This window comes from Bacillus sp. PS95 (assembly GCF_037963565.1).
Taxonomy (GTDB): domain Bacteria; phylum Bacillota; class Bacilli; order Bacillales; family Bacillaceae; genus Bacillus; species Bacillus subtilis.
The window spans coordinates 453358-510330 of sequence record NZ_CP150160.1 but is presented as its reverse complement, the minus strand read 5'-3'; the positions used below and the strand labels follow the sequence as shown (position 1 = coordinate 510330).

The window sequence follows — 56973 nt, the reverse complement described above, 5'->3', positions numbered from 1 at the left end:
CACCAAGATAGATCGCTGGAATGTGAAGCAGCCAGCCATTCGGCTTAGCTCCGCGAGGCCCTTGAAGCAGTTCCACCAGCTTATTCTCATCAAGCATGACTTCGTTCAGTACAAGGTCATGGCTCCCAGTCGCCCGCATCGCCATCATATCCCACGTTTCTTCAATCGACAAGCCGTGATCATCTTTATGAATGAGAAACACGCCTGTTGTTTGTTTGTCTTCAATCCATGCGGTTACTAAAAAATAATCCAGTGCTTGAGACATCGTCGTAAAGGTTTTTCTCCCGTTCACTGCCCATTTGCCATCCTTTTTGACGGCGTGTGTACCGGGACGCCCTCCTCTTGTCGGGCTTCCGGTTTTCGCTTCAGTCGCCGCCCTGTTAATGACAGCTCCGTTTTGGACTTCCTTGGCAACAAATGCAAATACGTCTTCATCCCAGCTGTTGCCTTCTCCAAGCTCCCCGATCACGCTCAAATGCCAGCCGATACTAAGAGCCGTCGGAGCATCTCCCCGTGCAAGCCGTTCTTGAAACAAGAGCATATCGTAAACAGAAATGCCCCCTCCGCCATGAGATGCCGGCAATGTTAATGCTGTATACCCAGCATCACGCAGTTTTTGTATTTTCTCTGCAGGAAAACGTCCCTGTTCGTCATCTTCAGCAGCTGTTTGCTGAAATTCATCCGCAATCCGTCCGATTTTCTCCATCCATTGCCGTTGTTGATCGTTTTGTATAAATAATGACATCCGGCAGCCCCCCAAGTTTTAATTCCGATAAATTTAATATGTATTATAGATTTCCTGCTCTTTTTCCGCAACTGTTAATCTTTTTGTCCAGTATAGAAAAACACGCCGTTCCCCAAGGGAACAGCGCGATTACACAGGATTTGCATCCCGGTCTTGTTTCATGCCGAGATAAATCAGCATATATGTCAGGTAACCCATCGTCATCACCAGGCCGCCAAAGAAAAAGCTCGAGAAAATCGGCTCTTCAAAAGCGGTCACTGCGGCCAACACAATCCAGCTGGCATACAGATAGATGATAAAATAGCGGATGCCCGTCTTCATTTTATATATCATGTACAGTCCCACGAGAGAAAACAACCCAAGCGCGAGCCTGAAATAAACAAGATGTTCAAACTGAAACATGAATGACACAAATGAGAATCCAAGCAGCAATACAATCGGTAAAGCGGTAATAAAGTTCCTCAATCGAGACACCTCCGTCAGTACCTTTAGTATAAACCAAAATATCACTTGATATTGATTTACGTGAGCTTTTTCACAAAAATGTCATTCCTTGCCTTTAGACCCGAACATCCCGTTTACAGAAGCACCACCAGCCAACAACGATGAAGAATATGGCATGTATGATGAGAATGCCAATTGAAAACAATGGCGTCATGCCTGAAAACAACGCTGTCTCTCCGCTTCTGTATTGCGTAAAGTCAGTGTTCGCAAAAAGCAAAAAGCTGCCCCACTTGTTTTCAAACAACTTCATGAGCTGAACAAGTGTACTCGCTCCGTATAAAACGACAAAAGAAACAACAACTGCTACCGCGCTATTGCGGAACAGCGAAGAACAAAGCAGCCCGAATAATCCCATCATTACAGCTTCAAGCCAGTTTGACCCGATCAGCGCCAAGGTGTTGACCAGCAATGTCTTTGATTCCGCAGTCACCGATGTGCCAAAAAACACGAGACCGAATAATAATGCGAGAATGTAGTATGCCAGATACAAATAGAAGCTGACCATCACGACTGTGATTAATTTTGACCAAAAGACCTTTTGGCGTTTAACCGGACGAATGAGCAAAAATTTGATCGTCTTTTTATCAAATTCCATCGAAACAATTGTTGCTGCAATTACGATCGTTAAAGCCTGCAGCAAAATGTTCAGGCTCGGTGTATACGATAAATAGCCGATGAAGTTTTCATCTGTTCCGGCACTGATGACAATCCGTTTAATGATCAATGCCATGAAGAATTGAAAGACAGCCATCAGGATAAGGGAAACCAAAGTGACCTTCCGATTAAAAAGTTTCATATGTTCATTCCAAATCAATTTAGACAAGCTCTTCTCCCTCCTCTTGATGAGCTGTTGTCGCTTTTATAAATTCGTCTTCCAGTGACTGTGTGTAAGGTGTAATGGAAAATACATTCAGACCTTGTCCGACAAGTGATCGGTTCAGCTCCGGTATGTTTTCTTTTGCCACCTCAACTACAATCGTCCCGTCTTGGCTCTCAGCTTGATATTGATTGCCTGTCAGCCAATTGAGCGCTTTTTCTTGCGGCTGCACTTCTATAATCGCTTTTTCTGTGGTTTGATCAGTTCCTTGTAAGCTGACTTCCGCTTTGATCTCACCTTTTTGAATGATGATGACACGGTCGCACAAGTCTTCAACCTCCCGCAATAAATGAGTGGCGAACAGGACAGCTGTTCCTTCCATTTCTGCGAGTTCCTTAATATGATCGCGAAAATCCTTCATCCCCGCAGGATCGAGGCCGTTTGTCGGTTCATCTAGAATGAGAAGCTTCGGCTGGTGAAGAATTGCCTGGGCGATTCCCAGACGCTGGCGCATCCCAAGGGAATAGGTTTTCACCTTATCATGAATCGCTGACGTCAGCCCGACACGTTCCACCACTTCATCAAGCCGTTCATCCGCTATTTTTTTGTGCATATTCGCAAAGTGCTTGAGGTTTTCCCAGCCTGTCAGGTACGGATAGAACTCAGGGTTCTCAACAATCGCTCCAACCGCTTCCATCGCTTTTTCAAACTCTGTATCATGCTGGAATCCGCTGATTGTCACGCTTCCGCTGTTTTGTTTCAGCAGCCCGACGATGATACGGATGAGTGTTGTTTTTCCGGAACCATTCGGACCGAGAAGGCCGATGATTTCACCCTCCATGACGTCCATGCTGATCTGTTTTAAAATCTGTTTAGACCCAATCTTTTTATCGAGGCCTTCAATATGTAAAATCGGCTCAGCCATAAAGCCTTCCTCCTTTTTCGACAAAAAATAAACAGTGCCTAACATTAGGCACTGTTTGTATTATAGCATTTGTTGCTTCCAAATGTTTGGTTAAACCGATGATGAGCGTTTGCTCCGACTGTTTGTTCTTTTCAGTTTCTGTAATGATGACAGGCATTGTCACCTGTTGTGTTCACCACTGTGCGAAGCAATGCCAAGCTCCGATTCCGAGTCTTAATTCCATGCACCGAACAGGCAGGCCGGCAGATTGAGGCACACTCATTATTCGATTTTAAACTACTTTTTATCGCTATTCTCTCGGGGTCCTTTAGACCTATCTTCCTTGTTGGTGACATCCAGAATATCAAGGAGAAACACAAAGATCGGAATCCCGATAATTAAACCCCAAATGCCGAAGAAGTGTTCAGAGAAAATGAGTACTGTGAAGGTAAAAAAGATTGGCAGCTCTGTTTTCGCCGACATCAGCTTCGGGTTTAAGAAATATGTTTCGATCGCATGAATGGCGAATATGACAAGAACAATGTAGAGCACATACATTCCGCCGCCAGTGCTGTAGGCGATAATGCTGAGCGGAATCAGGGAAATGACGACGCCTGCTACAGGGATCAACCCAAGGAAGAACACCATAATCGAAAGCCCAAACAGCTGCGGAAAATGCATAATCCAAAGCGCGATAAACGTCAGAATACAGTTGACGAGCGCAATGATAAATTGAGCCTCGAGCACCTTGCCGAACGTTCTTGCAAATTTGCTTCCGAAAAAAGCAATTTCCTCATAAAAGACCCTCAGTTTGCTCGTTTTAAATTTCGCCATGAATTCAGAAAGCCGTTTTTTCTCAAATAAGAAAAACATGCTGAGAATGAGCGCCATCACGACCTGCAAGCCGAATGTGCTGATATCGGCCAAATACGTATACACTACATTGAAGCCCTCTTTGACATATGAACTGATGTTAATATCTCCGAAGACACTGGTGATCTCATCAAAGAAAGGGATGCTGTCAGGGTGATACGCAATATGTTTAATCTGCTTTACCAGCTGCTGGATCTGCGCCGCGACGACCGGATAAAACACAAAGCCCCCGACTGTAAGCAGCACAGCCAGCAACATGTAAAGAAACGTAATGACAACCCGCTGGCTCACGCGGAAGAACTGGCTTACAAACTGCCGCACGACAAGCTCCAAACGATCCATTAGAAATGTGAAAATGAAGGTAAGCAATATTAAGTTGATCATGCTCTTAAATAGATATAACACACCAGTTAACACGACAAAGATGGAGAAACGCCTTACTCCCGGGTGCTGAAAAAATTTAACTAAAGCGGCCATTTATACACTCCTGTTAGGACAAACGTCCTTCATTCAATATAGTATCCATTTGTAAATTATATAACAAAAAAATGCTGAGGTCTCTGTCCTTACCTTAATAATTCTTAAACAATTAAAAAAACGGCCCCATGGATGGGCCGTTCTTTTTTCAGACTGCTGTTTTCATTTTTTTCATGCCTTCAACAGCCTCTACGCTTTTTGCTTCATCAAATTCATTTTCGCTTTTGGCAACAATGATCGTGGCGATTCCGTTTCCGATCAGGTTCACAATGGCTCTTCCTTCACTCATGAAACGGTCGACCCCGAGCAGGAGTGCAAGACCCTCCAGCGGAATGACCTGCAGCGCTGACAGCGTTGAGGCAAGGACGATAAATCCGCTTCCCGTCACACCTGCCGCTCCCTTCGATGTCAGCATCAGAACGAGGATAATCGTAATTTGCTGGCCGATGCTGAGGTCTACTCCAAACACCTGTGCCAGAAAGACAGTCGCCATTGATAAATAAATGGATGTGCCGTCGAGGTTAAACGAATAGCCCGTCGGAATAACAAGCCCGACAACTGATTTGGAACAGCCGTAGCGCTCCATTTTATCCATCATACGCGGAAGCACCGATTCGGAAGAGCTTGTGCCAAGCACGATCAGAAGCTCATCTTTAATGAAGCGAAGGTAATTCCACAGGCTGAATCCGTAAAGCTTGCAGATGATATTTAAAGCAACAAATACGAACAGGAACATCGTAATATAAACAGACATCATTAAGCTTGCCAGCGGTTTGATGGAATCGAGCCCGAAGTGTCCGATTGTATACGCCATCGCCCCGAATGCCCCGATTGGCGCGGCACGCATAATGTAGCCGATAATTTTGAAAAAAACGTGAGAAACCTTGTCGAAGAAATCAATGACGCTTTTCCCTTTTTCACCTAATGCCGCAAGACCCACTCCGAAAAGAATAGAAAAGAATAAGACCTGCAAAATGTCCCCTTTTGCGAAGGCATCAACCATGTTGGATGGAACAATGTGTGTAACAAATTCAATCCAGTCGATTCCCTGACCGCCATTTTGCGTGTATTGTGATACATCTCCCTTTTCAAGCTTGCTGTAATCAAGACCCGCACCCGGCTTCATAATATTGACGACAAATAAACCGATAATGAGTGCGAGGGTGGTGACAACCTCGAAATAGATAAACGCTTTTCCCCCTACTTTTCCAACCTTCTTCATATCGCCCATTTTTGCAATCCCGAGAACGATTGTGAAGAAAATGATTGGTGCGATCACCATTTTAACAGCGTTGATAAATGTATCGCCAAGCGGTTTCATTTCTTTGCCGACATCCGGCCAGACCAGCCCGACAATGACCCCGATGATGACCGCGGTTATGACCTGAACTGTTAAATTTTTAAACAGTTTCATATCCTTCATCCCCCTGTCCTATTCGCCTTTTGTGTCTTTCTTACTAGAATGATAGCGTTTTCATAACGTCTGGGGAAGTTTATGATCATAACGGACATTTTGGTCTTTTTGGTCTCAGGTTTATCCTTTTAACACGTAGCGGTTGACCGGCCGGCCGACTCCGCCGTATTGAACGTCCAATTTGATGATCCCGGTTTTTTCTAAGTAATCAAGATATCGTCTGGCTGTCACTCTGGCGATGCCGAGCGCCTTGGCGACCTCTTCAGCAGAAAGGGATGCGGTTTGCTGTTTCAAAAAAGCAGTGACTTCATTCATCGTGAAGTGATTCAACCCTTTCGGCAGATCCTGTACGGCCTGCTGCGGAATATTCAGGATCGCATCGAGCTGTTCCTGGGACAGCGTATCATTCGCTTCGATTTTTTGTTTATATTGCTTGTACTTTTCGAGCGCCTGTCTCATTCGCTCAAGCTTAAACGGCTTTAAGATATAGTCAATCGCCCCGTTTTGCAGCATGAGTGAGATCGTTTCCTTGTCTTTTGCAGCGGAGACGACAATGACATCCACTTCAAGCTTTTGCTTTCTGATCTCCTGCAAGGTCTTGATGCCGTCTTTTTTCGGCATGTACACATCGAGAATGACGAGATCTGGCTGTTCTTCTTTAATCAGCTTCATGCCTTCCTCTCCGTTTCCTGCCGTTGCACAGACAGTAACGCCTTTAACAGTTGTAATGAAATCCTTATTGACCTCTTGAACCATCGGATCGTCTTCAATGAGCAGAACCTTCCATTCTTTACGAGCCATGCTGTACTTCCTCCCCCTTCATTGGAAAAACGATAGAAAAAGATGTCCCCTGCCCCGCATGTGAATCAACTTCTATCGTGCCCGATCCTTTGTCTATGATTTGTTTCACTAGATACAGGCCATAGCCTGTGCCGCCAGTTTTATTGACCGTAAAACCTTTGTCGTAAAGGCGAGGCATATGTGCCGGATCAATTCCGCAGCCGTTATCTTCTATTAAAATAGCAAGGATATCATCTGTTTGTTCGATACTAATGTCAATTCGTTTGTCTTCAGATTGAACGGTTTCAAATGAGCCGAAGGCATTTTCAATCAGATTCCCCAAAAGCACGACAATATCATGCTGATCAACATGCTCGGGAAATTGCTGAAGGCTGCTGTTTTCATCTATATGAACAGCAATGCCGAGCTCTCTTCCCCTCCTGATTTTACTTAATAGAAGGCCTGCCGCAGCGTCATTTTGAATCGAGCGGTGCAGAAATTCAGTCACATTTTCCTGCTCAGTTGACGCCTGGAATGCAAGCTGCAAGGCTTTTCCAGATTTCCCCAGCTGGATGAGACCGGCGATCGTGTGCAGCTTATTCATATGCTCATGGTTTTGGACACGGAGCGCCTCCACAAAGTTTCTGACACCAGTCAATTCCTCTGCCATCTTGGCCGCTTCCGTTCTGTCCTGAAAAATCGCAACGGCGCCGATCACTTTTTTCTTCATGACGATCGGAATTCTGCTGCTCATGATGACTTTTCCGCTGACACGAATTTCTTCATTATAAACCGCTTTGTTCCGCTCCACGATTTCGGGCAGGCGCGAATCCTTGAGAACCTCCCAAATCACCTTGCCGATCAGATCCCCATGCACTTCAAAGATCTGTTTCGCTTTTTCATTGAAAATCGTAATGACGAGCCGATTGTCAATGGCGATCACCCCTTCATTCATCGAGTGAAACGTCGCTGTCCGTTCTTCATACATTCGGACAATCTCATGGGGTTCAAGCTGAAACATTTGTTTTTTGATATGGCGGGCCAGCAAAAAGGAACCAGCAAGGCCAAAGCCGAGTGTCAGCACAACGATGAAGGCGATATCACGCTTTAAATGAAGCAGGATGTCAGCGATCCCCGGCAGCGTTTTTCCGACAAGCACCACGCCTATTTGGTTCAGGTCTTGATCCTTAACCGGATAAAAAGCGCGAACCGCCGTGCCGATCTCGCCCTTTGCTTCAGAGAAATAAATGTGCTCCGCAAACGCTGCCTCCTCGTCTGCACCTTCTGATTTCTTGCCGATGCTTGTGCTGACAGGATGCGTATATCGGATGTGATTCATATCCATGACGACAATATAGTCTGCTTCATTAATCATCCTGATTTCTTCAACCGCATGGCGAACAGCTTCTGTTTGTTTTTTTCGCGCCAAGGCTTCTTTCACTTCTGTCATCTCTGACACCGTCCGGGCCGTATTCATCAGCCGCTTTTTCAGCTCCCGCTCCTCTGTATGCTGAATGTTGCCGATGAGCACAATGCCGCCGATCAAAAAGGAGAAAATGACGAGTATATAGGATAAGATCGTGATTTTCCAACGGATTGAGAGCTTCTTTTTGTTCATCAGCTTCTCCTTTCAGGTCTTTACGAATGTCATTGCCCCCATTATCCTTAACATAGGGGAGGGCTTTTCATGAAGAGTTTGCTTGCATGTCTCGCACTGATGATCGCTGGAATTGCAACCGCTTTATTTATCGGATTCCATGATCATACAGGCAATAAAAAGGCTGTTTATGATGACGACCAAGAAGGCCTGCAGGATCAAATCGTGTTTAAATTCAGCCACGTGGTTGCTGAAAATACGCCAAAAGGGCTGGCCGCCAATAAATTCGCTGATCTGGTGAACGAAAAATCAGGCGGGAAAATAAAAATAGAAGTATTTCCGAATGGAAGCCTGTACTCGGACATCGAAGAAATTGAAGCATTGCAAAACGGCGATGTTCAATTTATCGCCCCCTCCACATCGAAGCTCGGCATGCTCTCGCCTGAATGGGGAGTGCTGGATCTGCCGTATGCATTTACAGATTACAACGCCGTCAAAAAAGGGTTGAACGGAAGCATCGGCACACAGCTGTTTGATTCTCTAAAGAAAAACCAATTAAAAGGACTGGCCTATTGGACGAACGGCTTTAAGCAAATCACAACAAATCAAGGGCCGGTCAAAACACCGGATGATTTAAAAGGGCAGGATCTGCGCATTATGCAAAGCGATGTGATTGAGGACCAGTTCAAGCTGCTTGGCGCAACACCTCATCAGGAATCCTTCAATTCTACCTTTCAGCTGTTAGAAAACAATGTAGTCGATGGCGAAGAAAATACAATTTCAAACATCTATTCTAAAAAATTTTATAATGTTCAGGACTATTTGACAATAAGCAGCCACGGTTATCTCGGCTACGCTGTCATGACTGATGAACACTTCTGGAAGGCGCAAACACCAGAAACAAGGCGCATTTTGACTGAAGCGATGAAGGAGACGACGGAGTGGAATGAAACGTATGCCGAACAAATGAACAAGGAGCAGCTGGAAGAAATCAAAAAGAATTCTGCTATACATATTTATGAGCTGTCAGATAAAGAGAAACAAGAATGGATGAAGCGTCTTGACCCTGTTTACCGGCAGTATGAGCCCATCTTTGGCCGGGAGCTGATCCGGGAACTGTTGGAGCTGCGAAAAGATTCATAGTTCCCATCTCGATACGCTGTTTTTCGTTTATCTTTCTATCGATCGGAAATATAAAAAGAGATAAACGAAAAAGGAGATGGGTACATGTTTAAGCACACAAAAATGCTGCAGCATCCTGCTAAACCAGATCGTCCAGATCCATTATTCGCTAAAAAAATGCAAGAAATTTTAGGCGGGCAATTCGGAGAAATTTCAGTTGCCATGCAGTACTTATTTCAAGGCTGGAACACAAGAGGAAATGAAAAATACAAGGACTTGCTGATGGATACGGCAACTGAGGAGCTCGGGCATGTTGAAATGATCGCAACGATGATTGCCAGACTTCTTGAGGATGCCCCTCTTGATCAGCAGGAAAAAGCTGCTGAAGATCCGGTCATCGGCTCCATCCTAGGCGGCATGAACCCTCACCATGCGATTGTATCAGGACTTGGCGCCATGCCGGAAAGCAGTACAGGCGTACCTTGGAGCGGCGGTTATATCGTAGCAAGCGGAAACCTGCTGGCAGACTTCCGCGCCAACCTGAATGCGGAATCTCAGGGCCGTCTGCAGGTCGCACGCCTGTTTGAAATGACGGATGACAAAGGCGTCAAAGATATGCTCAGCTTCCTGCTGGCGCGTGACACAATGCACCAGAACCAATGGCTTGCCGCCATTAAAGAATTAGAAGCACAGGAAGGTCCGGTTGTGCCGGGTACATTCCCGAAAGCGCTCGAAAAACAAGAGTTCTCACATCAGCTTATCAATTTCTCTGAAGGCGAAGAAAGCGCCGAGCAAAACTGGCTGAATGAAAAAGCGCCGGACGGAGAAGCCTTTGAATATGTGAAAGAAGCAAAAACGTTTGGAGAAAAACCGGAGTTAAAACCAGCACCGCCTTTTGTTCATAATACACTTCCGGGACGCGAGTAAAGAGACAAGCCCAAAACATGATGTTTTGGGCTTTGATTATGCCTTCAGAACCGTCCAGTCTGGTTCGTACCGGATATCAGGGTTATGAAACAGATCGTGAACGAACGGTTTATCCTCTTCGTACACCGTCACCTCTATCGAAAGAATTACAGCCTTCTGATCGTTTTCCTCGTATATGCTGTCATGTTCGTTCTCCATAAAATGATCATAGGCTTCTCTGTTTTCCCATACACTGATGATTTCTGCGGTGAGCGGCTCGTCTATCGTTTTTCGCCAGCCGCCGGCCTGTTTGATAAAGCCGCTTATATGCGATAATGCTTCCCACTGTGACTGCGCTTTTGCAAATGCTTCAGCGTTTGCAGCGTCTACTTCACATATCATCTTTTTGATTAGCATGGCTGCTCCTCTATGATGACGGTTTCGGCTTGTTTATGCTCCACACAGAGATTAACCGTTCTGACATAAGAGCGTGTGCGGTGAACCGTGCCTTTCGGGATCAGCAGGCTGTCATTTGCTTTGAGCACCGCGGTTTCTTTGTCCTTAAAATCGATCAGCAGCTCCCCTTCAAGAACAATAAACAATTCGTCTGAGTCAGGGTGATGGTGCCAGTCATATTCTCCCGTAAACACCGCAAGGCGCACGCAGTGGTCGTTGACCTCTGAGATTGAAAAATTGGCGTGCTTTTCTTTGACTTCATTTGCGATGGCGAGCAAGTTTTGCATCTTGGACATTAGCGAAAACCCCTTTTTCACTTATTGTATCGCAATAGCGGCATAAATTGAGAAGATTCCCAAAAAAAGCGATCCAGCTGATGTGCCGGATCGCTTTTTTATTTACAGGTTGTCTGCCTTTATGCTTTTGATTAGTCGTTGTTGCGGGCGTTTCCGCCTTTTGAGCCAATTTCTTGGTAGAATTCTTTATCATGATTTTTGCTTGTTGCCTCTCCGCCTTTTCGGCCGATTTCTTGATAGAATTCTTTATCATGATTTTCGCTAGTGGCTTCTCCGCCTTTTTCACCGATTTCTTGATAGAACTCTTTGTCATGGTTCTTGCTAGTGGCTTCTCCGCCTTTTTCGCCGATTTCCTGATAGAATTCTTTGTCATGGTTTTTGCTGGTGGCTTCTCCGCCTTTTTGACCAATCTCTTGATAGAATTCTTTGTCATGGTTCTTGCTTGTTGTTTCTCCGCCTTTTCTACCTGCTTCTTCTCTGCTCATTTTGTTATTGTCTGCCATTTTGAATTCCTCCTTTAATTGGTGTTGGTTGTTGTATTCCCGCTCACAATTCTTTTAAACAAACAAAACACATTGGGTATGTTTCCACTAAAAAAAGCAGGCGGATCGCGGTGTCCGTCTGCTTTCTGCTATTCCATCTCTCGTTCTGTTTCTTTCAGTCGTTCAAGAATGCGCCTCTTTTTGTACAGCATCATGCCTGTCTCGGTAATGTCGTTTAATGTTGAGCGATTGGCAGCGGCGCCAAAAACCATTCCGGCAACCGGCACCATCTGGAAAAGTTTTTTCCAGCCAAACGTGTCTCGATAGCCCAAAACGACTTCTCGCCAGCCTTGGATTTGAGAAGCGACATTCTTATATGTACGGTCTTGATCGTAGTGTTTTAATTCCTGCAAAATCGATCTTTTGCCGACAACATCAGCCGACGTAAGCTGCAGGCATTTCACAATGAAGACTCGTTCTTTTTTCTCCTTTGGGTCATAGCCGTATGCGACTGCGATATCCTGTAATGTTTTTAGTGATAAGCCAAGCACTGCCGGAATGTCTGCCGCCAGCGTAAACACGCCGCCCACACCGGTTGTCGCGCCTTGAACGGTTGCTGCGTTGGTTCTGTTTTTGCCCATTCCTTCCGCAATTTCATCCATGACAGAAAGAGGCGCCTTCCGGATGTCCTCCAGCGATTCAAAGATCTCCTCCGGCAGTTTCTTTTGAAATATCCTGATAATCTGTTTTTCAGATGTCAGGTACTGTCCGCCTGTTTGAACAAAGCTGCCGACCTCATCCAAGAGCTTGCCGATCTTTTTCTGGATGAATTCCGGTGTCAGCTTGTCCAGCAGCTGAAACGGGAGACGGCTGAGCTTTTCCCAAAACCAGACTTTTTGCTGATCTTTTTCCCATTTCTCTATCTCTTTTAATTGCTGATGTAAGTCTTCTTTTCGTTCTGTTGGCACCCAATCCGCACTTCCCTTCCGTTTTTTCTACTATATAGTATACCTTCATTTTTTCGGATGCGTTTTTATTTTTCGCCTGCGGGTACCATTTTTATAAAAGGAAAAGGAGTGATGGACATGCCTTGGTCGATGAAGGATTATCCTGCTTCATTAAAAAATCTTGAGAAGCCGGTGAGAAAAAAGGCGATAGACATTGCGAATGCGATGATTGATGAAGGCTATGAGGAAGGGCGCGCGATTCCAATTGCGACAAGCAAAGCGAAGGAATGGGCGGAAAACGCCTCTCCAGATGAAATTGACGATTTCCTGACGCATGATGATGAGACAGAACGCGATGCTGATCCAAGCAGCGGCAGCGGCCCCGAGCTCATGAATAAAGCAGAACATGTTATTAAGCATAAAAAAGGCTGGGCAGTCAAAGCCGAGGGCGCCAAACGTGTGTCTGAAATCAAGGATACAAAGAAAGAAGCGATTGAACGGGCAAAGGAAATCGCGGCGCATAAAGGCACTGAGGTCATTGTTCATTTAGCTGACGGCAGTGTGCAGAGAAAGATTAAAACAGGATCATAAAGGAATATGTTTTCAAGTGTTTCGAAATGATCAGGAGCGGTTATTGATTGGTAAATCATTTATGAGAGGTGATCATGATGCTTAGCTTTTTGGTTTCATTAGTTGTTGCTATTGTTATCGGATTAATTGGGAGCGCCATTGTAGGAAACCGGCTGCCGGGAGGAATTTTCGGCTCTATGATTGCCGGGCTGATCGGCGCTTGGATCGGGCACGGACTTCTTGGCACATGGGGACCGAGCCTCGCCGGCTTTGCTATTTTCCCTGCCATCATCGGGGCAGCCATCTTCGTATTCTTGCTGGGCCTTATATTCCGCGGGCTGCGGAAGGAAGCCTAGACTCATTAGATACAGAAGGCATCGTTTCGAACTGAAACGATGTCTTTTTATATGGGACCTTATCCCGAATCCCTACATATCATGTTACATAACAGGGAAAAATTCAGAAGTGTATTTTGAACATTTTCGGTTGACAAGAAACCGGGATGGTCATATGATGTAGATAAAATAATTTGCCTTAAGGAAACTCTTTGTTGTACGGCAAAAACAAACAGAATTCAGGTGAGACATGATGAACAAGGACATCACAGCACAATCTCCCCGTTCCAAAGCCGTCCAAGATGCGCTTGACGGGAAAATCAGAGGATTCAGAGGGCTGCTCCCTTTTCTCGGCCCTGCATTTATAGCAGCCATTGCCTATATTGATCCCGGCAACTTCGCAACGAATATTTCGGCGGGTTCTAAATACGGATATATGCTCTTATGGGTGATCTTATTTTCTAATATCATGGCCCTTTTAATTCAATCCCTATCCGCCAAACTCGGTATTGCGACAGGCAAAAATCTGCCTGAGGTTGCCCGTGAAGAATTCCCGAAGCCTGTCTCGATCGGATTATGGATTCAGGGCGAGCTTGTCATTATCGCAACTGACCTGGCGGAATTTATCGGAGCGGCTCTGGGACTGTATTTGCTGTTCGGCATTCCGATGCTTGAAGCGTCTATTATTGCGGCGATCGGTTCTTTCGCGATATTGGAGCTTCAGCGCCGCGGTTATCGCTCACTTGAAGCCGGTATTGCCGGTATGCTGTTTGTGGTCGTGATCGCCTTTGCGCTGCAGACCTTTTTCGCAAAGCCTGATGCCGTGTCAGTGATGAAGGGCCTTTTTGTCCCGGCGTTTCATGGCACCGACAGTGTGCTTCTTGCAGCGGGTATTCTTGGCGCAACTGTTATGCCGCACGCCATTTATTTACACTCTGCCCTTACACAGCGGCGGGTGGTTGGCAAAACTGATGCAGAACGGAAAAAAATCTTTAGGTTTGAATTTATTGATATTTTAATAGCGATGCTGATTGCAGGGGCTATTAATGCAAGTATGCTGATTGTGGCTGCCGCATTATTCTTCAAAAACGGCCTGTTTGTTGAGGATCTCGACGTCGCATTTCAGCAATTCGGACATCTTGTCAGCCCTATGTCTGCGGCTTTGTTCGGGATCGGGCTGCTCGTTGCCGGTCTATCCAGTTCGTCTGTCGGCACACTTTCAGGCGACGTGATTATGCAAGGATTTATCAACTACCGCATTCCGCTGTATGTACGGCGTTTTATCACGATCATTCCGCCGATCTTGATCATCGCGTCAGGAGTTAATCCGACGACCGCTCTCGTACTGAGCCAGGTCGTGCTGTCCTTCGGGATCGCCTTTGCCCTCATTCCGCTTATTATGTTTACAAGCAATAAACGGATCATGGGATCTCTGATCAACGCCAAATGGGTCACAGTGGTGTCTTGGCTGATTGCTGTATTGATCGTTGCTTTGAATGTGTTTTTAATTGTAGATACGTTTCGATAAAAAAACCGGCTTCTAAAGCCGGTTTTTATTTTTTTGCAAAAGCTCATTGATACCCTTTTTGACAGAAATTTGTTATGATAGAAGAAAAATCGGAGTTTTGATGATGTCAGTATTTATTCTGTTTTATTTGTGGATTGTTCCTATTGTTATCGGCATTTTATGTTCTGTTGCTGCCCATAAATCCAAGGGAAAAATGAGAGTCGCGCCCGGCATTGCCATGATCGTGCTCAGTATTATTTCCCTAATCACGGCGTTTACGGCCGGACACACAAATTTCCACGTGTTTATCGGCGGCATGTTTTTATTCGGCACCTTCTTGGTCGGTTCTGCTTTTCCTTTCTTCTTCGGGCTGAAGAAAAAAGAAAAATAACCCTATTATGAGAAGAAGTCTGTAAGATTTGATAAGAATAAACATACAAGGACAAATGCATCTCATTGCTTTGAAACAAGATGCATTTGTCCTTTTGTCTGTTTCGAGAATGGCGAAATCAGTTCCTAATACATACACCGATCATTTTATGAATTCAAACATGTTATAGCTGAAAATACGTTTTTTTAGAATAACCGTTTCAAACTTTTCTTCAGTGACGGCATTTCAAATTTTTGGTTTTCGAAGAAGTTTTTCAGCATGTACTTGCTAAAGCCTTTCGCCTGCCCGTAGGTGATTTTGCCAGGCAGCGGCGGTTCGTTTCCAATCATGACATCCACTACGACCGGTTGGTCAGATTGCAGCGCCTTATGGAAAGCCGGCGCAAGCTCTTCCGCTTTGGTCACTTTGATGCCCTTTGCTCCGCAGCTTTCTGCAAATGCGGCATAGTCGACATTTTGAAGTTTTGTGACATAGTCGATATTGCCTTTGACCTGCTGCTCGTACTCAATCATGCCGAGATTTTCGTTGTTTAAAATGACGACTGTGATCGGGAGCTTATATTTGACGGCGGTCGGAAGGTCCTGCATGACCATGGAAAATCCCCCGTCACCGCAGACGGCGATCGCCTGGCGTTCCGGTTCGGACAAGCTTGCTGCAATCGCTCCCGGCAGGCCGCAGCCCATTGTCGCAAGCCAGCTGGAAACGATGAAATCCTGGTTCGCGTTCATTTTGAAATGACGCGCCATCCAGACTGTCACAGTGCCGACATCTACAGAGAGCACCGCATCATCGGCTGCCGCTTCCTGAAGACGGGCCACGACCTGCTGAGGTTTAAGCGGTGTTGTGGCCTCTGTCTCATCTTTTTCAATTTCGTTCCACCAATGCTGCATATGTTCTGTGCAGGCATTCAGGAATCTTCTGTCTTCCTTGCGTTCAATATACTCTGTCAATTCGCGCAGGCCGAGAGCCGAATCGCAGACAAGGCCCGCTGTCACCGGATACCGTTTTCCGATTTTCGCCGGGTCTGAATCGAGCTGTATCGCCGGCGTGTCATCAGGCAAATAATCACGGTATGGGAATGACGTTCCGAGCATGATTAATAAATCACATTCCTCCATTGCCTCGTAAGCCGGCTTTGTTCCGATTTGCCCGAGGTTGCCGAGAAAATGCGGGTGCTTATCGGGAACAACACCCTTTGCCGGGAGTGTAACAACGATCGGAGCGGCGGCTTTGTCCGCAAATTCTAAGAGCTCCCGTTTCGCCTTTTTCATTCCCTGCCCTGCCAGGATAATCGGCTTCTTAGCGTTATTAATATATTGGGCGCAGGTGACGAGCTGTTCTTTTTTCGGTTCAAGGTTCCCTTCAATATACACTGGTGAAGTATACACGGGCTCCCGTTTGATTTTCTCCGCAAACAAATCATCTGACACGCTCAATACCGCAACGCCTTTTTTGCTGTAGGCGGTCCTGATCGCCTGATTTAAGAGATCCGGAAGTGATTCTGCGCTATGTACCTCTCTGTTGAACACAGCCACGTCCTCAAACATTTGCTCCAGCTTGATCTCCTGGAAATAGTCCCGTCCGACTTCGCCAGAAGAAACCTGTCCTGCAATCGCCAGCACAGGGGCGCCGTCGGCTTTAGCATCATATAAACCATTTAATAAGTGCACCGCTCCCGGCCCTGCGATTGACAGACAGACTCCGATCTTGCCGGTGAGTTTTGCTTCAGCCGCGGCTGCCAGTGCCGCTACCTCTTCGTGGCGGGTTTGAATGAACTTCAGTTGATTTCTTTCGTGTCTTAATTCTTCAATAAACTCATTTATACTGTCTCCGGGGATGCCGTATACATGATCAACTCCCCATTGCTCAAGCAGCTCTGTCATTACTTGTCCTGCAGTTTTATGTGCCATAACGTATCCTCCTTTTTCCTTTTTTCAATACCACAGGAGAAAGGCTTTAAAACCCGGAGACCTGAATCGCTTGCCCAGTCTTCTTTTCAACAGGTCGATCGCCGCGAGCAACCCGCTATCCTTGACGGTGACATTTACATCTTGAGCGCCGTTCTTGAAATCATTGATCTGCCTTTTTCGATTCGGCACCATAAAAAGCGGCAAACGCCCCGGGGAAACCCACTTTAATCCCGCTGTCTCTGTGCCGTCAGCCACTGCTTGTCCGCCTGTTATGCTTCCGAAAAACAGATGCTGTTCATCTTGAAACTTTGGCCTTTGGTAAACACCTATTTTCGCAGAAAGCGCTGCATTGTATCCCGTTTCTTCCAATATCTCCCGCACTGCCGCTTCCTCAGCCGATTCCCTGGGATCAACCCTGCCGCCCGGCAAATCCCATAGAGGGACATCTTTTCGTTTCACCAGCAGAATTTGCTGACTTTCGTTCAATACGATCACAAAAGCACCTTGTGTATACACCGCCATACCTCCTTTTCCCGCAAAAAAGGACCAAGGTGATTCCCTTGGTCCTAGAGCTTTACTTTTTAAAATGATACGGCAGTGTGGCAACCATTATGTCCTTTTTCCAGAACAGCCGGACTCTGAGGAGGAAGGCCGATTGGTTGTGAAGGATGGTGTGCCAGCGTTTTTTCGTTATAAATTGCGGAAACAGCACCATAACGGAAAACTGCTCCTTCTTCGCTTTTGCCTCAACTGTTTCCAAAAACTTATCAAACGGATGGACAAGGCTTCTGTACGAGGAGTGAAGCGTAACGAGACGCACTCCGTTATTAAGCTCTTCCCAGCGTTTTTCGAATTTCTTTTCCTGTTCTCTGTCAAATGACACGTGAACGGCGATCACCTGATCAGACAGTGATTTCGCATAGTGAATCGATTTTTGCACGACGGTGGTGACACCGGCCACAGGCACAATCACAACGGTGCCTTTGATTTCTTCCGGCTCTTTGTCTACGATGCGAAGCTGTTCACCAACCGCTGTATAGTGATTTTTAATCGCAAAAAACAGCAAAACGACGATAGGCATAAAGATTAACACAGGCCATACGACATTAAACTTCGTCACAAACAGAATGGATAGAACCATAAATGATATCAGAGCACCGCAGGAGTTGATCAGCATTTTTCCGATCCAGCCTTTTGGTTTTTGCTTGATCCATTTCATGCACATGCCGGTTTGTGAAAGCGTAAATGGAATAAATACGCCCACAGCATATAACGGGATTAAGTGCTCCGTCTGTCCTCCGAATAAGATAATGAGAACAATGGAGGCAAAGCCTAAAAAGATAATCCCATTTGAGAAGCCTAAGCGGTCGCCCCTGACTGTAAACATTCGCGGCATATACTGGTCTCTCGCCAGGTTGAAGGCAAGCTGCGGAAAGGCTGAAAATCCCGTATTTGCCGCAAGAACCAAAATAAGCGATGTGACACCTTGGATGACATAGTAGAACACATTCCGCCCGAAGGTTTCGGACGCAATTTGTGAAACCACTGTTTCATCAGGCTTCGGCGCCGTACCATACCCGTACGCGAGCACCGTGATGCCGGAAAACAGAATCGCCAGCAAAATCCCCATCATCGCAAGCGTTCTTGCCGCGTTTCGCGCAGGCGGGTTTTTGAATGCAGGAATCGCATTAGAAATGGCCTCAACCCCGGTCAACGCTGAGCATCCGGAGGAAAAAGCCTTAAGCAGCAAAAACAGCGTAATGCCGGCTACAGGTGTGCCGAGCGGTGTATGATGGGCTGGCTGGTCTATTTGTCCTGTCATAAGTTTAAACAACCCGACTGCAATGAGAACCAAAAGCGCCACCACAAACAGATAAACCGGGTAGGCAAGAATGGATGCCGATTCCGAAAGACCGCGCAGGTTCAAAATCATAATCACTAACACGAGAAAAATAGCGATCGGCACATGATAATCATGCAATGCAGGAAAGGCTGACGTGATGGCGTCCGTGCCTGCGGAAATACTTACCGCTACTGTTAAAATATAATCAACAAGCAATGAACCGCCCGCAATCAATCCCGGTTTTTCACCGAGATTTTCTTTAGAAACGATATACGCCCCGCCGCCCTGCGGATAAGCGTAAATAATTTGCCTGTATGAAAGAATCAGTGCGAGCAGTAATATGAGAACGCCCACCGCAATCGGAATGGAGTACCAAAATGCGGCAGCACTGATTGTTGCCAAAATGATTAGAATTTGTTCTGTCCCATATGCGACAGATGACAGCGCATCTGAGGAAAGCATAGCCAAGGCTTTTAATTTCGTCAGTTTTTGCTCTCCAGCTGCTTGGGATTTTAGTGGTTTCCCAATCAAAAAACGTTTGATTGAATGATACATCGATGTCTTCCCCTTTTAATTTCTCATTTTTCAATTAAAACAATAAAACATCAGTGTCTTGCTCTCACATGTTGATGATAGTCCTTTCTGCTATGATGTCTCTGTATGCGATTTGCATTCAAAAATGAACAACAAAAAACACAGAGGCAAACGGATGCCCCTGTGCCATAACATCGAACACAGGTTTCATTCATCTCCTCTCACGAACGCTTACGAGGTTAGCTGACGGATTCGGGCATATGAGAGTTAGCCCTACCTAAAAAGGATTCACCCCAACGGCAAAAAGCCGTTCTATTGGGTCCCCCGCTCTGATTTCAGATTAAGCGATTTGTTTTCTAAAAGAGATCATACTCCCGTTCCCGCACGTTGTAAAGAGGCTTATTGGCTGAGAGAAAAAAATAAAATGACAGGTTCCACAAATGGAATTCACTTACCAAAAATAAAAAAAACAGAGGCTAAAATCGCCTCTGTTTTATTCTGTATCTGTCTTTCTTTTTTTGCGTCTTACGGCAATCCAAATGAACACTGCCGCAATCACCATAATGAGTGCCAGCACACCAATATACATCCATTTCTGGCTATGATCCTGTGTTGGTTGTTCTGCATCGGAACTGTTTGTTTCCGATTTGAGCTGCTGGTGGTTTGTAAACACCTGCTGGCTGTTTGTTTCATTAAGGACGGTTGCCGACTCATCGTTGCTGTTCAGATAACTGATGATCTCTTTTGTGACAGCCGTGCCATCTCCTTTTGACGGTGCAAAGACAGCCATTGTATAGCGTGAATCCCAAACCGATGCTTGGGTAAATACCACTTGTTTTGTTGTCTCATTCAGCATCTCGAAACCAGATACATCAAATGAGCCGTTCTTTTCCTGCGGTACAAGCAGATCTGATGATTTCTCCTTCAGAAGAGAAAATTGATTGATCCCCCCTATGAAAATGAGGTTTCGTCCTTTCGCATCATTTGCTGTAACGTCAGATGATTTCTTTACCGTATATGAATGCTGTGCTTCGCTGCCAAAGGATTCCGTCACGAGAGAAAGCTCCTCAAGCTTCGATTGGCTTACGGTGTCAGGAAGCACGATTAACGTTGTTTGATCCTGGTTTCCGGCGTAAGGAAGCGGCCACTCTTGAAAATCCGCTGACGGAGACATGCCTTTGATGGCGTATGATAATGTACTGTTTTTATCGATAAAAACCCACTTTTCTTCATCAGTCGTATTACAAGGGTTGTTTTCCTTTAAACCGGTCGTGACAAACTGAATATCAATGTAGCGGTTTTTTTGCAGCAGCTTAGGGTCCACTTTCACTGTGACATGATAGAATCCGTTTTTATCTTCTTTTCCTAATTCATCAAGCCGGACCGAGTGCGGCTGGCCATTGATCATCACTTTCAGTTCTGCAGCCTGAGAGGCAGACTCGTTTTCAGTCGCTGAGGCTTGAATCGTTTCAGACTTTTTCAGTTTAAGCGACAGCTTCGCCGATTGGTTTTCATCTAAAACAGCCGAAGCCGGATAAAAATAATGTGCTGAAGATGTTTTGTCGGCTCCAATTGTGATATCACCCGCTCCAAAATTCTCAAGGGTCAGCTTATCGCTTTCTTTTTTTTCAGTCTGCTGAAGCTTGCTGATTGAAAGTGTATCGCCGCTGAGCTGGCCTGTATATGTCTGATCTGTTATCACGCTGATTTTTTTAGTGAGCGCGTCCTCGGACGCAGCTTGCGCAAACAGAACCGGCTGCTGCTTGCCCTCTGCTTTCAGCACCCGCTCCGCAAGCAGAAGGTTTTCTCCTTTTGCCTGTAGCCCAGCTTGTTTCAACAGTTTTTTCACTTTGCCGTTCCAATGCTTGTCCACGCCGATAACAATCGTCGGCTTATCGATTTTTTTCAGTTCAGATTCCGTGACATACGCAATACTGACACTGCTGTCCACCGTTTTCAAATAGCCTTCTGTTTTAACAGCAGCATCTATTTCTGCTGAACTTGGGTTATCCGGAATGACGATAGCTGTTTCTTCCGCTGTATTTCCAGATTGGGCGAAAGGATACGGATAATGGTCCAGCGACGTTCCCTTCGCTTCACTGCTGTCAGCAAGTGTCAGCCGGCTGTCCGGATAAATTTTGATCCAGTTGCCTGATGTATCCTGTCTGACGCACACGCCCTCTTTCATTACGCCGTAGAATTTCAGCGATACGTTGTGATAGCCTTGCGCAGACTGGCTTTTATTCAGATTCAGCTTCACTGTTTTCCGTTTGGAATCACCATCAAGCTTTAACGTCTTGACCGGTTCATCATCAATGACAGCCGTTAACGATGATGGTGAAATTAAAAGATTTGATGCCTCGTATTCGATTACCAATTGCTGATTGCCCGAAGAGGCGCCTGCCGGGATCTGGTACGTCAGCTCTGCGCTGTCTTTTGATCCATACAGTGTAATCAACTCGCTTGTCAGCACCTGCTGTTTGGCTTGTTCTTGGCTGCTTTTCCCGAGGAGCGAACCGCTGACCTGTACGTCTTTGGCAAGAGCCGTTTGTCCAGTCATCGCCAGCAGCATGAAGCTTGTGAGAAAAATCATTATTTGTTTCAAAAAGGTCACCCGCTTTTATGTTGATTGTATCGTTCTGTCTTGTACCATTTGACCTCTTGCTTGAATAAACGGTGCTTGATTTCTACGAATAAAGAGTAGATAACAAGCACAATCCATGCCTGCGAGTATGTGAAGTACATGAGAAATACGATAAAAAAGTTTTGCTTGTTCATTTCTGTTTTTTCAATGCTCAACGTAATCATGACCTCTGTCATAAATAAGAAAAACGCCAAAATCCAGAGAATCATTGCCAAAAATCCAACAGACAAATGCAAATCATAAAACAAATTCACTACAAAAATCGCATTTGACATGATCACGCCAAAGAAAAACAGGAAGTACGTAAAGAAAAAATAAAACAAATCAAAGATAATCCGTTTTCGTTTCAGCTTAAAAAACTGCGCCAAAAATTTGAGCACGACATATTGATTGCCGCGCGCCCATCGGGTGCGCTGGCGCCACCATACCTTCCATGTTTCCGGTTCCTGCTCCCACGTGATGGCGGCAGGGAAAAAGCGGATGTGATAGCCGAGATTATATACCCGGATGGTCAGCTCAGTATCCTCAGCGAGCGCTTTGTCATCCCAGCCTCCGAGCTTTTCGATAATGCTTCTGCGGATCGCGAAGTTGGTGCCTGGGATCGTGGCGATTTTGAACCACTTCCATCTGCCTCCCTGGGCCATCCACTGAAAACAGATCGTTTCGATATTAATAAACCTCGTCAGCAGCGTCTTTGCCGCATTGATGACACGGAATTTCCCTACCACGGCGCCTGCCTTTTCGTCATTCATCAGGCCGAGCACAAGGTAATACACAGCCATTTTCTCAGGCGTGTTGTCGGCGTCATACACACAGATCACATCGCCGTTTGATTCGGCAAAACCTGAGTTAAGTGCAGAGGATTTTCCTTTTCCTGCATTTGGCGGCTTCGTAATCACCATTTTGATGAAATCGTATTTCTCGGAAAATTCATTGACGATATCACCCGTCCGGTCTGATGAATTATCGTTAACGACGATAATCTCCAGCCGGTCCTTCGGATAATAAAGGTTGACCATCGCCTTCAGCGTCTGTCGAATCACAACCTCTTCGTTATGCGCCGGGATGAGGACGCTGACCTTCGGCAGTTCCTTCATGTTTTCTCTCCACTTTGGAATATTCCGTTCGAAGGTCATATAGTGGCGAAACCCGCCCTGCATGAGAAACATGTGGTAGAGAAGCATAACCCATATTAAACTTAGCGAGATAAAGAACAGCGTATTACCCAAGGCTTCTTCTCTCCTTAAAAATTCGTTTTTTCAATGTGGCTCTCAAGTAAAACGTATAACTGACAAACATGATGACAAATAAGAGCACAACAGCGGAGAGAATCCATAACGCCTTTTCAAGAGGGGTTTGCCGGTGATGATCGAAAAACTCGTCAATCGCGCTTACGCCGTTTTTCACCTGAATCGTTCCGTCACCGCTTGTATGAATTTCCACTTTGTCTGTTTTGACGGTTTGTTTCGTTTTCTTTAAATCAAGCCATTCACTGTCTGGAATGCGTTCCATCTGATCAACCAGCTCCGGCAGATATTTCATCCCGAGGTACGGGTGATAAAATCCTCCGGCTACTCCGCCTTCAAAATCAATCATCTGGGAGATGTGCTCCTCCATCTCACCGAGCGGGTTTTGCTTCGATGTGTCGACAAAGCCGATCGTTTCCGGATAAAGCGTCATTCCGTGCAACATCGAAGGAGCAGTCACAAACGGAGGTGCACCGGATGTTTTCCATGTTGTGCTGCTGAGCTGGACCTGGCCGAAAATGCTTGTAAAATACTGCGAGGCGATTTGATAGCCATAATCGGACATCGTGTAATGCGGCGCTTCAAACGCCAGCGGGTAAAGACCCGACGATGTCAAATCCTCAATGGCACGCGTCAGTTTTTGTTTTGTATACGTTTCTTCCTTTTCCCGAAATGGTTCGAGATAGCTGTGATAGGCTTGTTCGTTCGGGAAGTCCTGTTCTTTCTCCAAAATGGACGGGGGATCTTCGGCATTTCCGGATGTAATCGGCTGATCCGCCTTTGCATCCCAAAATTCAAAGCCCTCTCCTGTTTCACTGTAGCGATAAGCGTGAGTATAGCCGTGAACAATGATACTGCCGCCCATGCTTTGCAGCTTTTTCAGTACCTTGACCATCTTCGGTTGATCAGACAAATACACTTTGTCGCCTGTTTCCGGATTCAAGTAAACCGGAATGACCGCCAGGATAAAAGGAATATGCCGCTTATGCAGGTATGTACCGGCTTGAAGAAGCAGTTTTTCATCAGACATCGGGCTGATATCCTCGAGACGCAAATACAATAACGTCGTCCCCGCCTTCTCTCCGAAAGCTTCTCTGAGCTGTTTCGCCACGATCAAATTGTCATTTAACAAATTTGTTAATCCAATGTACACATTCCCTTTTTTTGTTTTCCATATAAAAGAATGTATTGTGCCGTCATCGGCTTTGAAGGTGTAAAGCGCCGTTCCTTTCAGGCCTGATACACTCAGCACGTTAAGCCCGCTTTCCAGAGACACATCGGCCTTTTCCGACCTGCTGTGAACCTGAAACACATTTTCTTTGCGGGCTAATGAAAGCCCGGAAAATTGGTTGATCTGGCCTGCGTTATAGCCAATGGCGACAACCGGTTTTTTTACGCCGCTGATAAGAGACAGCAATTTTTTGCTGAGCTTTCTTTTCGTTTGGCCGAAATAAATCACATGGTCTTTCCCTTTGAAATCCGATGCTTCAACGTCTGAATCTTTTTTGACTGTCACATGGGATGTAAAGTGGCCCGCAAGCAAATCGAGCATTTTGACTTGTGACGACTCTTTGCCGTCCAAGGTTGAGTAGATGATGAGAATGCCGGCATCTTGATCTTTCGCTTGCGCAGAAACGGGAAAAGACGCAATAGCTAAAAATAGAAGCATCATGACGCATAGCAATGTGATTCCTTTATAGTTCATTCATCATCATCTCGTTTTCCAGTTCTTCTAAAAATTGATCAGCTGTTTTGATATCGTTGCGGTAGGGCAAATAGCAAACGTGGAACGTAAGCGACACATACTTTCCATTTTCCAGCTGATATGTATCCAATTGTTTCTTCAGCTTTGTCAGAACGGCCGGCATATGTTCAGCAGGCGTGTGCGTCAGCACGATCCCGATACGCTCGTCAGAGGGACGGAATTTCTTATCCGTTTCCCGAACGCTTGTCCTGATTTGCTGACCGACATATTGGAAGAGGCGGTCCGTTTCTTTTTCACCGTACAAAGACTTAAACTCTTTGAAATAATGCATATGCAGCAGCAAAAAAACGAAAGAATTGCCGTAGCGCTCCGCCCGCTTGATTTCTTCTGAAAGTTCCAGCTTCATCCTTTGCTTGTTATCAAAACCAGTCACTCTGTCAACAGCAACATAGCTTTTAATTTCGGATTGAAGCCGTGTTATTGAGCGCCGAAGCTCTGCTGTAATATCGTGGATTCTTCCAGAAATAAAAGAAAACAGCAAAAGCGCGATTCCCCACACAACAAGCATTCGCAGCCCTTCCTCAGCCGGAAAGAGCGATGTCTGTCCAGTCTGGAAAAACATCATTAAGGTGCCGAGAACAAAGAGTACGATTAAGGTCACTGCCAGCGCGTAAATCGGGCCGAACCAGATGCCTGCGGCGATGACGCCAAATGTGATGCAAAGGATCAGAGCACCTTCTGATTGCTGGGCTGACACATAATAAATAAACAAAGACAGGGCCGCGATGAGCCCTGAAAAATAAGCAAATAATTTTTGTGATTCACTGAATGATATTTTCATTAAAAAGCTTCCTTTCGGCTAACAGCGGCAGCAGATTGTCAAATGAATGCGTCTGAGTGCCGCTCATATAGCCTCCATAATACGATTTCACCGGATCATGAATTTCAAAGCCATTCATTCTGTCATATATGGCTTTGATGACAGAACTGTTTTCATGCTGTTTTGTCAAAAACAATACGGCTAAGGCATATACGGATGGAGACTCATATTGGACGGCAGGCTCCTTCGTATCTGCCGAATACCGCCCGTACAGCTTTCCGTTTTTCTGAAATTCCTGCTTGATCCAGTCCGCTAAAACAGATGCTTTTTCATCCCCTTCCGGCAAATGCCAAGCAGCGTAAAGCTGATCAATCAGGTTGATTTCACTATCATATGTGTATTCCTTCGTCTCCGAGCTGTATGTCTTCGGCAGAAAGCCATTTTTTAAAGGAGCTGAATAGAGAACATTGGCATTCCGCTGTTCTGTGTCTTCGTCTATGATTCCATTCTTCTTTAAGACAGCTAAGGCGTCAGGCGTGACGTATGAAAGCGTCACATCCTTTGAAGCGGCCTGTGAGTCGTAATAGTCTGTAAATAACCCATTGTTCATATTGTATGTCTTCAAAGACGTGCCGATATCCCTAGCCATTTGCGCGTAGTCGCTGCGGCCCCATTTTGCGGCGGCTTGGTCAAGAGACAGCATAATTCTCATATCATCTATCAGCGCATTCGTCCCGCTCGCTTGGCCATTTTGAATCTTCCACGTCACCAAGTGATTGCTCATCAGAAATGAATCAGTCAGATGCTGATATTGATCCTGGAAATGCGGTGCGTCATTTTTGCTGAGCAGAAACTCCATCCACAGGCCGAGAGATTCCGACAAGTAAGAAGGCTGGTCTGAAAAATCGGTTTTAATCAGCCCTTGGTCATTCATTAAATTGTGATAGATGAAATATTCCGCCGGCTGGAGCGGGCTGGCATTCACTTCTGTCGCCGACTGATTTTGGGTCTTGTTTCCAGCTTCAGCACACCCTGCGGAAAGTCCGATAGATAAGAAGAATAAGATGACAGCAATTAGTACATGCCTCACAGGCAAATCCCCCTTTGTCGCCTGAAGCAAATCAGACGCTCACAAATAGTTATAGACGAAAATATGACTGCCATGTTACAAAGTACATTTACTATAAAAGAAAAAAATGCAGATTGCTAGCTTTTTTTCCCCTTTTTGAACATTAAGAAAACAGGACCTAAGTCCACTAAAAAAACCTGTGCGATAGGCACAGGTTTTTTTATTATTTATCCAAACCGAGTTTTTTCAGCTGTTCTGCCAGCGCGTTGTTAATCGGCTCATCTTTATTTTGTTTTTTCATATAAGAGGATACGTCCCGTTTGGTAGCACGCGCTTTGTCTTTGTTTTTTCGTTTTTCAAATACAGAGAGCTTTTCACGGTGACCGCACACACACGCAAAGGTTTGGCCCTCGCCTTGGCCGCGAAGCTCCATTCTTTTATGGCAATTCGGGCAGCGTGCGTTTGTTTTTCGGGCAATCGTTTTTCTGCTTCCGCATTCACGATCTTGGCACACGAGCATCGTCCCGCGTTTGCCGTTTACTTTCAGCATCATTTTGCCGCATTCCGGACATGCCGTTCCCGTGATGTTGTCATGTCGGAAGGTTTGGCTGCTGTTTTTGATTTCTTTTACCGTTTGGTGAGCGTAAGCCTTCATATCTTTAATAAAAACAGCCGATTTCAATTTGCCGGCCGCGATCGCAGACAGCTTTTGCTCCCATTCTGCTGTTAAGGCCGGTGATTTCAGATCCTCCGGAACAAGCTGCAGGAGCTGTTTTCCTTTAGATGTGATAAAAATATCTTGGCCTTTTTTCTCGATTAAAAAGCTGTTGAACAGTTTTTCAATAATGTCGGCACGCGTTGCCACCGTGCCGAGGCCGCCTGTTTCTCCAAGCGTTTTGACGAGGCCTTTTTCTTCTCCCTGCATAAACGCGCTTGGGTTTTCCATCGCTGACAGCAAGGTTCCTTCATTAAAGCGGGCAGGCGGCTTCGTTTGGCCGCTTGTTTCCGTTAACGTGCGGACGGCAAGTGTGTCGCCTTTTTGAAGCGCAGGAAGTGTCTGATCTCTGTCACCCTCCTGCTCATCATCCTCATCCGCCATATCATAAACGGCTTTCCACCCTTGCGACTGCACGGTTTTGCCTTTCGCCGTAAAGGTTTCTCCGCCGATTTCTGCGATGACCTTTGTTTCCTCATATTCGAATGCAGGCATTAATACAGCCAGGAAACGTTTCGCAATCAGGTCATACAGCTTTCGTTCTTTATCACTCAGACTGCTGAGAACGAGCGGCTCTTCGGTCGGGATAATCGCGTGGTGGTCTGACACCTTCGCGTCATTGACATATCCTTTATGAGATTTAATGCCGCGTTTTTTAATTTGGCTGACATATTGGGCATACGGTTTTACTTCCATGCCTTCCAGACGGTCTTTTAACGTCGGGACGATGTCACTGGATAAAAATCTAGAGTCCGTCCGCGGATATGTGACGAGCTTATGCTGCTCATATAGCTTCTGCAGGACAGAAAGCGTTTCTTTAGCAGAAAAACCGAAGCGCTTGTGGGCGTCACGCTGCAGCTCCGTTAAATCATAAAGCGCAGGCGCAAAGCTTTTTTTCGCTGTTTTTTTCAGCTCAGCTACGACCGCTTGCTTTCCTTGGAGATTTTTTAGCAAACGGCTTGTTACATCTTGATTGAACGTTCTCGTCTGCTTTGATTTCTTATCCTGCCACGTCAGCGTCATGCCGTCGACTGCAGCACGGATGCCGTAATACGGAACGGGCGTAAACGCCTGAATGTCTGCCTCGCGCTTTGCAATCATGGCAAGCGTCGGAGTCTGCACACGCCCGCATGAGAGCTGGGCATTGAATTTTGTGGTAAGTGCACGGGTGGCGTTGATCCCCACAATCCAATCCGCTTCCGCTCTGGCGACGGCAGAATGGTACAGGTTTTCATATTCTTTGCCGCTGCGCAGCTTTTGAAAACCTTCCTTGATCGCTTTATCCGTCACAGATGAAATCCACAGCCGCTTGATTGGTTTTCGGACATTCGCTTTCTCAATGATCCAGCGCGCAACAAGCTCACCTTCCCGGCCTGCGTCAGTCGCGATGACAATCTGATTGACGTCTTTACGGGTAAGCTGGGATTTGACTGCATTGAACTGCTTTCCGGTTTTTTTTATCACCACAAGCTTCAAGGGTTCTGGAATAATCGGCAGATCCTCTAGGCGCCATGATTGAAATTCTTTTCCGTAGCCTTCCGGATCAGCAAGCGTCACCAAATGGCCTAAAGCCCAGGTCACAATATATTGATCGCCTTCGAGATAACCGTTTCCTTTTTTATGGCACTTCAGCACCCGGGCTAAATCCCGGCCGACTGAAGGTTTTTCAGCTAATACAACTGTTTTTGACATGCTTGATCACTTCTCTTTCTTTCGCGCTCATCCTGTTATTATAACAGACTTCACGCGGCACTCTCTAACCGCGCCCGTTTTTCGTGTCAATTTCTGAGAAAATGACGTGAGTGACGGTTTGCGCGTAGGGCGATGTTTTGTTAATGAAATCTTCTACCGCTTCGAGGCTTTCGGCATTGATTTTCAGCATATAGCAGGCTGCACCTGCAATCCGGTAGCAAAATTCAATATTCGGCAATGTTTGAATATAGCTTTTGAACCGCTCGTAATCCGCGTTTTTAACGGTTGCTTCCACAATACAGGAAACGGGAAGCCCAAGTTTTTTCTGGTCGACCTCCAGCGTGTATTGCTTGATGATGCCAAACGATTCAAGCTGCCTTACCCGTTCTGTCACAGATGGAGGCGACAGCTTAATTTTTCTGCCTAATTCCCTCATCGACAAACGGCTGTCCTTCTTCAGCTCCTCAATGATATTCAGATCAATCTGGTCAAGTTTCATTTCAACATCCTTCTTTTTTGATTTTGTACACATTATCTCGGGTATTTTTGTAAATGACAAGTACAGTTCCCTAGAAAAGGCATGTAAAAATGAATGTTTTCCGAACATTTTTTGAAAGCTGTCATATGCCCCTCCGGATTGTTTATAGTATAAAATGAAAACGTGTCCACAAGGAGGGCGATTTATGCTGCACACGCCGATCGGAAGACTTCGCACGATGGGTTTTATTGAAGGAATGTCACTCTTAATCCTGTTGTTCATCGCTATGCCGCTTAAATATTGGGCAGGCCTTCCGCTTGCGGTGACAATTGTCGGTTCGGTTCACGGCGGGTTGTTCATTTTGTATTTGCTTGTCTTGGCTTATGCAACCTTCTCTGTCAAATGGCCGCTGAAATGGTCAGCTGCCGGCTTCATCGCCGCTTTCGTCCCATTCGGAAATTTTTTGTTCGACCGCGGATTAAGGAACTATAAATAAGGAAGCGCAAAAAGGCTGGATCTTTATGATCCAGCCTTTCTTATTAAAACCACTTTGTCAGCCACGCGATATAGTAGGCCCCGGGAATAAACATGAGCTGGGCGAGGAGTGTGCCCGCCACCCTTGATGTGACCATTGTGACAGAGGTCCATTTTAAATAGATATAGCTTCGTTTTCCTTTTGCCACATCATCAGCTAGAACGGATACTTTAGGATCAACAAAAATGGCCAGCAGCATCGTCGCAATTCCGTTGATCAAACCCGAAGCCATGACGGCTGTCGTGCTGCGCTCCGGCGCCAGAAGGCCTGCGTATAAAGCCGAAAGCACGCCAATCGTATAAATCGATGTGATCAGCATGTTGATGACAAACAAACGCTTCGGAATCAAGCGCATATGAAATCCTTTTACATATGAAATGGACGGCAGACGCAAATAGGAAAGGGCATTTTTGAATCCTTGTTTCGAGAATCCCTTTCGGAATACTTGAAAAACGGAGCCGCCGCCGCCCGCCAAGTGAATAATCGCCCGTGAAAAAAGAGCGACAAAAGACGGGAGCAGGATAATGCCCAAAATGGTGCCGACTGTCGATCCGAAAATTAAAAAGCGGAACTGCTCCCCTACAATCGCCAGTGCGTTTTTTCCAGCATCATCAATTAAATGCCCAGTAAAGGGCTGCTGCACCATGTTCGACATTCTGGATACGATGACCATGACATTAAACAGAGAAAGCGCGGACGCAATAAATCCAACGCGGGCCCCGGAAAGCCTTGTGGCATAGGCTAAAGTTTCTATCGAGTGAATCAGCAATAAAAAACAAAAAATAAAAAGTACTTGTGTTGTAATGACATGCACGTTATTCTTCCTCCAATTTCATCCTAGAGATAAGACTGGAAAGAAGACAAGGAGGTTTCAGTACGATGTGTTTTTTGCAATAAAAAAACCGTCCGGCGTACGCCGGGCGGTTTGTCTTATTCTTTTCTATACGCAAATAAAGATTATATCATCCGCCAAGTCAGGCGGGTTAGATTCATAAAGCATTGTTCCGAAGAATCATTCTGGAAAGTAAACACCATGGAAATTTCTTGAACACAAGACAACGAAAGCCCTACCTCTCAATCGTCACTGCGGCTCCGAAGCCGCGCCGGTGTGAATTGTAAAACAAAAAAGTCTTTTTTCCATCTCATCGTTAGGGGCGATTTGTTATGAAGGAAAAGAATAAGGGCAGCTGGTTATGCTGCTTGGGAAGCGGTAAGCTTCTCTCTCAAAACAGAAAAAAGAAGTTTACTTTCTTTTTTATTTGCTTATTTTTCTTACTAGCTATTCATAATAACATATCGCCCCTGAAAACACAAATTTTTTATAGTTCGAGTGAGACCGGTGTTTTCTCCCCGGCATTCATTAATCTGATATCCTCCGGTTCAATTTCAAGAATCACCAGATTCGGATCATCCTTGCCGTCAAACCAGCGCTCTAATTTGGAACTCCATATTTTGTCCTTGAGTTCTGCCGAATTGTTGATTTTGGCTTTTCCGGCAACTTCGACATATGCGTCGCCAAAACCTTCACAATCATAGCCTAATAAAATGTGGACATTGGGGTTGTTCTCAATTTCTTCTGCTTTATGAGTTTCCTTGCTTGTCGGTGTGTAAATCGTCAGCCCGTCATGGAAAAAAGTCATGTAGCGGGAATGCGGTTTGCCCTTTTGAACTGTTGCGAGCGAACCTACTTTATGGTGATCTAGAACATCAAGCACTTTTTGTTTAATGTCTTGCTGATTCATCTCGAATCACTCCTTTTTAACGTCTCCGCTGTTACTTTTCCACATCCGGGGAAGATTTAAACAAGAAAGTGTGCTCTTTATTTTTCGCCTTCCCATTCACGCTTTAACAGACTGTAGTAGACGAGGTCGTGATGCCTGCCGTTTACGTATAAGCCATCCCGTGCCCTTCCTTCCTCTAGAAACCCGATCCGCTCCGGAACCGCTCTGCTTTTTTCGTTTCCGACAGCCGCACAGATCGCCACACGATTCAGCTCAAGCTCTTCAAAAGCATACGTAATGAGTTTTCGGCAGGCAGCTGTAATAATGCCTTTCCCTTCAAATTCTTCGGCAATCCAATATCCGATTTCCGCCTTACGATTCACTTGATCAAGGTTATGCAGGCTGATCATGCCGCATAGGCTGCCGTCATAAAGGAGCCCCGCCTCAATGCCGTTCAGGTCGGCATACTGGCGCCGCCAATCTGGAATGATTGTTTCTCGGTACGTGTCAGCGCTACTTGGATTTTCCGCAAAAAACAGCCACTTGCCAAGCCGCTGCTGATTTTGGATAATGAGTTCGGCCAGCCGCTCCGCATCATTCGGCTCCAATAATCGGATGGTGATGTGCTCATTTACCTTGCAGGTGAACATTGCCTCGCCCTCTTTCCTTTTTTACCCATTATAGCGATGATTCCGTTTTTTTCAATACAAAAAAGGATGGGCTGCTAAGCCTCATCCTTATATTCTTGGATCGGTAAAGATATCATGTTTATCCGTGCTCGTCGATGACATTTCCGTCACGACAGCACCTTCTTCCCCGGCCTGGAACCAATGCTTTGTATTCGGGGGAATTGTATATTGCCCGCCCGGTTCTAGCTCAATTTCGTGCCAGACCGTATAGTGTTCTCTGTCTTCCTGAGGAGGGAGAACTTTTGGAAGCGGCGTTTTTTCTCCTTCTACGTAAAGATACACTTTTCCGTAGCGGCAGCGGAAGGTCTCCTGCTTGCCTTCCTGGCCGTCGACCGGCGGATGGCGGTGTTCCGGGCAAGTCTGTCCCGGAAACAGCACCAATTCCTTTGAACAATAACGGTCTGTATTGACGTAGACGAAGAGCTGGAGCCCGACTTTTCTTTCTTTTCCTAAGCCGTAATCCATCAGCTGGATTTGGTCTACTTCCTCGTCCGTTAATACAATCCCTGCTTTTTGATAGTAGCTGTTCACTTCTTCTTTCGTGATGCCCATATGTCTCACTCCCTCTTATGTCGTCACAAAGTTTCCGCCGTTGACATGCAGGGTCTGTCCTGTCATGTAAGAGGACTCATCTGATGCCAGAAGCACATAACAGCCGACGTGCTCAACAGGCTGTCCAGGACGGCCCATCGGCGTATCTTGCCCAAATTGAGCAACTGTTTCTTCAGGGAACGTAGCTGGGATTAGTGGCGTCCAGATTGGACCCGGCGCGACTGCATTTACACGGATGCCGTCTTTAACAAGCGCCTGCGCCATTGTTCTTGTAAAGGCGTTGATCGCCCCTTTTGTCGCTGTATAATCAATCAGTGTCGGGTTCCCTACGTACGGGTTGATGGATGTCGTATTGATGATGGCGCTGCCCGGTTTCAGGTAATCAATTGCTTTTTTAGTCAAATAAAATTGAGAATAAAAGTTTGTTTTGAATGTGCGGTGAAGCTGTTCGCTCGTAATCTCTTTGATGCTTTCCTTCGGATGCTGTTCACCTGCATTGTTGACAAGGATGTCAAGGCCGCCTAGTTCCTTGACCGTTTTTTCAACCGCTTCATTGCAGAATTCCTCTTCACCTACGTCACCAGTAATCAGCAGGCATTTTACGCCTTCTTGTTCAACACGTTTCTTCGTCTCCTCAGCGTCTTCATGCTCATCCTTATACACAATGGCGATGTCTGCGCCTTCCTTTGCATAAGCGACGGAAACCGCGCGTCCGATCCCGCTGTCGCCGCCTGTAATAAGAGCTACTTTTCCTTTTAATTTGTCTGCTCCTTTATAATCCTCGTACTCATACACCGGACTTGGATTCATTTCGCTTTCAATTCCCGGCTGGCGACTTTGAGTTTGTGCCGGCAGTTCTTTTGGATAATTTGCCATGATGATTCTCCTCCTTTGTTTTCATGTCTATTTGTTGTGTACCTCACACACTCTTTGGATAAACATGGCTTGGCACCTTCGCATTGCTTTATCAGAAAAATGTTTCACATGGAACGCTTGGAGGAAATAACTCAAAAAGGGGGTTGGTTGCTGAATGATTAACATGCTTTCTAGAAGATTCAGCAGGCCAAAGGGCGTCATCGGCATGATTGCCGGGTACATCATGGCTGCTGAAAATCAAACACTGAATCAGTGGACAATCAATCAGCTGGGTATCACGCGCGGGGACAGCATTTTAGAAGTCGGGTTTGGCCCGGGATACTGCATGCAGCAGATGCTGAAACGCGAGAAGGATGTTCAGCTTCATGGGATTGATGTGTCAGAGGCCATGCTGAAGCTGGCCGCCCGCAGAGTGAAATCCAAGGGTGTGCGCCTGATACAAGGAAGCATCGAGACATTTCCTCTCCCCGCCTCGTTTTATGATAAAGTGATTTCCGTTAACAACTACACCATTTGGAATGACCAAACAAAAGGCATGAAACAGATTTATCGGGCATTAAAGCCAGGCGGCAAAGCAGCCATTACGATGCAGCCGCGGGAAGCGGATGCCAGTCCTGAGAAAACCAAATCATTTGGAAGACAGATGATTGCTGACTTTAAAGCAGCCGGCTTCGAAGACATTGATATAGAATTTAAGAACATTAAGCCTGAGCTTTCCGTCTGTGCAACTGCAAAGAAGCCCGCCACATAAAGTGGACGGGCTTCTTCTTTTATGAATGTACAGCCTGATTGCGCAGGACGTCTTTTTTCACCTTGCCAAGGTTGTTTTTCGGCAGTTCGTTAACAAATTCAACTTCAGGTATTTTGTAAGCGGACAGGCGTTCTTTACAAAATGCAATGACATCCTCTTCCGTGATGCGCTGGCCGCCATTTTTCACGATAAAAGCTTTCGGTTTTTCACCGTAAAGCGGATCAGGAATACCGACCACAGCCGTTTCAAGGATTCCCGGGATCTGCTGGATAACTTCTTCAACCTGATCAGGATAGACGTTATCGCCTCCGTAAATAATGACATCCTTGTAGCGTCCCGTGATGAAAATAAAGCCATCTTCATCTACATATCCTGAATCTCCGGTTTTAAACCATCCATTTTGCAGCACTTTCGCTGTTGCTTCAGGATTGTCTTCATAGCCTTTAAATAAGAATGGAGTATGAACAACGATTTCGCCGATTTCTCCTTGAGGAAGTTCTTCTCCGGTCAGAGGATCTTCCACTTTGACTTTAACACCTGCCACAGGTTTTCCTGCAGATGCCGCTTTATCCATTCCCATATCAGGCGTCCATGTGCTGATGCCCCAAGCCTCAGTACTTCCATAGCCATGCGCAAGCGGAATGCCAATATCAAGATAGCGGCGGATTAGGCTGCTCGGCACTTTTGTTCCGCCTGTCATTAAAATCACAAGCGAAGATAAGTCAGTTTGGTGCGTTTCCCACGCCTCAAGCAAATACGTGTAAAACACAGGAAGAGCCATCACGGTCTGAATTTTCTCTTCTTCAATGACCTTCAGCATGTGAACAGGATCTTGATCCTCTGTAAACACAAAGGTTGTTTCTGCAAATGTTCCAAGCATGATGCAAATGAGCGCACTCGTATGATAAATCGGATGGCACGCGAGAAAACGAAGGCCCTTCATGCGTGCTATTGAGCTGTTGGATTTTTTAACGTATCTGTATATGCCGCCATGTGTAATCATGCATCTTTTCGGGTTTCCCGTTGTTCCAGATGTAAACATCAGAAGTGCTGTATCATCAGGGGAAACCATTTCCGTCTCTGGCAAATGATCAGGACCTGCAAACAGCGCTTCAAATTCAGCAGATGTTTCGTAAGCTGTTCCTGTTTCCATTGTTACACACAGTGAGGATAATTCAGGAAGAACTTCATCCAGTATCTCTTTAAACTCCGCTCCGTAAAACATCGCTTTCGGTTCACTTGCTTTTAAAATGCCTGTCATTTCATATGGTTTCAGCTGCCAGCTGACAGGTACGACAACAGCACCTATTTCAAGTGCGGCGAACATAACAGTTGATGCGGGATGGCCGTTTTTACAAAGCAATGCAACACGGTCGCCCTTTTGAATTCCTTTTTGAAGCATGGCATTCGCCAGCTGATTAATCCGTTTACGGTAACCTTTATATGTCAGTGTATGGTCTCCGCTTTTTACAGCCTCTATTTCTTCGCTATTCGGCATGTCATGCAGAATCAGATGCTGTAATGTTTCCATATCGTCATCTCCTATATTCTCTTGAATCTTCAATAATTTGTTAGATTTTCTTCCTTACTTCACCCATTTTAACCCAAAAAAGATAACTTGTAAAACTATTTCATTTTGGAATTATTCCAATAATGAATGATAAAATAGTCCCACATTTTCTTATTTTGTTCCCCATCCACAGAAAAACACACGCCAAATTTTTGACGTGTGCCATGCAGGTTTACAGTATGTTTTTTTCTTTCATCCATGTGAAAAATATGCGGTTTAACCGCTGATACAATTCTTGTTCTCCTTCTTCCTGAAACCCCGCCATGCTTTCTCCGCTCTCGATAATTGCCGAGCTGATCGCGCTTAAAATCTCTGAGCCTTCAGCAGATAATGAGCCAGGCGCCATCATGACGAGAATGCGTGTCATCCTGAGGGTATTTCCGTCCATGCCATCCACTTCATAGGAGGTGCTGAGATCAAACATTTTGAAAAAAGGCAGGACGATTTCATCATTTTTGAGATGATAAAGCGCCATGTTTGTTCCGGGGATTCCCAATCCCCCTTGTTTCTCCCGCTCAGCCAGGCAAAACGCAGCTTTTTCCGGATCACGGATCAAGCCATCCTTCTTCAGCTGTTGAAAAAGCTCTAACAGAAGCATGCTATGGTCCGGGTTTGTTTTGAGTTGAGCTAGCGTAAAATGGCGCAGAACATCTTGGATAACCTCCATATACCGCCCTATGCTTTCCGCCGCCTCTAGCATGTCAGGTACATCAGCTTGCTGCGCCTCTTCCTTCGGGCTTCTTTTTTTGTTAAGAATAAGGGGAATCTTCCGCTTGATATACTGCTTGACCTGGTTTGCGTCTTCCTCATTTAATAGTGGGCTGACCATGATGTAATCAATGTTTTCATAAGGAATCGGTACAGTGGACACAATCATATCATAGGCTTGAACATCCTTCCCCTTTAGCTCGATCAGGGATGACATATCAAACGATTCAATTTCCGGCAGCTCTTTTTTCAGTCTGGAGGCAAGCATTTTCGAGGAGCCGATCCCGCTTGAGCAGACGACAAGCGCTTTCACTTTTGCTTCTTCTTTTTTGATTTCAAGAGCCGAGCCAAAGTGAAGAACGATAAAAGCGATTTCATCATCAGAAAAGGACATGCCCGGAAAATACTTTTCGACGCCTTCTTCGATCGCCATATAAAGCAGAAAATAATCGCGCTTGATCTGTTCCTTCATCGGATTGTATATCTCAATATTTTCTTTTATGCGGCTGACGGCCGGCTCCAAATGGGCAATCAAGCCTTCATATAAAGAGTAGTTTTTCGTTAGATCCATTCTGATTTTGTCTGAAATAAAAGCAATGAGCCGCTTTGTTTGCAGGGCTGTTTCCAGCTCAATTTCCTGCGCTTTGTATTCTGTTTTGTATTTTCGATTGGCGCTTCGAAGGTGGATTGTAATATAGCCGACCTCCGCCTCTGGAATCGTCACGCCGAAGGCACGTTCAAGCTCGCCCGCGATTTCAAGAGCCGAACTGTATTCTTTCGCATTCTTCAGTTCCTCAAGCTCATTTTGCTCCATGGTGATGGTTTCCCCAAGCTTAATTCGTTCGATCGCATACGTCAGATGGACGACGAGCGCTATATAGGAGCTGTCGGACAATGAAAAAGCGATTTTTTCTTTGAGTTGAAATAAGATGCGCTCCATTTTTAGCAGCTCACCTTTGCTGACAACCCCGAACATTTTCTCTGAAGAATCGGCTTTTCCTTTGATGTTTAATTCAACCGCTTCCAAAAACATTTGGATGTCGAGACGGTTCACAATCAAGTTGCCGACAATTTTCCGTTTCGCATTCTCCGGCCCTATAAGCTGGATGCCAAAACCTCTTTTGCGGATCAGTGTCAGTCCGAAGGGAGAAATCCACTTCTCGAGCTCATCTAAGTCATAGCTGACCGTGGCATTCGTCACCTGGAGATCATGAGCAAGAGTGTACAGTTTGACGGGCTCCTGAGACTCTAATAACGAACAAAGAATGAGCAGTTTCCGTTCGTCGGCGCTGTATTCATGCTGTTCATATGATAAATCAGTAAGCAGCTTTTGTTTATCCTCGGGACTTCCCACTGCTTTCAACCCTTTACCGGGCTGTTTATCTAACGTAAGCCCCACGGTTTCCATCAGCGGTTTAATTGATTTGAGTTCCCTGTGAATGGTTCTCGTGCTGACTTGCATCAGCTCAGCAAGCTCAGTTACGGTTATATATCTGTTTTGTAATAATAAGTGCTTTAACAGCTTTTGTTCTCTGGCAGTCATATACATAAAAAAGACCTCCTAGCCAATCTTGATGTGCGGATGAAGTCGCAAGGAGATGCAGTAGAGGATATAGAGAGGTTTCCTTTTAATATAAAACGCTTTCAAGAAAGAATCAATCACTTATAAATGGTAATTTGGCACTATGCGGTGTGACAATATTGAAAAAGCATCAGCTGGTAAGCTGATGCTTTTTATGGAATATCGTAACCCTGTACGGCTGTAAAAATGCGGAACCATTGATCCTGGTCAAGCTTGTATGACAACGCATTTATCGCGGCGGAAATCCGCTCGCGCTTTCCGCTTCCGACAATCGGCATAATGCCGGCCGGATGCGTGAACAGCCATGCGTACATGACCTCGCCCAATGAAGCGGCGCCAATCTCTGCTTGAACGGATTCAAGCGCCGTGCGGACACGCCGGTCTTTTTCCGTGTCACCAGTGAAAACTTTGCCGCCTGCCAGAGGCGACCAAGCCATCGGCGGAATCCGTTTTTCCTGGCACAGGTTCAAAGTGCCGTCGAGCATATTTTCTAATTCGTATGCGGAAAGCTCAATCTGGTTGGTCACAAGCTTCTCAGGCAGATACGTTTCCAGCATCCGATACTGGTGATCTTTAAAATTTGAAACGCCAAAGTACCTGACCTTGCCAGAGCATTTCAAGGCCTGAAACGCCTCTGCTACTCCCTCCGGATCCATGAGCGGGTCCGGTCTGTGAATCAACAGCACATCGATATAATCCGTCCTAAGGTTCATAAGCGATTGCTCAACAGAAGCCAAAATATGCGATTTGCTTGTGTTATAATGATGCGATCTGTGAGCGGGCCGTTCAGGCGATTCAAGAACGATACCGCATTTTGTGACCAGCTCTATGTTTTCTCTTAATCCAGGCGAAAGGGCAAGGGCGTTTCCAAACAGCTTTTCGCACGTATAGCCTCCATAAATATCCGCATGATCAAAGGTCGTGATGCCGTGATCGATACACCATTCAATGAGACTCAGAAGTTCAGCATCTGAATAGTTCCATTCATTCAGCCGCCAAAGCCCGTGTATGACTCTTGAAAATTGAAGATCCTCCGCCAATTGAATACGCTGCATGCAAAATCCCTCTTTTCTTTGTATAAACCGGGTTTTGCCCCTTACTAGTTCATTCGGCCTCAGATCCCCTTTTTCCTTTCGCTCCTTTTAAAAAGACATTTTAATTCGATTGAAATTGCTTTTTCGCTTTCTCAACGACATAGTGGCTGCCGCCGCGGTCCTGCACATTTTGGATCATCATGGCGACAAGCAGGTCTTTGTTTTTGTAATCGTAGCCGACAAACCAGCCATTTTCCGTGCCGTCTTTATCATCTTTTGATGTTTTCAGCTCGGCTGTTCCTGTTTTCCCGGCCACTGTGATTCCTTTTACGACAGGCTGATACGCTGATCCGCGCTCATCTTCCACAACGCCTTTCAGACCTTTTGTAATGTCTGCCGCCCCTTCCTTCGTGACCACTTGCTTGTGCCAAACATCAGCTGTTTGTGAATCTTTTTTGATCAGCGTCGGTTTGACAAGATCTCCATTGTCAACAAATGGCGTGTAAGCAGTTGCCAAGTGAAGCGGAGACATTTGCATTTGCCCTTGTCCATAGCCTGTATCCGCAAGCAAAATGTCTGAATCAAGCTTGTCATTTGCAATAGACGATTTCTGGATCGGGAATTCATACGGAACGTCCTCTGAAAAACCGAATGTTTTTAAGCCTTTTGTGAAGGTGTCCGCTCCCATATCAAGCGCATTCTGGGCAAAATAAATATTGTCTGACGTAATAAGGGCGTTTTCCAAATCGACTTGTTGAAGTCTCTCAGACACACGTGTCACTGAATAGCCGCCCCATCTCGAATCTTTTTGCCACTCCTTGCCTTTGATTGTTTTCTTCTCATCGGCTTTAAGGGTGCCGTTTTTGATTCCAATAGCAGCCGCAATCGGTTTAATGGTAGAACCTGGCGCGTATGTCTTATTGAATTTCGCTGAAAACGGATTGTTTTTATCTTTGTTTAGCTTTTTCCATTCCTTATCGCTCCAGCCGAATATAAATCCGTTTGGATCGTAGGAAGGCGCGCTGACAAGGGCGAGTGTTTCGCCTGTCTTCGGCTGCAGCGCGACTGCCGCCCCGCTGTCATCCTTCAGTTCATCATACAGCTTCGTTTGCGTTTTGATATCAATTGTGAGGTGAAGATCCTCGCCGTCCTTTGCTTTCTTTTCAGCAATGACTTCCCCGGTTTGCGGCACGTAGATTTTCCAGCCAGTTGTGCCTCTTAGCTTGTCTTCATACACATTTTCAAGTCCGGCGATACCGATGTTAGACGTATCGCTGTACGTTCCTTCTTTCTTTTTCTTCAGTTCTTCCGCTGTAATGGCGCGGACATAGCCTGTCAAATGGGCTGTCTTTTCGCCATACGGATAGTAGCGGGAGCTGACATTCGTTCTTGTTACGCCTTGTAATGACGTCGCTTCAGAAACTAATTTCTCCTGGTCAGGCTTGACCTTTTTGAGCGGCACAAACGAATCGTCTTTTACCCAGCCTTGATCCAGCTTTTTCTTGATGTCGTCTTCAGTCAAATCAAGTTTTTTGGCGAGTTCTTTTATGACTTTCTCTTTTTTATCGCCAAGCTCTCCGGGAACAATTCCAATTTCCGGAACATCTGTATTGACAGCTAAACCTTTTCCATTTTTATCGTAAATTTGGCCTCGTTTCGGTTCAATGCTCATAATTTGCACGGTTTTGTCGTCAGCCAGCTGCTTGAAAATAAACGATGGGTCCCAATCTATATTCCATGACTCCTCGTCATCTGTTTTTTCTAATTTCAGCACAGCAGTATTCTTGAAGCTGACTTTGCCGGCATTTGTGTTCATGCTGACTTTATACGGGATATGTTTCATTGTCTTGTTGTCTTGATCGTCCTTATCTACTTCTCCCGCAGTGACTTTCAAATTTTTTACGCCGGCCTGCTCATAGATGGCTTTATACCTGTTGACGAAATCTTTTTTGGAGATTTCTTTTTTGACATCTTTAGTCAGGCTTTGATACATGTCATCGAATTGCTGATCGTTCCACTGTTTCACGAATGCTTCCATGCGATCCTCTGGTGAATCTGTTTTGGAGCATCCGATTAACCCAATCAATCCGACGCATAGAAATACTAGTAGAATACACTTTTTTAACATGACTTTCCCCTGCCTTCCACTTGTTATTTTCTCTTAATTGAATTGGTGCGTGCAAGATTTTTTTGAAAATGAAGGAAAAGTTCACCGATTTTGCAGAAATCTCCTATCGTTTGCTGTAGACTATTTGAAAAGACAGAAAGAAGGGATAGCATGTTCAGGGAGGCAGCAATGCTTCACATTAAAGAAGGCCTTGAACAAGAGTTTGAGGATGCATTCCGGCAAGCGGCGCCGATTATTTCCGGCATGAAGGGCTATATCACTCACTCGTTATCAAAATGCATGGAGGAAACGCATAAATATCTGCTTCTTGTGGAGTGGGAAACACTTGAGGACCATACGGAAGGCTTTCGCGGTTCTTCAGAGTATCAAGAGTGGAAAGCCTTGCTTCATCGGTTCTATACCCCGTTCCCGACGGTCGAGCATTTTCAGGATGTGTAATAGATTTATATAATATGAAGTGTAAAACCGATAAGGGAGACAGACCATACAAAAACGGCGGTATAAATATTAAAAGCGCCTGAGCCGTCATTTTCTTTTTTGCGTTCTTCAAGCCCCTGCATAAACATGACCGCACCAAGAAAGACGAGCATGACCGATTGGATAACAGAGGTGTGTTCCGTATAGTTAAAAGCAATAAGCGCCAGTATAATAATGATAACCGCAAAAGACATTTTAAAAATCCGAAACAAAAGGACCATCCTTCCTTATATACGAAATATTGAACGTTATGGCTATATTTGCCTACGCCCTCCATTATTCTAGCGCACTTTGTTTGTCTGTAGAACAGAAGACAGAGAATTTTAAGTTTCTTTTAATATTTCGATCACACATAAAAAACGCGCCTGTCATGAGGCGCGTTTTCTATGAAACTGATAATTCTTTATAGCCTAGCTTGTGAACGGCTTCAGCCATCGCTTGATAGCCTTTGCTGTTCGGATGGACACCGTCAAAGGACAGATATTCCTGTTCTTTGCCTTTGAAGATGCTATAGGCATCCGCGATTTTGACATGGGGTGCTGATGCAAGTGTTTCTAAATGTGAATTAAACGAAGTGATCCATTTGCCGGCGATATCAATTTCGGGAAACGGATTGTATAAGTTGAACACACGAATGGCGTACGGGGAAGGATTTTCTCCTTTAATCTCGGCGATTTTGGCAATCATCTTTTCAAAATTCTCATGACAATGGGCGGATACACGGCTGAAAATCGTTTCATCCTTAGAGGTTTGGTAGGCTAAGACCGAATCGATGAGATCGTTTCCGCACCCTGTGATCGTTATCATATCAGCATCTCGAATGCATTTTTGCACATAGGGATATGACAGGAGTCCCAAAATCTCTTCTGTATTCAGGCCTGATCTGGCAAATATGTTTATTGCCGTTCTTGTTTTCAAGTCAGCTTCCATCATGTCCCCAAAACGCTGGACGAAGCCGGGTGAAAACAGCCCGGAGCCTCTCCCTGTCGTCAAGGAATCGCCCAGAGCTGTATATCGAAGCACCATGTTCTTTCCTCCACTCTTGAACGTCGATACGTTAATGTACGCAGCAGAGAAAAGATTGGCTACTTATGTATATCCTATTTTTCTTGAAATCTGTAAAGCGGCGTCCTTCACCTTTTCTGTTAAATAGGGCAGCCTGTCTTCTGTAAATCTCGCTTCAAAGCCTGCAATGCTAATGCCGGCTGCCACTTGGCGCTTATGGTTAAAGATCGGGGCGCCGATCGCCGCCGTATAGTTTTCGAGCTCTGAATAGCTGACAGTATAGCCATTTTGCACAGAGGCATCAATCTCCTGAAGCAGTTTTTCGGGATCGGTAATCGTTCCGGAGCCAATCGAAATGAGCTCGGTTTGTTTGATGTATGCTTCGATTTCTTCACGGGGAAGAAAGGACAGAATGCTTCTGGCGCACGCTCCCGCGTATAGGGGGGAACGCCTGCCGATCGCCGTATACAGCCGCACAGTCTGTGTCCCTTCTATTTTCTCAACGTATATCGCTTCATTGCCGTCCCTCATGATCAACTGCACGGCCTCATCCACTTCCCGGCACAGCTCTTCCATCACCGGTTTCGCTATTTTTCTGATATCCAGCCTGTCAGCGACAAGCTGTCCGAATTCCAAAAACACCAATCCCAGCGAATAAGCGCCGGACGCATCCCGACTGAGGAACCCCATTTCCTCCAAAGAGCTGACCATCCGGTGAACAGAGGTCTTCGGCATTCCCGTCAGCGACACCAGTTCACTTAAGGTTAGGCTTGGTTTATGCAAAAACAAATTAAGCAGCGCCATAGATTTGACTACGGTTTTATTTTTATTCTGCATCATTCATCCCCTTTGCTATGTCAGCCATTCCATCTTCATTCTCGTTTTCAGTTCTTTTATATGCTGTTCCCGTTCTACCGCAAGCGCTTCTGCCTCCTGAAGGGACACAGGTTCAAACTGGACGTGCTCGCCCGGCATGATTTGGGAAACAATCGGCAGATCAGCGGATATGATGTGCGCGATCCTCGGATAGCCGCCAGTCGTCTGCCGGTCTGCAAGCAGGATAATCGGGTTGCCGTCAGGCGGCACCTGAACTGTTCCGAATGAAACCGCTTCCGACACCATCTCAAGCGGGGCCTTCAGTTCGAGCGGTTCTCCTTTGAGCCTGTAGCCCATACGGTCGGACTGCGGCGTGACACGAAATGCTTCTTCATAAAAACGCGTTTTTGATTCTTCTGTGAAAAAGGCAAATTGCTTTCCTTCCAGCACCCGAATGACGGGATTCTTCTTCAATGGCAGAAATCTGCCGCGGCTGACTGACCACTTCGGTGCTGCAAATCCCTGTTTTCCAAGCTGCGAACTTAAGCGGGAAAGGATGGTTTGCGAAAGAGCTGACATCTCTCCAATGTTCAGTTCATCTTCTTTTTGAAGCGCTCTGCCATGAAGTCCGCCGATGCTTCCTCTGACGTATGTGCTTTTACTTTCCATGACGGCAGGCACCTCGATGCCGCCGGCTGCCGCCAAATAAGCACGGCTGCCGAGTTTGCAGGGGCCGAAGCTGACCGTGCTGTTTTCCTTGATGAGCACAGGCTTCCATAAAGGCGCTTCCTCGTCATTAATACGCAGCGTGAAGTCCGCCCCTGTCACAGCAATCAGTGTCTGTTTTGAAAAATGAAACGACGGACCGGGCCCCATCATCGTTATTTCGAGACCTGCTTCATTTTCGCCGTTTCCTATCAACAAATTGGCAATGCGCAGTGAAACCGTGTCCATAGCGCCGCTGGCCAGAACGCCGTATTTTTGGTAACCCGTTCTGCCTATATCCTGAACCGTTGTGAGCAGTCCGGGCTTTAATACTTTCATGCTCAATTGGACTCCTCCTTATAGGCGTGATAGTCTTTTTCTGAGATGCGAACGAATTTCACAGTATCTCCCGCCCGCAGCAATGTCGGCGGGTTTTCCTGCGGCCGGAAAAGAGCCAGCGGCGTTTTGCCGATCAGCTGCCAGCCGCCCGGCGTTGAAATCGGATAAACGCCTGTCTGCAATCCCGCAATACCGACCGAACCTGCGGGAATCGACGGTCTTGGCGATGATTTTCTCGGAGCTGCAATGCGTTTTGACATCCCGCCTAGAAAAGGAAAACCGGGCGCGAAGCCAAGCATATACACCACATATTCACCGTTTGTATGAATGTCGATTACTTCCTCCGGTGACAGCTGATTGATCTTCGCCACCTCTTCTAAATCCGGACCAAATTCACCGCCATAGCAGACAGGAATTTCTACAATACGGCGGTTGACCTCATAGTCTTCGGCTATTTCTGCCAGGCGCTCTTCGACATCGCACTTGACCTTCTCAAAAGGTGAGCTTATGCCTTGAGGCAAATGCTTGTACACTTCATACATATCATAAAATACAGTTAGACTTGTAAAAGCCGGGATACATTCAATGAATCCCGGAAATGGCTGTTCTTCTATATAAGCGGCCGCGGCGTGGACAATGCCGTTGACCTGTTCATTGATTTCTTCTCCGAATCGGATCATCATTGCAGAATCACCGAGCTGTTCGATTTGATATCGTACAGTCATCTTTCTCACCTCTTTTAATTCTCGTTCATCAGGATGACGAGAGGTTACAGCACCGCAAGCGACTCGTCTCGAATATCTGTGATGAGCATATGCCCCGGCGCATGTGTGATGACCATTTCAGGCTTTACATTCATAGCCACGGCTTGCGAAGTCACCCCGCATGCCCAAAAAACAGGAACCTCGCCGTCACGAATGGGAACGGCATCTCCGAAATCCGGTTTCCCGAGATCGCGAATCCCGATTGCTCCCGGATTGCCGATATGGATCGGCCCTCCGTGCACAGCCGGAAAACGCGAGGTCACTTGTGCGGCACGTACAGCCAACCGCTCAGGAACTGGCCTCATGCTGACAACCATCTGTCCGTGAAACGCCCCCGCCGGAACACAATCGATATTCGTTTTATACATTGAGACGTTTGTCCCCTCATCAATATGCCGGACAGCTATCCCATTATTGATCAGTGCCTGTTCAAAGGAGAAACTGCATCCGATCAGAAAGCCGACAAAATCGTCCTCCCAGTATGGCGTAATATCAGATACTTCTTCCGTTAGGATACCGTGCCTGTAAATACGGTATTTCGGAAAGTCCGTTCTGATATCAGCATCAGGCGCAGCCAGAGACGGCACAGGCGAACCTGCTTCAGTCACATCCAGCACTGGGCAGGGCTTTTGATTTCGCTGGCAAAACAGCAGAAAATCAAACGCAAGGTCCTTTTTCAAAACCACAAGATTCGCTTGGGCGTAGCCGCCGGACATGCCTGCGGTCGGCCCGTTTATTTTCCCCTCTCGTATCAGGGCGCGTACATCCTTTGGCGCCATTTTGTTTAATTGCTCCACTTATATCAGCTCCACAATTGAGGAAGTTGTGTAATTAACGTGTAGATTCCCATAACTGCCATTACAATCACTACAAGCGCGCCTGTGCTTGTCAGCCAAAGCGGATGCTTATAATCACCGACAATGTTTTTCTTGTAGGCGGCAACAAGCAGCGTTCCGAGCGCAATCGGCAGAATTAAGCCGTTCAGTGAACCGACAAGGACGAGGATCTTCGCAGGCTGGCCGATTGTGACAAAAGCTAACGTAGAAACCACAATAAATCCGATAATAATACCGCGTGAATTCTTTTCAATTTTTGGAGAAAAGGTCTTGAAAAATGAAACAGATGTATAGGCTGCTCCAATAACAGACGTAATCGCCGCAGACCACATGATCAATCCGAAAATTTTATAACCGACATTTCCAGCAGCCAGCTTGAAGACAGAAGCCGCCGGGTTGCTTTCATCGATGTGCAGGCCTTTCGATACAACGCCTAGAACCGCAAGAAAAAGAGCGATACGCATGACAGATGTAATTAAAATGCCGACAACCGAGCTTTTTGTCACCTGCGGAATGGATTCCTTCCCTTTAATTCCGGCATCAAGCAAACGGTGTCCCCCGGCAAATGTGATATAACCGCCGACGGTTCCGCCCACTAGGGTGACAATGGCAAATATGCTGATGTGTTCCGGGACGAATGTATTTGCGACTGCCTGTCCGACCGGAGGAGCTGTCGTCGCCGCAACGTAGACCGTTAAAATAATCATCACGAACCCCGCGATTTGCGTAAAACGATCCATCGCTTTTCCTGCTTCCTTGATGACAAAAATCAAAATGGCGATAACGGCACTGATTAAAGCGCCTGTTTCAGGTGTAATGCCGAACAGCACCTGAAGTCCCAGCCCGGCCCCTCCGATATTCCCAATATTAAAAGCTAGTCCGCCAAGCACGACGAGAATGGCGATGAAATACCCCAGTCCGGGAAGCACCATATTCGCAATTTCCTGACCTCGTTTTCCAGAAACTGCGATGATGCGCCACACATTGGTTTGGGCGAAAATATCTAAAATAATAGAAATTAAGATGACAAAACCGAAGCTTGCTGCGAGTGTGTTTGTGAATGTTGCGGTTTGGGTGAGGAAACCCGGTCCGATTGCTGATGTCGCCATTAAAAAGGCGGCGCCCATCAGCAATGACCAGCTTCCCGCCTTTTTTCCTGCTGTCTTTTTCTGCTGCTCCATCTATTGTTCCTCCTTTATGTTGACTTCTGTTCTGAAATAGCTGTCACTTCAATTCCAGCCGCTTCGAGCTGTTTTCTGATTTTTTGCGCAAATGTCAGCGCATGGGCTCCATCTCCATGAATGCAGACTGTATCTGCTTTTAATGACACATCATGTCCTTGCTGAGATTTGACCGCCCCTTCTTTCACCATTTTGATGACCTGGGTGACGGCGGCATCATCACTTTCAATGAGTGCGTCCGGCTGGGAGCGCGGTGTCAGCGTGCCGTCCGATTGGTATGTTCTGTCGGCGAACACTTCATTTGCGGTCTGAAGTCCGATCCGTTCTCCCGCTTTTACAAGCTCACTCTCAGCAAGACCGAAAAGAATCAGGCCTGGATCAATCTTATAGACAGCTTTCGCGATAGCATCCGACAGTTTTTGATCGACTGCCGCCATATTGTATAAAGCGCCATGCGGCTTGACGTGCTGCATGTGAAGTCCCTCTGCTTTTAGAAAGCCAGAGAGCGCGCCAATTTGATAAACGACAAGATCATACGCTTCCTCAGGAGAAATCGCCATATTGCGGCGCCCAAAACCGAGTAAATCCGGCAAGCCCGGATGCGCGCCGATTTTTACGCCTTTTTCCGCTGCAAGCGCGACGGTTTTTCGCATAACACTAGGATCTCCTGCATGAAATCCGCATGCGATATTCGCTGATGTCACATACTCTAAAATATCTTGGTCAAGGCCTATCTTGTAGGCTCCGAAGCTTTCTCCTAAATCACAGTTTAAATCAATCTGAAACACAGAATCCCTCCTGCCAAAGCAAACGGTATGCTTTATGTCATTTATTGTCCCGAAATTCGGAATGACTATTCCGAATTTTTGAACTTTATTTCATTATAAGTGAATCATATCAGTTTGTGAAATACTTTTGTCAGAAAACCTACCATGGTCCCAGAAGAAAACCTGCCAAACTAAAAAAGAGAGTCCATCTTAGGACTCTCTTTTTTTATAGTACCCAATGGCGAATCGCTTTAGCGACACCATCCTCAATATTTGTATCCGTGATATAATCAGCCGTTTCTTTTACGATGTCTTGCGCATTGCCCATTGCGACGCCAAGACCCGCTTCTTTGATCATCGCAATGTCATTAAGGCTGTCGCCCATCGCCATCACATTCTCCATTGTAAAGCCGAGTTTTTCCGTAACCTTGGCAAGGGCTGCAGCTTTGTTGATGCCAAGCGCGTTGACTTCAATGTTTGTCGGACTTGAATTTGTGATTTCGAGCTCTTTGTTTTTTCTCAGCTCCTCAAGCACTTCGTTTCGGATATCGTCATCCTCGATGTCAAAGCCGAATTTGAGCCATTCATGATCCGTAATGTTTTCCGGAAACTCGCCTCTCCATACTTTATTCACCGTAGAAGCCCAGAAATTAGTGTTGTGCTTATTCCGCAAATCCCACATCATTTGAATATGGTCCGTATGAAGCAGCTTCCGTTCCACCAAATTAAAATTCGAATCCCAAATTTCACTGCCGTTTGCCGTGATTAGAAAGGATGACAGCTTTAGCGATTCCGCCAGCTCCCTGCACGTCATCAGCGTCCGGCCCGTGCTGATCACCACATACACACCTTTATCCTCCGCTTCACGAATGGCTTTGCGGTTTTCATCCGAAATCAGCTGCTCGTCGTTCAGCAGTGTACCATCCATATCAATTGCGATCAGCTTGATATCTACATCTTCTCTTTGAACAGACATATATGTACCTCTCTTTATCTTTTTGTTGTGCTTCTCTCTATTCTAATACATTATACCCAGCGGGACAAAAAAGCGATTTCCTATGTTTGAGGAGAACGGATAAGAGGAAAACAAACGGTGAGGTGATCAAACATGACAGAAAAAAAACAGCAAAACAAACCAAATGAAAACCCCGAGCACAACGACTTAACCGATCCGATTCCTAATGAAGAGCTGAAGGAAAATATGAATGATGAAAAACACAAACGCCAGCAAAGAGATAACTCTCAAAGCGAACGGGATTACGACACAAAATAGAACCCCTCACAAAATGTTGTGAAGGGTTTTTTTCATTTTTCAATATAGATGCCGATTTCAGCTTCAGCAACAGGCTGCTCTCCAACTGACGCCTTGGCACGTCCGAACACAAACCCGCGCCGATTGCGCGTGACTTCAAACGTAAGATCAAGCCGGTCACCAGGCACAGCTTCTCCCAGCTTTTCCGCTTTCTTCACCGAAGACAATAATCCCAAGCTGTTCTCATCTGTAATTCCTGTAAAAGCCGCGGTTTGCGCAAGCGCTTCAATCACAAGTGAAAACGGCATTTCTGTTTGCGTATCAGTGATAAACCAGTCGTTCACACTAATCAGCTTATAAGCTGCCGCATGTTTGCCGGGCTCGCTATCCGTCACGCCATCAATAAACAAAAATGGATAGCGGTGAGGCAAAGATAATGAGTTCATTTTATATCTCCTTTTTTGACCATTATATCTCAGCCTAAAGTGAAACGATAGGATATAATGGAAAAAACACAAAAGGAGGCCGTTATGTCCCCAAAACCGCTTGTCATTCTCGTACACGAAATATACGGTGTAAACAGCCATATGAAAAAGATGGGCCGGCTGATCAAAATGGCTGGATATGATGTGTTGACGCCCAACCTGCTCGGCGAGAATGAAGTCTACACACTGCAAGAAGAAAAAACGGCATACGAACGATTTACAAAACACGAACGGCTGAAAACGGGAGAAACCATCATCCAGAATGTGATCAGACAAAACGCCGGACGGCACATCTTTGTGATTGGATTCAGCGTGGGGGCTACTATCGCATGGAAATGCAGCAGTATGCCTGAGGTGAGCGGATCGGTTTGTTATTACGGTTCCCGGATACGCGACTCTCTTCATCACGTGCCAGCCTGCCCGGTCCTATTGTTTTTCCCTAATTATGAGCCGTCGTTTGACGTAGCGCTTCTTATCAAAAAACTGCGGGAAAAACAGCATACCCATCTTGAGATTTATCAATTCGATGCGCTTCACGGCTTCGCCAATCCTGATTCTGTTTATTTCAACAGGGCCCTTTTCTTCCAAACGCTCTCTATCATAAAAAACGGGGCGGAAAGCCGGCTCCGCACCGTTTCATCATCATTTTTTTAAACGTGCACGGCGCTTTATTATCGGTGCCGTCATGTTCCATGTTCTTTTTGCATTGCATTTTATTTTGCCTGTCTCATCTCACCGAATGGATAAAAGACGAGAGATTCAGTACCGATGATATCGTCCTCAGAAGGCATGCCCATTCCGTTTCTGCTATCCAGTGAATTGAGACGGTTATCTCCCATCACAAAATATTTACCGGAAGGAACCTCAACTTCGAAGTCACCTGTTAAGGTTACACCCGACTCTTTGACCTCCTGTTTATATTCCTTTAAGTATGGTTCTTCCACCTTTTTATCATTTATGTATAGCTGATCATTTTTCATTTTAATGCTGTCACCAGGCAAACCGATTAAACGTTTGACAAATGAGCGGCCGCTCTTTTTGTCATGAATGACTATGATGTCTCCTCTGTGAAACCCGCCAGTCCATTTGACTGCTTTATCAACCAGAATTCTTTCTGAGTCTTTAAGCGTTGGGGCCATTGATGATCCTTCAATAAGAAAAGGCTTGTAAAACACCAATCTGATCGTAAAAATGAGAGCTGCGATCATAATGATACTGAGTACAACGATCGTTTTGATTTTTCTTTTTTTCTTTAACGTGATTGTTTTTGCATTCAACTTCCTTCACCCGATGCTTTCCTAAGAATTCCAAATTATTATACAGCATTTGGATCTGCTTGGTTAGACTTTCGTGGAAATTTTCGTAAGGAAATGGACAGGCCGGGGCAGCCATCTGCCCCGGCCTGATTCATCAGAGCTTTCTTAAGCGCGAACAGATTTCATCAGTGACCTCAGCCGTTGTGCTTTGTCCCCCAATGTCGCGTGTTTTGATGCCGTCGGCAGTCACTTGCTCCATTACATCCAGAATTTTCGCCCCCAATTCTTCCTCTCCGAAGTGGTCGAGCATCAGCTTCGCTGTCCAAATCTGGCCGATCGGATTGGCAAGGCCCTGTCCGGCAATGTCAGGAGCTGAGCCGTGAACCGGTTCAAACATGGACGGATATTTGCCGGATGGATTGATGTTCGCAGAAGGCGCAATGCCGATGCTTCCCATCAGGCTTGAGCTGATGTCGGTTAAAATATCACCGAACAAGTTGCTCGCCACAATGACATCAAACGTTTCCGGACGCGTCACAAAAAAAGCGGCCAGCGCATCAATATGCTGAGATGATGTTTCGATTCCGCTATAATCAGCGGCTGTCTGCTGAAAGACTTCATCCCAAAACGGCATCGCGTGATAAATGCCGTTAGACTTTGTGGCGCTTGTCACATGGCTGCGCCGTTTTTTCGCCAATTCGAAGGCAAAGCGCATGACACGTTCTGTCGCTTTTCTCGTAAACACGGCATTCTGGATGGCGATTTCATCATCGCCTCTGTGAATGCGCCCGCCAACTTCACTGTATTCACCTTCACTGTTCTCGCGAATCACCACGAAGTCAAAATCATTTGGATGCAGAAGCGGCGACGTAATGCCTGCCATTTGTTTGGCGGGTCTCATATTAATGGAAAGCTCAAGCTCCCTCCGGATTTTCAGCAGCAGCCCCCATAACGATATATGATCGGGAACCAGCTTCGGATTTCCGACAGCTCCCAAATAAACTGCTTCAAATTGAGTAAGCGTATGTATTCCATCTTCGGGCATCATTTTGCCGTGCTCCAAGTAATAATCACAGCTCCATGGAAAAGCTGTGAATGAGAATGACAAACCTCCGTGTACCTCAGCCGCTGTATGAAGCACTTTCTCAGCAGCCGCTACAACCTCTTTTCCTACTCCGTCTCCCGGTATTGCCGCAATCTCAAATTGTTTCATCGTCATTTCCTTCCCCTGTTATCGTAAGCGCTTTCTATTATACTAGATTGCGAGATAGTAAAAAAAGCCCGTGACACAATGTCACGGGTGGTCGGTTATTGATTTAGTTTCTTTAAAATGATGGCGTGCAACGGTTCATGGGACTGAATGCCGCACACCTCTTGAAGTACGCCGCTGTATCCTTTTTCTTCGATCAGCGCTTGCAGTTCAACCGCTTCAGGGTCACCGGTGAAATCGAAGCGCAGTGCTGCGGCAATTCCTTCCGCCAATGCATTCGGTTCTTTTATTTTCTTTGCCGGGCCTACAAGTCTATCATTTTCTCCCAGTTTTCTGAGAGGTGACCTCGCTACGCGGGTCACATCGTCCGAAATGAAAGGATTTTCAAAGCGGCCGATGATTTTTTTGATATATTGTTCGTGTTCAGTTTGCTTAAAGCCATACGATTTGACGAGATAGTCACCAGTTTCAAGCAGCGCCGAATGAACAACACGGCGAATTTCCGGATGATCAATTGCTTCTTTGACCGTTTTGAGTCCGCGCTGATAGCCGACATACGCTGTGACCGCGTGTCCGGTATTGACCGTAAACAGCTTCCGTTCGATGTACGGCGTTAAATCATCAACAAACAGTGCGCCGTTTATGACTGGTGTTTTCCCTTTAAAGCCTGATTCATCAATGACCCATTCGAAAAATGGTTCAACCGATACTTTCAGCGGGTCTTCATGATGCTGAATCGGGACGATCCGGTCAACGGCAGAATTCGGAAAACCTACCGTTTCACTGACGGATTTCTGCTCTGCTTCCGTTAAATGGCTGTATATCTCTTTCTTTAAGAAGCAGCTTCCGCCAATCATATTTTCGCAGGCAATGATATTCAGTGTGTCTGCAGTGTTTCTCCGTCTTAAACCTTCTGCGATAGATGGGGCAATCAGCTTCAGCACATTCGGGCCGACAGCTGTTGTGATGAGCGCCGCCTCATTCATCAGCCGGTACAGCTCTTCGGGCTGACTGCCGCTGTTAATAGCGCTCACCGGGCCAATGACCTCTGATGAACGTCCCTCTTCTGCCAGTTCTACTGTGTATTCTTTTTTTTCGTTGAGGAGGCTGACCATCGTGTCGTTTACATCCGCAAACACCACATCATAGCCGGAGTGATGAAGCAGCGCGCCGATAAACCCTCTCCCAATATTCCCCGCACCGAAATGTAAGGCGATCATGTCAGTTCACCTCGTTGAAAATGGCGATCAAATCTTCTTCGCTTTTAGCGGAGATCAGGCGTTCAATATTTTCTTCTTCTGAGCAGATAATGGCGATATTAGACAAAATGTCTAAATGCTCATTATTTTTTCCCGCAATGCCGAATACCACTTTTGCCGTGTTGCCTTCTCCGTACTCAACACCATCTGGAATTTGTATAATTGAAATTCCGGAATGAAGCACCTCGCTTTTCGCTTCTTCTGTGCCGTGTGGAATGGCAATGAAATTCCCCATAAACGTAGAAGACGTTTCTTCACGTTCAAACATTTTGCTAATGTAATCCTCTGTCACGTAGCCGTTGTCAATCAGCGTCTGGCCTGCCAATTTGATGGCCTCTTCTTTTGATGATACCGTTTGGTTGAGTTTAATATTTTCCTTTGCGAGTACTTGCATGAGTATCACTCTCTTTCTATAAGATTACTTTTTCAGCTTTTCAATCAGCTCGTCGTATTTCGGGCTGTTTAAGAAGTTATCCACTGATATGTGCGTCGCGTTCGGCAGCTTTGCTTTCGCGCGGTCTGTTAAATCTTTGTGGGTGATGACAATATCCGCATCGCTTGGCAGATTGTTAATGGCCGTGTTGGTCACACTGATGTCAAGCTCCGCTTTTTTCACTTTGTTTCTTAAGATGGATGCCCCCATGGCACTTGATCCCATTCCCGCATCACACGCAAAGATAATTTTGTTCACGCTTTCAGGAGACAGCTCAGACGCTTCTTCTGCTTTGGCTTGTTCCGCCTCTAAAGCAGCTGCTGCTTGGCTTTTCTTCCCCTTCATGGACTGCATTTTTTCTGTTGCGGCAGCCAGGTCTTCTTCACTAGCTTTAGAGGATTTCAGGATCACTGCTGAAACGATGAACGATACAGCTGCAGCGACCAATACACCCGCCAATACGCCGAAATAGCCTCCTCTTGGCGTCATTGCCATCAATGCGATAATGCTTCCCGGTGACGCTGCCGCGACAAGTCCGGCATTAAAGATCGTAAATGTTAAGAGTCCGCTTGCTCCGCCGGCAATGGCTGCGAGAATCAGGGCCGGTTTCATCAGAATGTACGGGAAGTAAATCTCGTGAATCCCTCCGAAGAAATGGATGATCGCCGCACCGGGAGCCGTTGATTTTGAAGATCCTTTGCCAAAGAACATGTAGGCCAGCAAAATGCCGAGCCCCGGTCCAGGGTTTGCTTCTACTAAAAACAGAATTGATTTTCCTGTTTGAGATGCTTGCTCGATTCCGATCGGGCTTAAGATTCCATGGTTTATGGCGTTGTTAAGGAACAACACTTTCGCCGGTTCTACAAAAACACTGGCTACCGGCAGTAAATTAGCGTGTACAATGACTTCCACACCAGCCGCCAGCAATTTATTTAGCGTCAAGACAACCGGGCCGATGGCGTAAAACGCGAGAATCGTTAAAGCCGCGCCGACAATCCCTGCCGTAAAGTTGTTGATCAGCATTTCAAAGCCTTGCTTGACTTTATCCTTGAATAATTTATCAGTCTGTTTAATGAGGTATCCGCCAAGCGGACCCATAATCATTGCGCCTAAAAACATTGGAATATCCGATCCTACAATCACCCCAATTGCCGCTGTCGCTCCGACAACTCCGCCGCGGTGGTCGTAGATCATTTTTCCGCCTGTATACGCTATCAAAAGCGGCAATAAATACGTAATCATCGGGCTGACCAGCGTGTTCAGCTGTTCATTCGGAAACCATCCTGCCGGAATAAACAGCGCGGTAATGATACCCCACGCGATAAACGCGCCGATATTCGGCATGATCATTCCGCTCAAATAACTCCCAAAGCGTTGCACTTTCACTTTCATGCCGCCTTGCTGCTGTTCTTGCTGCTGCATATATAAACCCTCCCTGTTTTGTTTGTCGCTGTAAGATACAAAAATATGTTCAGAGAATGATGCTTCCCTTTGACTCTATGTTAAAACGCTTACAGTCCCTATACAATTGAAAGTAAAGAGGACTTTGGCACATGACTGTGACAATTTTTTAAAAATAAAAAGGCTCCTGGTTTCAGGAGCCTTTTCTCTTTCCTCTATAAATGATGTTGCCATTTTGAATCACGTACTTTGCAATCATCCGCTCACTCACAATAAAAACGGGATACGCGCACACAAGCGCAAATACAGCCATCGGCACGTGCTGTACAGCTGGCAGCACTGAGCCTGCCGCATTGCGGAGGAGCATCAAAAGATAAATAAGCAGCACGATGGCCGCTAATGATACCAGCATAATCGGAGCTGAAACTTTATATTCATAAAGCCGTTCCCGGCAGTGGCCGCAGCGAAATTGACAAGGCACATTTGATGATCTGACCATATCGCCTGTCAAAGGTTTGCCGCAGTTCGGGCATGGTGTTTCTTTCATAGGGTATTCCTCACTTTCTATTCCATCTGTCTATTATACCAGAGTCCCTTCTGTTTCGTTTTGTTGCTGTTCAACACATTTTCACATTTTTTATCATCCACTTACTTGTCTCCGTCTCTAAAATCCTCTACGCTTAAATAGATCTTAATGAAGAGGGTGTATGAATGCTTCCGATTAATAGACAGCAACACATACTGAAGTGGCTGAAAGAAGAAGGCTCGCTTAGAATTTCTGACATCAGCGCAAGGTTCGGCGTTTCGGAAATGACGGTATATAGAGATGTCAATCAGCTGGTTCAGTCAAATCAGGTCATT

The 56973-nt window shown here is 45.9% G+C and carries 60 protein-coding genes and 1 riboswitch (2 of these 61 cut by a window edge); of the genes, 13 read left to right on the top strand and 47 right to left on the bottom strand.

Annotated elements, in window-relative coordinates; all coding sequences use genetic code 11:
* The 8 genes from NSQ12_RS02650 to dctS form a co-directional block, all read right to left on the bottom strand.
* Window positions 1-745 carry the 5' portion of an acyl-CoA dehydrogenase family protein gene (locus NSQ12_RS02650; protein WP_134155737.1) on the bottom strand. 401 nt of this gene lie to the left of the window's left edge, so the window shows 745 of its 1146 coding nt (coding positions 1-745); its start codon is at window positions 743-745; its stop codon lies beyond the left edge, outside the window.
* 129 nt (window positions 746-874) lie between these two features.
* A complete protein-coding gene (locus NSQ12_RS02645) occupies window positions 875-1210 on the bottom strand; it encodes a hypothetical protein (protein ID WP_003225151.1) in 336 nt (111 codons plus the stop codon).
* 94 nt (window positions 1211-1304) lie between these two features.
* Entirely contained in the window at window positions 1305-2072 is a 768-nt protein-coding gene (locus tag NSQ12_RS02640; protein ID WP_015715273.1) for an ABC transporter permease, read from the bottom strand.
* A complete protein-coding gene (locus tag NSQ12_RS02635; RefSeq protein ID WP_198878991.1) occupies window positions 2065-2991 on the bottom strand; it encodes an ABC transporter ATP-binding protein in 927 nt (308 codons plus the stop codon). The genes NSQ12_RS02640 and NSQ12_RS02635 overlap by 8 nt, the downstream gene beginning before the upstream one ends.
* A 276-nt stretch (window positions 2992-3267) precedes the next feature.
* The gene (locus NSQ12_RS02630; protein ID WP_003246523.1) at window positions 3268-4320 is read right to left on the bottom strand and encodes an AI-2E family transporter; all 1053 of its coding nucleotides are present in this window, start codon (window positions 4318-4320) and stop codon (window positions 3268-3270) included.
* A 148-nt stretch (window positions 4321-4468) separates the two neighbouring features.
* Window positions 4469-5734 (bottom strand): C4-dicarboxylate transporter DctP, encoded by a 1266-nt coding sequence (gene dctP / locus NSQ12_RS02625; RefSeq protein WP_014475862.1) that lies wholly within the window; start codon window positions 5732-5734, stop codon window positions 4469-4471.
* Window positions 5735-5854: 120 nt separating this feature from the next.
* On the bottom strand, window positions 5855-6535 hold the full coding sequence (gene dctR / locus NSQ12_RS02620; RefSeq protein WP_014478888.1) for a two-component system response regulator DctR: 681 nt from the start codon (window positions 6533-6535) through the stop codon (window positions 5855-5857).
* A complete protein-coding gene (gene dctS / locus NSQ12_RS02615) occupies window positions 6525-8132 on the bottom strand; it encodes a two-component system sensor histidine kinase DctS (RefSeq protein WP_339175837.1) in 1608 nt (535 codons plus the stop codon). The genes dctR and dctS overlap by 11 nt, the downstream gene beginning before the upstream one ends.
* Before the next feature lie 69 nt (window positions 8133-8201).
* Here dctS and dctB point away from each other — a divergent pair, with 69 nt between their 5' ends.
* Together dctB and NSQ12_RS02605 are read left to right on the top strand one after the other, a co-directional pair.
* Window positions 8202-9254, top strand: a complete 1053-nt coding sequence (gene dctB, locus NSQ12_RS02610) for a C4-dicarboxylate TRAP transporter substrate-binding protein DctB (protein WP_163190398.1) — start codon at window positions 8202-8204, stop codon at window positions 9252-9254.
* 84 nt (window positions 9255-9338) lie between these two features.
* A complete protein-coding gene (locus NSQ12_RS02605; protein ID WP_015715268.1) occupies window positions 9339-10160 on the top strand; it encodes a manganese catalase family protein in 822 nt (273 codons plus the stop codon).
* Window positions 10161-10196: 36 nt separating this feature from the next.
* Here NSQ12_RS02605 and NSQ12_RS02600 read toward each other — a convergent pair whose 3' ends face one another.
* The 4 genes from NSQ12_RS02600 to NSQ12_RS02585 all read right to left on the bottom strand — a co-directional run bounded on the left by NSQ12_RS02600 (window position 10197) and on the right by NSQ12_RS02585 (window position 12341).
* Window positions 10197-10556, bottom strand: coding sequence for a YdbC family protein (locus tag NSQ12_RS02600; RefSeq protein WP_339175833.1), 360 nt, complete (start codon window positions 10554-10556; stop codon window positions 10197-10199).
* On the bottom strand, window positions 10550-10891 hold the full coding sequence (locus tag NSQ12_RS02595; protein ID WP_003246564.1) for a cupin domain-containing protein: 342 nt from the start codon (window positions 10889-10891) through the stop codon (window positions 10550-10552). Before NSQ12_RS02595 ends, NSQ12_RS02600 begins: the two co-directional genes overlap by 7 nt.
* 131 nt (window positions 10892-11022) lie before the next feature.
* Window positions 11023-11394 carry a glucose starvation-inducible protein GsiB gene (gene gsiB / locus NSQ12_RS02590; protein WP_003246542.1) on the bottom strand — a complete coding sequence of 124 codons (372 nt, stop codon included), beginning with the start codon at window positions 11392-11394 and terminating at the stop codon, window positions 11023-11025.
* Window positions 11395-11522: 128 nt separating this feature from the next.
* A complete protein-coding gene (locus NSQ12_RS02585) occupies window positions 11523-12341 on the bottom strand; it encodes an EcsC family protein (RefSeq protein ID WP_017697016.1) in 819 nt (272 codons plus the stop codon).
* A 117-nt stretch (window positions 12342-12458) separates the two neighbouring features.
* Here NSQ12_RS02585 and NSQ12_RS02580 point away from each other — a divergent pair, with 117 nt between their 5' ends.
* The 5 genes from NSQ12_RS02580 to NSQ12_RS02560 all read left to right on the top strand — a co-directional run bounded on the left by NSQ12_RS02580 (window position 12459) and on the right by NSQ12_RS02560 (window position 15292).
* Window positions 12459-12911, top strand: a complete 453-nt coding sequence (locus NSQ12_RS02580; RefSeq protein ID WP_080528941.1) for a DUF2188 domain-containing protein — start codon at window positions 12459-12461, stop codon at window positions 12909-12911.
* Window positions 12912-12988: 77 nt separating this feature from the next.
* Entirely contained in the window at window positions 12989-13246 is a 258-nt protein-coding gene (locus NSQ12_RS02575; protein WP_003246519.1) for a GlsB/YeaQ/YmgE family stress response membrane protein, read from the top strand.
* 229 nt (window positions 13247-13475) lie between these two features.
* Window positions 13476-14753 carry an Nramp family divalent metal transporter gene (locus tag NSQ12_RS02570; protein WP_032680356.1) on the top strand — a complete coding sequence of 426 codons (1278 nt, stop codon included), beginning with the start codon at window positions 13476-13478 and terminating at the stop codon, window positions 14751-14753.
* A gap of 103 nt (window positions 14754-14856) precedes the next feature.
* Window positions 14857-15123 carry a hypothetical protein gene (locus tag NSQ12_RS02565; protein ID WP_009966591.1) on the top strand — a complete coding sequence of 89 codons (267 nt, stop codon included), beginning with the start codon at window positions 14857-14859 and terminating at the stop codon, window positions 15121-15123.
* Window positions 15124-15151: 28 nt separating this feature from the next.
* Window positions 15152-15292: a hypothetical protein gene (locus tag NSQ12_RS02560; RefSeq protein ID WP_128992274.1), complete on the top strand. Its 141-nt coding sequence runs from the start codon at window positions 15152-15154 to the stop codon at window positions 15290-15292.
* A gap of 16 nt (window positions 15293-15308) precedes the next feature.
* Here the strand turns inward: NSQ12_RS02560 and NSQ12_RS02555 are convergent, their stop codons facing one another.
* From NSQ12_RS02555 to lrpC, 10 genes are all read right to left on the bottom strand, one after another.
* Entirely contained in the window at window positions 15309-17033 is a 1725-nt protein-coding gene (locus NSQ12_RS02555; RefSeq protein ID WP_198878990.1) for a pyruvate oxidase, read from the bottom strand.
* Between the two features lie 24 nt (window positions 17034-17057).
* Window positions 17058-17549, bottom strand: coding sequence for an 8-oxo-dGTP diphosphatase MutT (gene mutT / locus NSQ12_RS02550; protein ID WP_326150045.1), 492 nt, complete (start codon window positions 17547-17549; stop codon window positions 17058-17060).
* 58 nt (window positions 17550-17607) lie between these two features.
* Window positions 17608-19431, bottom strand: coding sequence for a potassium transporter KimA (gene kimA, locus NSQ12_RS02545; RefSeq protein ID WP_021481720.1), 1824 nt, complete (start codon window positions 19429-19431; stop codon window positions 17608-17610).
* Between the two features lie 192 nt (window positions 19432-19623).
* A riboswitch (cyclic di-AMP (ydaO/yuaA leader) is annotated at window positions 19624-19767 on the bottom strand.
* A 136-nt stretch (window positions 19768-19903) separates the two neighbouring features.
* The gene (locus NSQ12_RS02540; RefSeq protein WP_339175827.1) at window positions 19904-22015 is read right to left on the bottom strand and encodes a cellulose biosynthesis cyclic di-GMP-binding regulatory protein BcsB; all 2112 of its coding nucleotides are present in this window, start codon (window positions 22013-22015) and stop codon (window positions 19904-19906) included.
* Between the two features lie 5 nt (window positions 22016-22020).
* Window positions 22021-23283 (bottom strand): glycosyltransferase family 2 protein, encoded by a 1263-nt coding sequence (locus tag NSQ12_RS02535; protein WP_003246697.1) that lies wholly within the window; start codon window positions 23281-23283, stop codon window positions 22021-22023.
* Complete coding sequence (locus tag NSQ12_RS02530; RefSeq protein WP_144527500.1) at window positions 23276-24985, bottom strand: DUF2334 domain-containing protein; 1710 nt, start codon at window positions 24983-24985, stop codon at window positions 23276-23278. The genes NSQ12_RS02535 and NSQ12_RS02530 overlap by 8 nt, the downstream gene beginning before the upstream one ends.
* A 10-nt stretch (window positions 24986-24995) precedes the next feature.
* Window positions 24996-25847 carry a cyclic-di-GMP receptor EpsK gene (epsK, locus tag NSQ12_RS02525; protein WP_003234384.1) on the bottom strand — a complete coding sequence of 284 codons (852 nt, stop codon included), beginning with the start codon at window positions 25845-25847 and terminating at the stop codon, window positions 24996-24998.
* A complete protein-coding gene (locus NSQ12_RS02520) occupies window positions 25828-26916 on the bottom strand; it encodes a lipoprotein YdaJ (protein ID WP_217011607.1) in 1089 nt (362 codons plus the stop codon). Before NSQ12_RS02520 ends, epsK begins: the two co-directional genes overlap by 20 nt.
* A gap of 202 nt (window positions 26917-27118) precedes the next feature.
* Window positions 27119-29302 carry a DNA topoisomerase III gene (locus NSQ12_RS02515; protein ID WP_033883715.1) on the bottom strand — a complete coding sequence of 728 codons (2184 nt, stop codon included), beginning with the start codon at window positions 29300-29302 and terminating at the stop codon, window positions 27119-27121.
* 64 nt (window positions 29303-29366) lie between these two features.
* Window positions 29367-29801 carry a transcriptional regulator LrpC gene (gene lrpC, locus NSQ12_RS02510; RefSeq protein ID WP_003246585.1) on the bottom strand — a complete coding sequence of 145 codons (435 nt, stop codon included), beginning with the start codon at window positions 29799-29801 and terminating at the stop codon, window positions 29367-29369.
* A 184-nt stretch (window positions 29802-29985) separates the two neighbouring features.
* Between lrpC and NSQ12_RS02505 the strand changes: the two genes are divergently transcribed.
* The gene (locus NSQ12_RS02505; RefSeq protein ID WP_003234392.1) at window positions 29986-30276 is read left to right on the top strand and encodes a DUF3817 domain-containing protein; all 291 of its coding nucleotides are present in this window, start codon (window positions 29986-29988) and stop codon (window positions 30274-30276) included.
* A gap of 43 nt (window positions 30277-30319) precedes the next feature.
* Here the strand turns inward: NSQ12_RS02505 and amj are convergent, their stop codons facing one another.
* The 5 genes from amj to NSQ12_RS02480 all read right to left on the bottom strand — a co-directional run bounded on the left by amj (window position 30320) and on the right by NSQ12_RS02480 (window position 34153).
* Window positions 30320-31129 carry a lipid II flippase Amj gene (gene amj / locus NSQ12_RS02500; RefSeq protein ID WP_003234394.1) on the bottom strand — a complete coding sequence of 270 codons (810 nt, stop codon included), beginning with the start codon at window positions 31127-31129 and terminating at the stop codon, window positions 30320-30322.
* A 505-nt stretch (window positions 31130-31634) separates the two neighbouring features.
* The gene (locus NSQ12_RS02495) at window positions 31635-32057 is read right to left on the bottom strand and encodes a pyridoxamine 5'-phosphate oxidase family protein (RefSeq protein ID WP_003234396.1); all 423 of its coding nucleotides are present in this window, start codon (window positions 32055-32057) and stop codon (window positions 31635-31637) included.
* A 77-nt stretch (window positions 32058-32134) separates the two neighbouring features.
* Window positions 32135-32686: a GNAT family protein gene (locus NSQ12_RS02490; protein WP_248719459.1), complete on the bottom strand. Its 552-nt coding sequence runs from the start codon at window positions 32684-32686 to the stop codon at window positions 32135-32137.
* 87 nt (window positions 32687-32773) lie between these two features.
* On the bottom strand, window positions 32774-33277 hold the full coding sequence (lyxE, locus tag NSQ12_RS02485) for a D-lyxose ketol-isomerase (RefSeq protein ID WP_003234400.1): 504 nt from the start codon (window positions 33275-33277) through the stop codon (window positions 32774-32776).
* A gap of 15 nt (window positions 33278-33292) precedes the next feature.
* On the bottom strand, window positions 33293-34153 hold the full coding sequence (locus tag NSQ12_RS02480) for an SDR family oxidoreductase (RefSeq protein WP_033883707.1): 861 nt from the start codon (window positions 34151-34153) through the stop codon (window positions 33293-33295).
* 154 nt (window positions 34154-34307) lie between these two features.
* Between NSQ12_RS02480 and NSQ12_RS02475 the strand changes: the two genes are divergently transcribed.
* Window positions 34308-34904, top strand: a complete 597-nt coding sequence (locus NSQ12_RS02475) for a class I SAM-dependent methyltransferase (protein ID WP_198878987.1) — start codon at window positions 34308-34310, stop codon at window positions 34902-34904.
* A gap of 19 nt (window positions 34905-34923) precedes the next feature.
* Here NSQ12_RS02475 and NSQ12_RS02470 read toward each other — a convergent pair whose 3' ends face one another.
* The 4 genes from NSQ12_RS02470 to pbpC all read right to left on the bottom strand — a co-directional run bounded on the left by NSQ12_RS02470 (window position 34924) and on the right by pbpC (window position 41926).
* Entirely contained in the window at window positions 34924-36435 is a 1512-nt protein-coding gene (locus NSQ12_RS02470; RefSeq protein WP_248719458.1) for a class I adenylate-forming enzyme family protein, read from the bottom strand.
* 211 nt (window positions 36436-36646) lie between these two features.
* Window positions 36647-38731 (bottom strand): mannitol operon transcriptional activator MtlR, encoded by a 2085-nt coding sequence (mtlR, locus tag NSQ12_RS02465; RefSeq protein ID WP_144500881.1) that lies wholly within the window; start codon window positions 38729-38731, stop codon window positions 36647-36649.
* A 185-nt stretch (window positions 38732-38916) separates the two neighbouring features.
* A complete protein-coding gene (locus NSQ12_RS02460; RefSeq protein ID WP_339175822.1) occupies window positions 38917-39819 on the bottom strand; it encodes an aldo/keto reductase family oxidoreductase in 903 nt (300 codons plus the stop codon).
* A gap of 100 nt (window positions 39820-39919) precedes the next feature.
* Window positions 39920-41926 (bottom strand): penicillin-binding protein 3, encoded by a 2007-nt coding sequence (gene pbpC / locus NSQ12_RS02455; RefSeq protein ID WP_339175820.1) that lies wholly within the window; start codon window positions 41924-41926, stop codon window positions 39920-39922.
* 150 nt (window positions 41927-42076) lie between these two features.
* Between pbpC and NSQ12_RS02450 the strand changes: the two genes are divergently transcribed.
* Window positions 42077-42364: an antibiotic biosynthesis monooxygenase gene (locus tag NSQ12_RS02450; RefSeq protein ID WP_160243137.1), complete on the top strand. Its 288-nt coding sequence runs from the start codon at window positions 42077-42079 to the stop codon at window positions 42362-42364.
* Between the two features lie 5 nt (window positions 42365-42369).
* Here the strand turns inward: NSQ12_RS02450 and NSQ12_RS02445 are convergent, their stop codons facing one another.
* From NSQ12_RS02445 to NSQ12_RS02405, 9 genes are all read right to left on the bottom strand, one after another.
* Window positions 42370-42615, bottom strand: coding sequence for a YczI family protein (locus NSQ12_RS02445; RefSeq protein WP_003240256.1), 246 nt, complete (start codon window positions 42613-42615; stop codon window positions 42370-42372).
* A gap of 172 nt (window positions 42616-42787) precedes the next feature.
* Window positions 42788-43429 carry a spore germination lipase LipC gene (lipC, locus tag NSQ12_RS02440; protein ID WP_029317305.1) on the bottom strand — a complete coding sequence of 214 codons (642 nt, stop codon included), beginning with the start codon at window positions 43427-43429 and terminating at the stop codon, window positions 42788-42790.
* A gap of 63 nt (window positions 43430-43492) precedes the next feature.
* On the bottom strand, window positions 43493-44245 hold the full coding sequence (locus NSQ12_RS02435) for an IclR family transcriptional regulator (protein ID WP_014478857.1): 753 nt from the start codon (window positions 44243-44245) through the stop codon (window positions 43493-43495).
* Between the two features lie 15 nt (window positions 44246-44260).
* Window positions 44261-45268, bottom strand: a complete 1008-nt coding sequence (gene pxpC, locus NSQ12_RS02430; protein ID WP_003234419.1) for a 5-oxoprolinase subunit PxpC — start codon at window positions 45266-45268, stop codon at window positions 44261-44263.
* 2 nt (window positions 45269-45270) lie between these two features.
* Window positions 45271-45993 (bottom strand): 5-oxoprolinase subunit B, encoded by a 723-nt coding sequence (pxpB, locus tag NSQ12_RS02425; protein ID WP_014478855.1) that lies wholly within the window; start codon window positions 45991-45993, stop codon window positions 45271-45273.
* Window positions 45994-46037: 44 nt separating this feature from the next.
* A complete protein-coding gene (locus tag NSQ12_RS02420; protein ID WP_339176654.1) occupies window positions 46038-46811 on the bottom strand; it encodes a putative hydro-lyase in 774 nt (257 codons plus the stop codon).
* A gap of 23 nt (window positions 46812-46834) precedes the next feature.
* Window positions 46835-48049, bottom strand: coding sequence for an NRAMP family divalent metal transporter (locus NSQ12_RS02415; RefSeq protein WP_014478854.1), 1215 nt, complete (start codon window positions 48047-48049; stop codon window positions 46835-46837).
* Window positions 48050-48063: 14 nt separating this feature from the next.
* A complete protein-coding gene (gene pxpA / locus NSQ12_RS02410) occupies window positions 48064-48837 on the bottom strand; it encodes a 5-oxoprolinase subunit PpxA (protein WP_339175817.1) in 774 nt (257 codons plus the stop codon).
* Between the two features lie 205 nt (window positions 48838-49042).
* Window positions 49043-49792, bottom strand: a complete 750-nt coding sequence (locus tag NSQ12_RS02405; RefSeq protein ID WP_003234424.1) for a phosphoglycolate phosphatase — start codon at window positions 49790-49792, stop codon at window positions 49043-49045.
* Window positions 49793-49924: 132 nt separating this feature from the next.
* Between NSQ12_RS02405 and NSQ12_RS02400 the strand changes: the two genes are divergently transcribed.
* Complete coding sequence (locus tag NSQ12_RS02400; protein ID WP_003234425.1) at window positions 49925-50089, top strand: hypothetical protein; 165 nt, start codon at window positions 49925-49927, stop codon at window positions 50087-50089.
* Between the two features lie 32 nt (window positions 50090-50121).
* Here NSQ12_RS02400 and NSQ12_RS02395 read toward each other — a convergent pair whose 3' ends face one another.
* Window positions 50122-50514, bottom strand: a complete 393-nt coding sequence (locus NSQ12_RS02395; RefSeq protein WP_159376652.1) for a 3-hydroxyacyl-ACP dehydratase FabZ family protein — start codon at window positions 50512-50514, stop codon at window positions 50122-50124.
* Window positions 50515-50598: 84 nt separating this feature from the next.
* On the opposite strand from NSQ12_RS02395, the gene NSQ12_RS02390 reads away from it, so the two are divergent.
* Window positions 50599-51207 (top strand): dienelactone hydrolase family protein, encoded by a 609-nt coding sequence (locus tag NSQ12_RS02390; RefSeq protein ID WP_339175815.1) that lies wholly within the window; start codon window positions 50599-50601, stop codon window positions 51205-51207.
* A 59-nt stretch (window positions 51208-51266) separates the two neighbouring features.
* Here the strand turns inward: NSQ12_RS02390 and lepB are convergent, their stop codons facing one another.
* From lepB to NSQ12_RS02360, 6 genes are all read right to left on the bottom strand, one after another.
* A complete protein-coding gene (gene lepB, locus NSQ12_RS02385; RefSeq protein WP_003234434.1) occupies window positions 51267-51830 on the bottom strand; it encodes a signal peptidase I in 564 nt (187 codons plus the stop codon).
* Window positions 51831-51963: 133 nt separating this feature from the next.
* Window positions 51964-53028, bottom strand: a complete 1065-nt coding sequence (locus tag NSQ12_RS02380; RefSeq protein WP_153939951.1) for a tartrate dehydrogenase — start codon at window positions 53026-53028, stop codon at window positions 51964-51966.
* Between the two features lie 89 nt (window positions 53029-53117).
* A complete protein-coding gene (locus NSQ12_RS02375; RefSeq protein WP_116316419.1) occupies window positions 53118-54239 on the bottom strand; it encodes a mannitol-1-phosphate 5-dehydrogenase in 1122 nt (373 codons plus the stop codon).
* Window position 54240: 1 nt separating this feature from the next.
* Window positions 54241-54672: a PTS sugar transporter subunit IIA gene (locus NSQ12_RS02370; protein ID WP_003234440.1), complete on the bottom strand. Its 432-nt coding sequence runs from the start codon at window positions 54670-54672 to the stop codon at window positions 54241-54243.
* Window positions 54673-54696: 24 nt separating this feature from the next.
* Window positions 54697-56133: a PTS mannitol transporter subunit IICB gene (locus NSQ12_RS02365; RefSeq protein WP_010886406.1), complete on the bottom strand. Its 1437-nt coding sequence runs from the start codon at window positions 56131-56133 to the stop codon at window positions 54697-54699.
* Window positions 56134-56305: 172 nt separating this feature from the next.
* Window positions 56306-56659 (bottom strand): hypothetical protein, encoded by a 354-nt coding sequence (locus NSQ12_RS02360; protein ID WP_003246726.1) that lies wholly within the window; start codon window positions 56657-56659, stop codon window positions 56306-56308.
* Window positions 56660-56823: 164 nt separating this feature from the next.
* Between NSQ12_RS02360 and ycnK the strand changes: the two genes are divergently transcribed.
* A protein-coding gene (ycnK, locus tag NSQ12_RS02355; protein ID WP_144500877.1) for a copper uptake transcriptional regulator YcnK crosses the window boundary here: on the top strand, window positions 56824-56973 show its 5' end (the start). It continues 423 nt past the right edge of the window; only the first 150 of its 573 coding nucleotides appear in the window; the start codon lies at window positions 56824-56826; its stop codon lies beyond the right edge, outside the window.

Bases quoted from the DNA above. Each gene is read 5' to 3' on its own strand.
- NSQ12_RS02635 (WP_198878991.1), bottom strand. From the start codon at position 2,991: ATGGCTGAGCCGATTTTACATATTGAAGGCCTCGATAAAAAGATTGGG.
- NSQ12_RS02630 (WP_003246523.1), bottom strand. From the start codon at position 4,320: ATGGCCGCTTTAGTTAAATTTTTTCAGCACCCGGGAGTAAGGCGTTTC.
- dctP (WP_014475862.1), bottom strand. From the start codon at position 5,734: ATGAAACTGTTTAAAAATTTAACAGTTCAGGTCATAACCGCGGTCATC.
- dctR (WP_014478888.1), bottom strand. From the start codon at position 6,535: ATGGCTCGTAAAGAATGGAAGGTTCTGCTCATTGAAGACGATCCGATG.
- dctS (WP_339175837.1), bottom strand. From the start codon at position 8,132: ATGAACAAAAAGAAGCTCTCAATCCGTTGGAAAATCACGATCTTATCC.
- dctB (WP_163190398.1), top strand. From the start codon at position 8,202: ATGAAGAGTTTGCTTGCATGTCTCGCACTGATGATCGCTGGAATTGCA.
- NSQ12_RS02605 (WP_015715268.1), top strand. From the start codon at position 9,339: ATGTTTAAGCACACAAAAATGCTGCAGCATCCTGCTAAACCAGATCGT.
- NSQ12_RS02600 (WP_339175833.1), bottom strand. From the start codon at position 10,556: ATGCTAATCAAAAAGATGATATGTGAAGTAGACGCTGCAAACGCTGAA.
- NSQ12_RS02595 (WP_003246564.1), bottom strand. From the start codon at position 10,891: ATGTCCAAGATGCAAAACTTGCTCGCCATCGCAAATGAAGTCAAAGAA.
- gsiB (WP_003246542.1), bottom strand. From the start codon at position 11,394: ATGGCAGACAATAACAAAATGAGCAGAGAAGAAGCAGGTAGAAAAGGC.
- NSQ12_RS02580 (WP_080528941.1), top strand. From the start codon at position 12,459: ATGCCTTGGTCGATGAAGGATTATCCTGCTTCATTAAAAAATCTTGAG.
- NSQ12_RS02575 (WP_003246519.1), top strand. From the start codon at position 12,989: ATGCTTAGCTTTTTGGTTTCATTAGTTGTTGCTATTGTTATCGGATTA.
- NSQ12_RS02570 (WP_032680356.1), top strand. From the start codon at position 13,476: ATGATGAACAAGGACATCACAGCACAATCTCCCCGTTCCAAAGCCGTC.
- NSQ12_RS02565 (WP_009966591.1), top strand. From the start codon at position 14,857: ATGTCAGTATTTATTCTGTTTTATTTGTGGATTGTTCCTATTGTTATC.
- NSQ12_RS02555 (WP_198878990.1), bottom strand. From the start codon at position 17,033: ATGGCACATAAAACTGCAGGACAAGTAATGACAGAGCTGCTTGAGCAA.
- kimA (WP_021481720.1), bottom strand. From the start codon at position 19,431: ATGTATCATTCAATCAAACGTTTTTTGATTGGGAAACCACTAAAATCC.
- epsK (WP_003234384.1), bottom strand. From the start codon at position 25,847: ATGAAAATATCATTCAGTGAATCACAAAAATTATTTGCTTATTTTTCA.
- NSQ12_RS02515 (WP_033883715.1), bottom strand. From the start codon at position 29,302: ATGTCAAAAACAGTTGTATTAGCTGAAAAACCTTCAGTCGGCCGGGAT.
- lrpC (WP_003246585.1), bottom strand. From the start codon at position 29,801: ATGAAACTTGACCAGATTGATCTGAATATCATTGAGGAGCTGAAGAAG.
- NSQ12_RS02505 (WP_003234392.1), top strand. From the start codon at position 29,986: ATGCTGCACACGCCGATCGGAAGACTTCGCACGATGGGTTTTATTGAA.
- NSQ12_RS02495 (WP_003234396.1), bottom strand. From the start codon at position 32,057: ATGAATCAGCAAGACATTAAACAAAAAGTGCTTGATGTTCTAGATCAC.
- NSQ12_RS02490 (WP_248719459.1), bottom strand. From the start codon at position 32,686: ATGTTCACCTGCAAGGTAAATGAGCACATCACCATCCGATTATTGGAG.
- lyxE (WP_003234400.1), bottom strand. From the start codon at position 33,277: ATGGGCATCACGAAAGAAGAAGTGAACAGCTACTATCAAAAAGCAGGG.
- NSQ12_RS02480 (WP_033883707.1), bottom strand. From the start codon at position 34,153: ATGGCAAATTATCCAAAAGAACTGCCGGCACAAACTCAAAGTCGCCAG.
- NSQ12_RS02475 (WP_198878987.1), top strand. From the start codon at position 34,308: ATGATTAACATGCTTTCTAGAAGATTCAGCAGGCCAAAGGGCGTCATC.
- NSQ12_RS02470 (WP_248719458.1), bottom strand. From the start codon at position 36,435: ATGGAAACATTACAGCATCTGATTCTGCATGACATGCCGAATAGCGAA.
- mtlR (WP_144500881.1), bottom strand. From the start codon at position 38,731: ATGTATATGACTGCCAGAGAACAAAAGCTGTTAAAGCACTTATTATTA.
- NSQ12_RS02460 (WP_339175822.1), bottom strand. From the start codon at position 39,819: ATGCAGCGTATTCAATTGGCGGAGGATCTTCAATTTTCAAGAGTCATA.
- pbpC (WP_339175820.1), bottom strand. From the start codon at position 41,926: ATGTTAAAAAAGTGTATTCTACTAGTATTTCTATGCGTCGGATTGATT.
- NSQ12_RS02450 (WP_160243137.1), top strand. From the start codon at position 42,077: ATGTTCAGGGAGGCAGCAATGCTTCACATTAAAGAAGGCCTTGAACAA.
- lipC (WP_029317305.1), bottom strand. From the start codon at position 43,429: ATGGTGCTTCGATATACAGCTCTGGGCGATTCCTTGACGACAGGGAGA.
- NSQ12_RS02435 (WP_014478857.1), bottom strand. From the start codon at position 44,245: ATGCAGAATAAAAATAAAACCGTAGTCAAATCTATGGCGCTGCTTAAT.
- pxpC (WP_003234419.1), bottom strand. From the start codon at position 45,268: ATGAAAGTATTAAAGCCCGGACTGCTCACAACGGTTCAGGATATAGGC.
- pxpB (WP_014478855.1), bottom strand. From the start codon at position 45,993: ATGACTGTACGATATCAAATCGAACAGCTCGGTGATTCTGCAATGATG.
- NSQ12_RS02420 (WP_339176654.1), bottom strand. From the start codon at position 46,811: ATGGCGCCAAAGGATGTACGCGCCCTGATACGAGAGGGGAAAATAAAC.
- NSQ12_RS02415 (WP_014478854.1), bottom strand. From the start codon at position 48,049: ATGGAGCAGCAGAAAAAGACAGCAGGAAAAAAGGCGGGAAGCTGGTCA.
- NSQ12_RS02405 (WP_003234424.1), bottom strand. From the start codon at position 49,792: ATGTCTGTTCAAAGAGAAGATGTAGATATCAAGCTGATCGCAATTGAT.
- NSQ12_RS02400 (WP_003234425.1), top strand. From the start codon at position 49,925: ATGACAGAAAAAAAACAGCAAAACAAACCAAATGAAAACCCCGAGCAC.
- NSQ12_RS02395 (WP_159376652.1), bottom strand. From the start codon at position 50,514: ATGAACTCATTATCTTTGCCTCACCGCTATCCATTTTTGTTTATTGAT.
- NSQ12_RS02390 (WP_339175815.1), top strand. From the start codon at position 50,599: ATGTCCCCAAAACCGCTTGTCATTCTCGTACACGAAATATACGGTGTA.
- NSQ12_RS02380 (WP_153939951.1), bottom strand. From the start codon at position 53,028: ATGACGATGAAACAATTTGAGATTGCGGCAATACCGGGAGACGGAGTA.
- NSQ12_RS02375 (WP_116316419.1), bottom strand. From the start codon at position 54,239: ATGATCGCCTTACATTTCGGTGCGGGGAATATTGGGAGAGGGTTTATC.
- NSQ12_RS02370 (WP_003234440.1), bottom strand. From the start codon at position 54,672: ATGCAAGTACTCGCAAAGGAAAATATTAAACTCAACCAAACGGTATCA.
- NSQ12_RS02365 (WP_010886406.1), bottom strand. From the start codon at position 56,133: ATGCAGCAGCAAGAACAGCAGCAAGGCGGCATGAAAGTGAAAGTGCAA.
- NSQ12_RS02360 (WP_003246726.1), bottom strand. From the start codon at position 56,659: ATGAAAGAAACACCATGCCCGAACTGCGGCAAACCTTTGACAGGCGAT.